The sequence below is a fragment of the Collimonas sp. genome, from assembly GCF_035566555.1.
GTDB lineage: Bacteria > Pseudomonadota > Gammaproteobacteria > Burkholderiales > Burkholderiaceae_D > Collimonas.
The window spans coordinates 1-57335 of record NZ_DATMRB010000173.1; the positions used below are offsets into that span (position 1 = coordinate 1).

The 57335-nt window shown below is 60.2% G+C and carries 54 protein-coding genes, 1 pseudogene and 2 riboswitches (1 of these 57 running past the window's edge); of the genes and pseudogenes, 33 read left to right on the plus strand and 22 right to left on the minus strand.

Annotated features, from left to right (window positions below; translation table 11 throughout):
- The 4 genes from VNZ65_RS21420 to VNZ65_RS21435 all read left to right on the plus strand — a co-directional run.
- Nucleotides 1-486 (plus strand): branched-chain amino acid ABC transporter permease (locus tag VNZ65_RS21420; protein ID WP_325672659.1); only part of this gene is annotated, 486 nt, incomplete at its 5' end.
- Nucleotides 486-2288: a branched-chain amino acid ABC transporter ATP-binding protein/permease gene (locus VNZ65_RS21425; RefSeq protein ID WP_325672661.1), complete on the plus strand. Its 1803-nt coding sequence runs from the start codon at nt 486-488 to the stop codon at nt 2286-2288. The genes VNZ65_RS21420 and VNZ65_RS21425, both read left to right, overlap by 1 nt.
- Before the next feature lies 1 nt (nt 2289).
- Nucleotides 2290-3039: an ABC transporter ATP-binding protein gene (locus tag VNZ65_RS21430; RefSeq protein WP_414649196.1), complete on the plus strand. Its 750-nt coding sequence runs from the start codon at nt 2290-2292 to the stop codon at nt 3037-3039.
- 82 nt (nt 3040-3121) lie between these two features.
- Nucleotides 3122-3278: riboswitch (FMN riboswitch) on the plus strand.
- A gap of 168 nt (nt 3279-3446) precedes the next feature.
- Nucleotides 3447-3980: a 6,7-dimethyl-8-ribityllumazine synthase gene (locus VNZ65_RS21435; RefSeq protein ID WP_325672664.1), complete on the plus strand. Its 534-nt coding sequence runs from the start codon at nt 3447-3449 to the stop codon at nt 3978-3980.
- A gap of 60 nt (nt 3981-4040) precedes the next feature.
- Here VNZ65_RS21435 and VNZ65_RS21440 read toward each other — a convergent pair whose 3' ends face one another.
- The 5 genes from VNZ65_RS21440 to gpmA form a co-directional block, all read right to left on the minus strand.
- Nucleotides 4041-5843, minus strand: a complete 1803-nt coding sequence (locus tag VNZ65_RS21440; RefSeq protein ID WP_325672666.1) for an alkaline phosphatase D family protein — start codon at nt 5841-5843, stop codon at nt 4041-4043.
- A 196-nt stretch (nt 5844-6039) separates the two neighbouring features.
- Nucleotides 6040-6795, minus strand: coding sequence for a molybdopterin-synthase adenylyltransferase MoeB (locus VNZ65_RS21445; protein WP_325672668.1), 756 nt, complete (start codon nt 6793-6795; stop codon nt 6040-6042).
- A 113-nt stretch (nt 6796-6908) separates the two neighbouring features.
- Nucleotides 6909-8444 (minus strand): S41 family peptidase, encoded by a 1536-nt coding sequence (locus VNZ65_RS21450; RefSeq protein WP_325672670.1) that lies wholly within the window; start codon nt 8442-8444, stop codon nt 6909-6911.
- A 3-nt stretch (nt 8445-8447) separates the two neighbouring features.
- The gene (locus VNZ65_RS21455; RefSeq protein WP_414649194.1) at nt 8448-9905 is read right to left on the minus strand and encodes a murein hydrolase activator EnvC family protein; all 1458 of its coding nucleotides are present in this window, start codon (nt 9903-9905) and stop codon (nt 8448-8450) included.
- Between the two features lie 74 nt (nt 9906-9979).
- Complete coding sequence (gene gpmA / locus VNZ65_RS21460) at nt 9980-10726, minus strand: 2,3-diphosphoglycerate-dependent phosphoglycerate mutase (RefSeq protein ID WP_325672672.1); 747 nt, start codon at nt 10724-10726, stop codon at nt 9980-9982.
- Nucleotides 10727-10889: 163 nt separating this feature from the next.
- Here gpmA and VNZ65_RS21465 point away from each other — a divergent pair, with 163 nt between their 5' ends.
- The 17 genes from VNZ65_RS21465 to VNZ65_RS21545 all read left to right on the plus strand — a co-directional run bounded on the left by VNZ65_RS21465 (nt 10890) and on the right by VNZ65_RS21545 (nt 25446).
- Nucleotides 10890-11291, plus strand: coding sequence for a rhodanese-like domain-containing protein (locus VNZ65_RS21465; RefSeq protein WP_061944793.1), 402 nt, complete (start codon nt 10890-10892; stop codon nt 11289-11291).
- A gap of 48 nt (nt 11292-11339) precedes the next feature.
- Entirely contained in the window at nt 11340-11603 is a 264-nt protein-coding gene (gene grxC / locus VNZ65_RS21470) for a glutaredoxin 3 (RefSeq protein ID WP_098494339.1), read from the plus strand.
- 108 nt (nt 11604-11711) lie between these two features.
- Complete coding sequence (gene secB / locus VNZ65_RS21475) at nt 11712-12215, plus strand: protein-export chaperone SecB (RefSeq protein WP_061944787.1); 504 nt, start codon at nt 11712-11714, stop codon at nt 12213-12215.
- 137 nt (nt 12216-12352) lie between these two features.
- Nucleotides 12353-12811, plus strand: coding sequence for an SH3 domain-containing protein (locus VNZ65_RS21480; protein ID WP_325672677.1), 459 nt, complete (start codon nt 12353-12355; stop codon nt 12809-12811).
- Nucleotides 12812-12874: 63 nt separating this feature from the next.
- On the plus strand, nt 12875-13879 hold the full coding sequence (locus tag VNZ65_RS21485; protein ID WP_325672679.1) for an NAD(P)H-dependent glycerol-3-phosphate dehydrogenase: 1005 nt from the start codon (nt 12875-12877) through the stop codon (nt 13877-13879).
- 275 nt (nt 13880-14154) lie between these two features.
- The gene (gene gspG / locus VNZ65_RS21490) at nt 14155-14571 is read left to right on the plus strand and encodes a type II secretion system major pseudopilin GspG (RefSeq protein ID WP_325672681.1); all 417 of its coding nucleotides are present in this window, start codon (nt 14155-14157) and stop codon (nt 14569-14571) included.
- 11 nt (nt 14572-14582) lie between these two features.
- Nucleotides 14583-15071, plus strand: coding sequence for a GspH/FimT family protein (locus VNZ65_RS21495; RefSeq protein WP_325672683.1), 489 nt, complete (start codon nt 14583-14585; stop codon nt 15069-15071).
- A 15-nt stretch (nt 15072-15086) separates the two neighbouring features.
- Nucleotides 15087-15464, plus strand: a complete 378-nt coding sequence (gene gspI / locus VNZ65_RS21500; protein ID WP_325672685.1) for a type II secretion system minor pseudopilin GspI — start codon at nt 15087-15089, stop codon at nt 15462-15464.
- The gene (locus VNZ65_RS21505; protein WP_325672687.1) at nt 15454-16107 is read left to right on the plus strand and encodes a PulJ/GspJ family protein; all 654 of its coding nucleotides are present in this window, start codon (nt 15454-15456) and stop codon (nt 16105-16107) included. The genes gspI and VNZ65_RS21505 overlap by 11 nt, the downstream gene beginning before the upstream one ends.
- Entirely contained in the window at nt 16104-17102 is a 999-nt protein-coding gene (gspK, locus tag VNZ65_RS21510; RefSeq protein WP_325672689.1) for a type II secretion system minor pseudopilin GspK, read from the plus strand. Before VNZ65_RS21505 ends, gspK begins: the two co-directional genes overlap by 4 nt.
- 14 nt (nt 17103-17116) lie before the next feature.
- Nucleotides 17117-18403 carry a type II secretion system protein GspL gene (gene gspL, locus VNZ65_RS21515; protein ID WP_325672691.1) on the plus strand — a complete coding sequence of 429 codons (1287 nt, stop codon included), beginning with the start codon at nt 17117-17119 and terminating at the stop codon, nt 18401-18403.
- Nucleotides 18400-18942: a type II secretion system protein GspM gene (gspM, locus tag VNZ65_RS21520; RefSeq protein WP_325672693.1), complete on the plus strand. Its 543-nt coding sequence runs from the start codon at nt 18400-18402 to the stop codon at nt 18940-18942. Before gspL ends, gspM begins: the two co-directional genes overlap by 4 nt.
- A 51-nt stretch (nt 18943-18993) precedes the next feature.
- A complete protein-coding gene (locus VNZ65_RS21525; RefSeq protein ID WP_325672695.1) occupies nt 18994-19791 on the plus strand; it encodes a type II secretion system protein N in 798 nt (265 codons plus the stop codon).
- A gap of 95 nt (nt 19792-19886) precedes the next feature.
- Complete coding sequence (gspD, locus tag VNZ65_RS21530; RefSeq protein ID WP_325672697.1) at nt 19887-22172, plus strand: type II secretion system secretin GspD; 2286 nt, start codon at nt 19887-19889, stop codon at nt 22170-22172.
- On the plus strand, nt 22169-23620 hold the full coding sequence (gene gspE / locus VNZ65_RS21535; protein ID WP_325672699.1) for a type II secretion system ATPase GspE: 1452 nt from the start codon (nt 22169-22171) through the stop codon (nt 23618-23620). The genes gspD and gspE overlap by 4 nt, the downstream gene beginning before the upstream one ends.
- Nucleotides 23621-23644: 24 nt before the next feature.
- Nucleotides 23645-24865: a type II secretion system inner membrane protein GspF gene (gene gspF / locus VNZ65_RS21540; RefSeq protein ID WP_325672703.1), complete on the plus strand. Its 1221-nt coding sequence runs from the start codon at nt 23645-23647 to the stop codon at nt 24863-24865.
- A gap of 8 nt (nt 24866-24873) precedes the next feature.
- On the plus strand, nt 24874-25446 hold the full coding sequence (locus tag VNZ65_RS21545) for a type II secretion system protein N (protein WP_325672705.1): 573 nt from the start codon (nt 24874-24876) through the stop codon (nt 25444-25446).
- 64 nt (nt 25447-25510) lie between these two features.
- Here VNZ65_RS21545 and hslU read toward each other — a convergent pair whose 3' ends face one another.
- The 12 genes from hslU to VNZ65_RS21605 all read right to left on the minus strand — a co-directional run bounded on the left by hslU (nt 25511) and on the right by VNZ65_RS21605 (nt 39667).
- Complete coding sequence (gene hslU / locus VNZ65_RS21550) at nt 25511-26860, minus strand: ATP-dependent protease ATPase subunit HslU (RefSeq protein WP_325672707.1); 1350 nt, start codon at nt 26858-26860, stop codon at nt 25511-25513.
- 107 nt (nt 26861-26967) lie between these two features.
- Nucleotides 26968-27504 carry an ATP-dependent protease subunit HslV gene (hslV, locus tag VNZ65_RS21555; RefSeq protein ID WP_038493529.1) on the minus strand — a complete coding sequence of 179 codons (537 nt, stop codon included), beginning with the start codon at nt 27502-27504 and terminating at the stop codon, nt 26968-26970.
- A 223-nt stretch (nt 27505-27727) separates the two neighbouring features.
- The gene (locus VNZ65_RS21560; RefSeq protein ID WP_325672710.1) at nt 27728-29104 is read right to left on the minus strand and encodes a hypothetical protein; all 1377 of its coding nucleotides are present in this window, start codon (nt 29102-29104) and stop codon (nt 27728-27730) included.
- A 443-nt stretch (nt 29105-29547) separates the two neighbouring features.
- On the minus strand, nt 29548-31590 hold the full coding sequence (locus VNZ65_RS21565) for a TonB-dependent receptor (RefSeq protein ID WP_325672712.1): 2043 nt from the start codon (nt 31588-31590) through the stop codon (nt 29548-29550).
- Between the two features lie 160 nt (nt 31591-31750).
- Nucleotides 31751-32062, minus strand: a complete 312-nt coding sequence (locus tag VNZ65_RS21570; RefSeq protein ID WP_325672714.1) for a hypothetical protein — start codon at nt 32060-32062, stop codon at nt 31751-31753.
- A gap of 180 nt (nt 32063-32242) precedes the next feature.
- Nucleotides 32243-32647, minus strand: a complete 405-nt coding sequence (gene dksA / locus VNZ65_RS21575; RefSeq protein WP_061946557.1) for an RNA polymerase-binding protein DksA — start codon at nt 32645-32647, stop codon at nt 32243-32245.
- A 619-nt stretch (nt 32648-33266) separates the two neighbouring features.
- Nucleotides 33267-34322, minus strand: a complete 1056-nt coding sequence (locus tag VNZ65_RS21580; protein WP_325672716.1) for a GTP-binding protein — start codon at nt 34320-34322, stop codon at nt 33267-33269.
- A gap of 76 nt (nt 34323-34398) precedes the next feature.
- Nucleotides 34399-35001 (minus strand): transcriptional repressor, encoded by a 603-nt coding sequence (locus VNZ65_RS21585; protein WP_325672717.1) that lies wholly within the window; start codon nt 34999-35001, stop codon nt 34399-34401.
- A gap of 114 nt (nt 35002-35115) precedes the next feature.
- Complete coding sequence (gene xerC / locus VNZ65_RS21590; protein ID WP_325672719.1) at nt 35116-36090, minus strand: tyrosine recombinase XerC; 975 nt, start codon at nt 36088-36090, stop codon at nt 35116-35118.
- 23 nt (nt 36091-36113) lie between these two features.
- Nucleotides 36114-36779: a DUF484 family protein gene (locus tag VNZ65_RS21595; RefSeq protein ID WP_325672721.1), complete on the minus strand. Its 666-nt coding sequence runs from the start codon at nt 36777-36779 to the stop codon at nt 36114-36116.
- A 200-nt stretch (nt 36780-36979) separates the two neighbouring features.
- Nucleotides 36980-38179 carry a porin gene (locus tag VNZ65_RS21600; RefSeq protein ID WP_325672723.1) on the minus strand — a complete coding sequence of 400 codons (1200 nt, stop codon included), beginning with the start codon at nt 38177-38179 and terminating at the stop codon, nt 36980-36982.
- Nucleotides 38180-38548: 369 nt separating this feature from the next.
- Complete coding sequence (locus VNZ65_RS21605; RefSeq protein WP_325672725.1) at nt 38549-39667, minus strand: porin; 1119 nt, start codon at nt 39665-39667, stop codon at nt 38549-38551.
- A 318-nt stretch (nt 39668-39985) separates the two neighbouring features.
- On the opposite strand from VNZ65_RS21605, the gene VNZ65_RS21610 reads away from it, so the two are divergent.
- Entirely contained in the window at nt 39986-41605 is a 1620-nt protein-coding gene (locus VNZ65_RS21610) for a hypothetical protein (protein ID WP_325672727.1), read from the plus strand.
- On the opposite strand, the gene dapF is transcribed toward VNZ65_RS21610, so the two are convergent.
- The 3 genes from dapF to VNZ65_RS21625 are packed head-to-tail and all read right to left on the minus strand — an operon-like array spanning nt 41602 to nt 44249.
- Nucleotides 41602-42459: a diaminopimelate epimerase gene (dapF, locus tag VNZ65_RS21615; RefSeq protein ID WP_325672729.1), complete on the minus strand. Its 858-nt coding sequence runs from the start codon at nt 42457-42459 to the stop codon at nt 41602-41604. The two genes, VNZ65_RS21610 and dapF, sit on opposite strands and share 4 nt — an antisense overlap.
- Nucleotides 42460-42501: 42 nt before the next feature.
- Nucleotides 42502-43395: a lipid A biosynthesis acyltransferase gene (locus VNZ65_RS21620; RefSeq protein ID WP_325672731.1), complete on the minus strand. Its 894-nt coding sequence runs from the start codon at nt 43393-43395 to the stop codon at nt 42502-42504.
- Nucleotides 43392-44249 carry a lysophospholipid acyltransferase family protein gene (locus tag VNZ65_RS21625; protein WP_325672733.1) on the minus strand — a complete coding sequence of 286 codons (858 nt, stop codon included), beginning with the start codon at nt 44247-44249 and terminating at the stop codon, nt 43392-43394. The genes VNZ65_RS21620 and VNZ65_RS21625 overlap by 4 nt, the downstream gene beginning before the upstream one ends.
- A 287-nt stretch (nt 44250-44536) precedes the next feature.
- Here VNZ65_RS21625 and metK point away from each other — a divergent pair, with 287 nt between their 5' ends.
- From metK to metF, 5 genes are all read left to right on the plus strand, one after another.
- On the plus strand, nt 44537-45697 hold the full coding sequence (gene metK, locus VNZ65_RS21630) for a methionine adenosyltransferase (RefSeq protein WP_061944715.1): 1161 nt from the start codon (nt 44537-44539) through the stop codon (nt 45695-45697).
- Nucleotides 45698-45900: 203 nt separating this feature from the next.
- Entirely contained in the window at nt 45901-46962 is a 1062-nt protein-coding gene (locus VNZ65_RS21635; protein WP_325672736.1) for an AI-2E family transporter, read from the plus strand.
- A gap of 88 nt (nt 46963-47050) precedes the next feature.
- Nucleotides 47051-47124, plus strand: a riboswitch (S-adenosyl-L-homocysteine riboswitch).
- Nucleotides 47125-47150: 26 nt separating this feature from the next.
- Entirely contained in the window at nt 47151-48587 is a 1437-nt protein-coding gene (gene ahcY, locus VNZ65_RS21640; protein ID WP_325672738.1) for an adenosylhomocysteinase, read from the plus strand.
- 70 nt (nt 48588-48657) lie between these two features.
- On the plus strand, nt 48658-49002 hold the full coding sequence (locus VNZ65_RS21645) for a phage holin family protein (protein WP_061944706.1): 345 nt from the start codon (nt 48658-48660) through the stop codon (nt 49000-49002).
- Between the two features lie 12 nt (nt 49003-49014).
- Complete coding sequence (metF, locus tag VNZ65_RS21650; protein ID WP_062119358.1) at nt 49015-49857, plus strand: methylenetetrahydrofolate reductase [NAD(P)H]; 843 nt, start codon at nt 49015-49017, stop codon at nt 49855-49857.
- Here metF and VNZ65_RS21655 read toward each other — a convergent pair.
- Nucleotides 49852-50388: a 5-formyltetrahydrofolate cyclo-ligase gene (locus VNZ65_RS21655; protein ID WP_325672741.1), complete on the minus strand. Its 537-nt coding sequence runs from the start codon at nt 50386-50388 to the stop codon at nt 49852-49854. The two genes, metF and VNZ65_RS21655, sit on opposite strands and share 6 nt — an antisense overlap.
- Before the next feature lie 89 nt (nt 50389-50477).
- Between VNZ65_RS21655 and VNZ65_RS21660 the strand changes: the two genes are divergently transcribed.
- From VNZ65_RS21660 to VNZ65_RS21675, 4 genes are all read left to right on the plus strand, one after another.
- Nucleotides 50478-52454, plus strand: a complete 1977-nt coding sequence (locus VNZ65_RS21660) for a lytic transglycosylase domain-containing protein (RefSeq protein WP_325672743.1) — start codon at nt 50478-50480, stop codon at nt 52452-52454.
- A gap of 100 nt (nt 52455-52554) precedes the next feature.
- Complete coding sequence (locus tag VNZ65_RS21665) at nt 52555-53250, plus strand: glutathione S-transferase family protein (protein ID WP_325672745.1); 696 nt, start codon at nt 52555-52557, stop codon at nt 53248-53250.
- 28 nt (nt 53251-53278) lie between these two features.
- Nucleotides 53279-54505 (plus strand): multifunctional CCA addition/repair protein, encoded by a 1227-nt coding sequence (locus VNZ65_RS21670; RefSeq protein WP_325672746.1) that lies wholly within the window; start codon nt 53279-53281, stop codon nt 54503-54505.
- Between the two features lie 33 nt (nt 54506-54538).
- Nucleotides 54539-55222, plus strand: coding sequence for a GNAT family N-acetyltransferase (locus VNZ65_RS21675; RefSeq protein ID WP_325672748.1), 684 nt, complete (start codon nt 54539-54541; stop codon nt 55220-55222).
- A gap of 39 nt (nt 55223-55261) precedes the next feature.
- On the opposite strand, the gene VNZ65_RS21680 is transcribed toward VNZ65_RS21675, so the two are convergent.
- Nucleotides 55262-55783 carry an Lrp/AsnC family transcriptional regulator gene (locus tag VNZ65_RS21680; protein ID WP_325672750.1) on the minus strand — a complete coding sequence of 174 codons (522 nt, stop codon included), beginning with the start codon at nt 55781-55783 and terminating at the stop codon, nt 55262-55264.
- A gap of 165 nt (nt 55784-55948) precedes the next feature.
- Between VNZ65_RS21680 and phhA the strand changes: the two genes are divergently transcribed.
- On the plus strand, nt 55949-56821 hold the full coding sequence (phhA, locus tag VNZ65_RS21685) for a phenylalanine 4-monooxygenase (protein ID WP_414649195.1): 873 nt from the start codon (nt 55949-55951) through the stop codon (nt 56819-56821).
- A gap of 363 nt (nt 56822-57184) precedes the next feature.
- Nucleotides 57185-57335: pseudogene (locus VNZ65_RS21690) on the plus strand (indolepyruvate ferredoxin oxidoreductase family protein) (its annotated part continues 1528 nt past the right edge of the window); the annotation flags it as partial.

Sequence of the window (57335 nt, forward strand, 5' to 3'; positions counted from 1 at the left end):
CGTTTCGACATCGGCGGCCTGACTGTCTCCGGCCAGAGCTGCGTCATCATCCTGGCCTCACTATTGCTGATCGTCGCCCTCTATCTCTACTTTGAACGCAGCTTGTCGGGCAAGGCTTTGCGCGCTACCGCCGTCAACCGCCTCGGCGCGCGCCTGGTCGGCATCGGCACCGCGCAAGCGGGACGGCTGGCGTTCACGCTGGCGGCGGCGCTGGGCGCCTTGTGCGGCATTCTGATTGCACCGCTGACGACCATTTACTACGACAGCGGCTTTCTCATCGGATTGAAAGGCTTCGTCGGCGCCATCATCGGCGGCCTTGGCAGCTATCCGATTGCCGCCGCCGGCGCTTTGCTGGTGGGTCTGCTGGAGTCGTACTCGTCGTTCTGGGCCAGCGCCTTCAAGGAAGTGATCGTGTTCACCTTGATTATTCCGGTGCTGCTGTGGCGTTCGCTGAGCAGCAAGCAGATCGACGAGGGAGATCAGTGATGCCGCGCTTTTCTGCCGGCAAACTGCCGTTCATCCTGTTCCTGGCGATCCTGCTGTTGCTGCCGATATTGCCGACGCCGGAATTCTGGATCACCTTGGCCAACTACATCGGCCTGTATGCCATCGTGGCGCTGGGGCTGGTGCTGCTGACCGGCATCGGCGGCCTGACGTCTTTTGGCCAGGCGGCTTTTGTCGGCCTTGGCGCCTATTCCACCGCTTATCTCAGTACCCAGTTCGGACTCTCGCCATGGATCGGCCTGCTGGCCGGTTTGGGCGTGACGATGCTGGCGGCGCTGGCGATCGGCGGCATTACCATGCGTTTGTCCGGGCATTTCCTGCCGCTCGGTACGATTGCCTGGGCCTTGTCGCTGTATTTCTTGTTCGGCAATCTGGAATTCCTGGGCAAGTACGACGGCTTGAACGGTATTCCAGCCATCGGTCTGTTTGGTCTCGAACTCGATAGCGGCCGCAAGATGTTCTACCTGATCTGGGCCATCCTGCTGTTGGCGCTGGCGGGCTTGCAGAATCTCTTGAATTCTCGCTCTGGCCGCGCCATCCGGGCGCTCAATGGCGGCGGCGTGATGGCGGAGGCGATGGGGGTCAATACCGCCTGGATCAAGGTGCTGATCTTTGTGCTGGCAGCCCTGCTGGCCAGCGTCTCGGGCTGGCTGTATGCACATCTGCAGCGCTCGGTGAGTCCGACGCCGTTCGGCCTGAATGCCGGCATCGAATACCTGTTCATGGCGGTGGTCGGCGGCGCCGGTTATGTATGGGGAGCGATCCTGGGATCGGCCTTGCTGACCGTACTGAAGGACCAACTGCAATCGTGGCTGCCGAAACTGCTGGGCGCCAGCGGCAATTTCGAAACCATTGTCTTCGGCATCCTGATGGTGCTGCTGCTGCAGCGTGCGCGCGATGGCTTGTGGCCGCATCTGCGCAGGCTGGTTCCTGCCGGCGTGATGGCAAGAGCACCGCAATCGGCGGCTGCGCTGCCGGCCAGGAACAGGCCTGCCGATGGTGGCGTGGTGCTGGAGATCGAGAGTGCGCGTAAGGAGTTCGGCGGGCTGGTGGCGGTGAATGACATCAGCTTCAGCGTCGCTGCTGGCCAGATCGTCGGCCTGATCGGTCCCAACGGCGCCGGCAAATCGACCATGTTCAATCTGATGACGGGAGTCTCGCCGTTGACGAGCGGGTCGATCAGATTCCGTAGCGAGCAGGGTTTGCAAACGATCTCGGGTTTGCCTTCGCGCCAGATTGTCGCGCGCGGGATTGCCCGCACCTTCCAGCACGTGCGCCTGATGGGCAGCATGTCGGTGCTGGAGAACGTCGCTATCGGCGCTCACCTGCGCGGCAAGCACGAGGACGTCGGCGGCATCGCTGCCAGCCTGCTGCGCCTTAACCGAGCGGAAGAACAGACCTTGCTGTTCGAGGCTAAAACGCAGCTCGAGCGCGTCGGCCTCGGGCATTTGCTGTATGAAGAGGCCGGCAGTCTGGCGCTGGGCCAGCAGCGGATCCTGGAAATCGCGCGCGCCTTGTGCTGCGATCCCGTTTTGCTATTGCTGGACGAACCGGCCGCCGGCTTGCGCTATCAGGAAAAGCTGGCGCTGGCTGAGTTGTTGCGCAAGCTGAGGGCTGAAGGGATGAGCATTTTGCTGGTGGAACACGACATGGATTTTGTCATGAACCTGACCGACCGCCTGGTGGTGATGGAATTCGGCAGCAAGATTGCCGAAGGCTTGCCGGCCGAAATCCAGCAAGATCCGGCCGTGCTGGAAGCCTATTTGGGAGGCATCGATGAATAACATGGTCGTCAATCCGGTACTGGAAGTGCACGACCTGCACGTCGCTTATGGCAAGGTGGAAGCCTTGCACGGCGCCAGCCTGCAGGTCGGCGCCGGCCAGATCGTGACCGTGATCGGCCCCAACGGCGCCGGCAAGTCGACCATGCTGAACGCGCTTGCTGGCGCCATGCCGGTCAACGGCAGCATGCGCGGCACGGTGCGTTTTCTGGGCCAGGATACGGCCGGCGTGGCGGTCGAAACCCGGGTTGCGCGTGGCATGTGCCTGGTGCCGGAAAAGCGCGAACTGTTTGCCAGCATGACGGTGGAAGACAATCTGCTGCTCGGCAGCTATCGGCGCTATAAGGCGAGGGAGAGCGGCTACGCCGATCAGATGGCGGTGGTATACGAATTGTTCCCGCGTCTGCAGGAAAGGCGCAAGCAGCAGGCCGGCAGCCTTTCCGGCGGAGAACGGCAAATGCTTGCGCTGGGACGGGCCTTGATGGCGAAGCCGCGGCTGCTGTTGCTGGATGAGCCCAGCCTCGGCCTGGCGCCGCTGATCGTGAAAGAGATCTTTCACATCATCGTGCGCCTCAAGCAGAGCGGCGTGGCGATTCTGCTGGTCGAGCAAAATGCCCGTGCCGCCTTGCAGGCGGCCGATTACGCCTATGTGCTGGAAACCGGCGAGATCGCATTGCAAGGACCTGCCGCCGAGCTGGCGCACGACCCCCGGGTGATCGATACCTATCTGGGGCTGGCGAAGAAGGCAGGCTGACGCCGCAAGCGCCCGATCGGGCCGGCTTGTGCAGCGCCGCAAATTATGTGATAAATTCGTGGCTCGGTTAAGTAATTGGCCGAGACGTTCTCAGGGCGGGGTGCGATTCCCCACCGGCGGTAATTGCGTGCAATGCGCATAGCCCGCGAGCGCTTGTTGCTACAACTGTGGCGGCAAGGTCAGCAGACCCGGTTGGATTCCGGGGCCGACGGTATAGTCCGGATAAAGAGAGAACAGGTTGTACCGTGCTGTCAGCATCGATAAGAATCTTGCTGCATGTCGCCCAGGCGACGGCAGCGTTACTGCCATCGGCATCGCCTTTGGCAAGATTTTTGTCGGCGCTGGCGAGTGCGCGCTTCCTTTCGATCCAACGCGCCCTGTTTTTATCATTTAAACAGGAGAGTCAGATGCAACAGCAACACACCACAGATATCAAGGCAAGAATTCCCGGCGCAGCAAATGAACGCATCGCTTTCATCCAGGCCGGCTGGCACCGCGAGATTGTCGATCAATGCCGTATCGCTTTCATTGCCGAAATCGCCAAGGCCGGCTACGGCGAGCAAGACATCGATTTCTTCGAAGTCGCCGGCGCCTTTGAAATTCCCTTGCACGCCAAACTGTTGGGCAACAGCGGCCGCTATGCAGCAGTGGTGGCTACCGCGCTGGTAGTGGATGGCGGCATCTATCGCCATGAATTCGTCGCCCACGCAGTGATCGACGGCTTGATGCAGGTGCAGCTGGAAACCGGCGTACCGGTGCTGTCGGCAGTGTTGACGCCGCATCATTTCCACGGCGGCGAAGAACATCGCAAGTATTTCTTCGAGCATTTCCTGGTGAAGGGCGCAGAAGCTGCCCGCGCCTGCGCCGACACCATCCAGAAATTGCGCGCGCTGAAGGCCATGCAAGCGCCCGGCGCCGTGCGTGCCTTGCATAGCGCCTAAGGGAAGATCCGCTATCGTCCGCGCCTGTCTGCGCGGGCGATAGCGGCGCTCAACGCATGATCAGACGTTGTCTTCGATCAGCGGCGTGCTCGAACCCCTGGCCAGCGTCATGCGGGTGCGTTTCAGCAACGGTTGCGCTGGCGCGCTGCTGTCGCCGGCCAGCGGCTTGACCTTGTTGAACACCACTACCATGCTGTCGCTGGTGATGGTGGCCGTGGCATAGCCCTGGGCATCGTGGTCGACGTAGGCCAAGTCGGGATTGAAGTGCTTCAGCAGGCTGTCGAAAGTCTGCGGCGTCTGCACCAGTTGGCCGAGCAAGGGATTGACGACCGCTGCGCCGGACTTGATGTAGTTATAGAAGGACTGGCTGCTGACGCCGGCCGTCAGGAAATCCACCAGTACCGGCCGGCTGTTCAGGTCGCCAGGATTGGCGCGCACCACGCCGCACTGGAAAGCATGCAGGTCGCCGGTGATGGCCACCACGTTCTGGATGTTTTGCGTATCCAGGTAAGACAACAGTTCCCCTTTGTGGCTGGGGAAGCCGTCCCATGAGTCGCAGTTGATCACGTACAGCTGGTTGTAAGGCGGCGGAATGCCCAACGCCGGCGGCGTCAGGTCGGCCCACATGCGGTTCAGCATGATTTCGTTGCCCCACACCTTCCAGGTCGCATCTGAATTTTTCAGGGTGTCTTTCCACCATTGCGTCTGTGTCGGTCCGAGTATCGACGGCGCTCGTCCCAGCTTGGCGGTTTCCTGCGCTTCCATTTGCAGCAATAGCGGCTGCGGCACAAAGTAGCGCGAGCCGATCGAATCGTCGCCGTTGACCGGATCGTGGCCCAGCTGTTGCGCCACCGATTGTTCGCTGACAATGTGGTCGTCGCGGTACAGGCGCTCGTCAGTCATCACCAGGTGCACCAGTTTGCCGAAGCGGAAATCGCGATAGATACGGATGTTCTGGTAGCTGCTGTTGTTGAGGTCGAAGGAGAGGTCGCCGAAATCGATGGGGGTGTACTCCGCCCAGGCCTGGGTAGCGCTGCGGCGGCGCGCGGTCTGCTGCTTGTTCTCGTTGGTATAAACCTGGTGGTCCTGCCAGCAGTCGTCGGAGAATTCGTGATCGTCCCAGATCGCGATGACCGGGAATTTATGGTGGATGCTTTGCAGGCGCGCGTCGGTCTTGTAGGTGCGGTACAGAGTGCGGTAGTCGTTGAGCGTATTGGCGTAGATGCCGCCGCCCGGATGCGCCAGTCCGTCCGGCAGCTTGATCGTGCCGTGCGCCGGTTCGGCGCCGCCGGCCTGGAATGAGGCGCCCACGGTTTCATAGATGTAGTCGCCGACATGCACCACGAAATCCAGGTTTTCCTGCGCCAGCAAAGACATCGCCTGCCAATGGTTGACCGACCAGTCCTGGCAGGTGATCCAGGCAAACCGGACCTGGCTGTTGCTGCTGCTGGCCAGCGGCGCGGTCTTGGTCTGGGCGGTGGGGCTGACGTCGCTGCCGGCGACGAAGCGGTAGTAGTAGATGGTTTCCGGATTGAGTTGCGTGACTTTGGCGCGCACCGTGAAATCGTAGTCGGCGCTGGCGCTCAGGTTGACTTGCGCCGTCAGGGCCGAGAAATCCTGCCTGGTGGAGACATCCAGGCGCACGTTGATCGCATCGGCCGTGGCGCCGTTTTTGCGTACTACCCGTCCCCAGAACACGGCGCTGCTTTCCTTCGGATCGCCGGAGGCTATCCCCTGCGGAAAGGCAAACACGCCAGCAGCGCCGCTGTCGATATCCGCGCTGCCGCCACATGCGCTAAGTATTCCTGATGCTGCTGCTACCGTGAAAAATGCCGAACCTTTCAAAAACTGTCTGCGCTTCATTGCTTTGTCTCCCGCTTATAGTTATGTGACGCTTATCGTATCCATCGCATGATTTGATGACACGAAAGCAAGACGTAATTTAAAACAGCGGGAGCAATTGCAGGGGAAAAAACAGGCAATCAGAGGAAGGTTACTAATAATTAACTAAATAATTGCATCAACGCCGATTTACGTGCAGGCGCCGGAAATGGCGGCGTCAGGGATGCTGCGCACCGCAAACCGGGCAGCCGGCATCGCGAGCGACGCCGATGCGCGTCCACTCCATGCTACGCGCATCCAGCATCAGCAGGACGCCCGCCAAGGAGGAGCCGATGCCGGCGATCAGCTTGAGCGCTTCGGCCGCCTGCATGCTGCCGATGATGCCGACCAGCGGCGCAAACACGCCCATGGTGGAGCAGGCTATTTCCTCAAACTCGCGATCGGGTGGAAACAGGCAGGCGTAGCAGGGTGATGTTTCGGAGCGCGGATCGAAGACGCTGATCTGGCCGTCGAACTGGATCGCCGCGCCCGACACCAGGGGCACTTTCAAGGCGACGCAGGCACGGTTGATAGCTTGCCTGGTGGCGAAGTTGTCGCTGCAGTCGATCACAACGTCGGCAGCGGCGATCAGCTGCTGCAGGCGGGCCTGGTCTGCGCGCTCGGACAAGGCGACGATGTCGATGTCCGGATTGATTTGCGTCATGGCAGTCTTGCCCGAACTGACCTTGGCCTGGCCGATGCGGTCGCTGGTATGCAGAATCTGCCGCTGCAGATTGGTCAGGTCGACGCTGTCGTTATCCACCAGCGTTATGCGGCCGACGCCGGCCGACGCCAGGTACAGCGCCACCGGCGAGCCGAGGCCGCCGGCGCCGACGATGAGCGCATGCGCCGCCAGGAATTTCTCCTGGCCGGCGATATCGATATCGTCCAGCAGGATATGGCGCGAATAGCGGAGTAATTGCTGGTCGTTCATAACGTAGGGTGGGCAGGTTTTTCTGCCCACGTGATATCGGGATAGACTTTGCGGGCGGGTTTGAGGTCACGCGTGGGCACGGGTGCCCACCCTACGTGTAGCGTGAAAAACGATTATTTTTTATCGCTCTTCTTGTCGCCAGCCTTGTCGTCGCTCGGCTCATCCTTGTGGATGATGGCGCCGGCGGCGGGGTCAAGCTTGTCATCCTTGACTGCCTTGTCGTCCTTGTCGTTTTCCGAACGCACTTCCGGCTTGACCTTGGATACCTGCACCGGCAAGCCCTTCAGCTGGTTGAGCGCCTGCGCCAGCTGGAAGTCATCCTTGCTGCCGTATTCCAATGGCTTGCGCTTTTTCTCGACAGCGGCAATCCGTTGCGCTTCTTCCAGCTCGTCCACTTTCGGCGCCTTGACTTCAGGGCCCTTGTCGGTATCGTTGCTCAGATGCTTGGTGAGGTCGGCTTCGCGCAGGCGCAGGCCGTTCAAGCCGTCGCCGTCGGCATATTCATCCACCATGACGTCCGGCACGATGCCCTTGGCCTGGATCGAACGGCCGTTAGGCGTGTAGTAGCGCGCGGTGGTCAGCTTGACTGCCGTGTTGCGGTCCGGCGGCAGTGCGATCACCGATTGCACGGAACCCTTGCCGAAGGTTTGCGTGCCCATGATGGTGGCGCGCTTGTAGTCTTGCAGGGCGCCGGCGACGATTTCCGAAGCCGAGGCCGAACCGGTGTTCACCAGCACCACCATCGGCACTTTTTTCAAGGCCTCAGGCAGGCGCGCCAGCGGGTCGTTGCCCGGGTTGGCATAGTATTCGCGCTTGGCGTAGAACGACGCCTTGGAGCTCGGCAGCTGGCCGTTGGTGGTCACCACCACCGAATCCTTGGGCAGGAAAGCGGCGGAGACACCGATCGCGCCCGGCAAGACGCCGCCCGGATCGTTGCGCAGGTCCAGCACCAGGCCTTTCAGATTCGGCTCCTGGGCATAGATGGCGGCAATTTTCTTGGCCATGTCGTCCACTGTCGGTTCCTGGAACTGGGTGATGCGCAACCAGGCATAGCCCGGTTCAACCACTTTCGACTTGACGCTCTGGACGCGGATTTCCTGGCGCGTGATGCTGATGATCAGCGGCTTGTCTTCGTCCTTGCGCGAAATGGTCAGGACGATCTTGGTGTTCGGCTCGCCGCGCATGCGCTTGACGGCTTGCTCCAGGGTCATGCCCTTGACCGCGGCGCCGTCCAGACGGGTGATCAGGTCGCCCGCCTTGATGCCGGCGCGGTAGGCCGGCGAATCCTCGATCGGCGAAACTACCTTGATGTAACCATCTTCCATGCCGACTTCGATGCCGAGCCCGACGAATTTGCCTTGCGTGCTCTCGCGCAGCTCTTTGTAGGCTTTCTTGTCGAGGTAGGCCGAGTGCGGGTCGAGCGAGGCGACCATGCCGGAAATGGCTTCGGTCAGCAGCTTCTTGTCATCCGCCGGCTCCACATAGTCGGACTTGATCAATCCGAACACATCGGCCAGCTGCCGCAATTCTTCCAGCGGCAATGGCGCGGCAGCACTCTTCTGCGCAATGGCGTCGAACTGGATAGAGGCGCCGATGCCCGCAATGACGCCTAAACTGATTAGACCGATATTTTTAAGCTTACTGCCCATGTTTCACCTAGTAGTTACCCACCCGAGTGGGTCAAACGCACGGCCTTGATGCCGAATTTCGAAGTATAAACCCGATTGTTCATTGCCGCCGCTGTTGCCGGCATTGGCAATCACGTCGCCGGCTTTGACTGCATCGCCGGGGCGCTTCAATAATGCCTGATTATTACCGTAAATAGTCATGTACTGGTTGCCGTGGTCGACAATGATCAGGTTGCCGAAGCCGCGCAGCCAGTCGGCAAACACCACGCGGCCGGAGGCAACCGCCTTGACTTCGGTGCCTTCCGGGGTACGGATGAACAGCCCTTTCCAGCTCGGGCCGTCGCCGCGCTTGCTGCCGAAGCGCGCCATGACGTCGCCCCGTACCGGCAGCCGCAGCTGGCCGCGCAGGGATTCGAACGGCTTGCCATAAGAGACATCCTTGACCTCGGGTTCCGGCGTCAGCTCGTTGCGCGCTACCGGCGACACCGGTGCCGGTGTTGGCGCCGGCGGCGTGACGGCCACGGCAGGCGGCTGATCGTCGTCGATGGCGTCCGGATTGAGCGGCTTGGGTTTGACCGTGGTGTCCGTGGCGGGCGGCTTCCTGGCTTGGGCGGCGCGCTGCTGCTCGGCCAGGCGCTCGCGCGCAGCCTGGGCTTGGGCCAGCGCCTCGGCTTTGGCTTTGGCCTGGGCCAGCTGCTGCTGGCGCTGTTTCTCGCGGGCGGCGGCTTCCGCCTGCTTCTGTGCCTCGATCAGTTGCGCCAGCTTGTCCACCAGGCCAGACAGACGCTGGTCGTCGCGCTGGATATTGCCGGCTTCCTTGCGCTGGCTGTTCAGTTTGCTGGAAAGCTGGGTCAGCAGCGTCGCCCGCTTGGCTTTTTCTTGTTCTAGCAGTTTTTTCTGGTCGCGCTGTTCCTGGGCGATTTCATCCAGGTCGTCCTTGGCGTTCTGGGCTTCGGTCTGGTTGGCTTCCACCGCGGCGAGATTGGCGCGCAGCGCTTCCAGCAGCTTGGCTTGCGCTTGCGAGACGTAGCCCATGTACTGCAGGTCGCGATTGATACGGTTAGGATTGTCGCCCGACAGCAGCAGCTTGATGCGGTCCTCGTTGCCTGCGACGTATTGCTGGCGCAGCAGGTTGGCCAGCTGGGTTTGCTGCTTGGCCACGGTCTTGCTGAGATCGTCGTGCTGCTTGGCCAGCTTGGCCACTTTGGCCTCGGTCTGCTGTTGTTCGGCGCTCAGGTCGCGCAGGGAGCGGGTGGCCTTGGAAACCGCCTCTTCCGAGTCGGCCAGGGCGTCGCTGGCGTCGTCCTTCTCGGTTTCGGTCTGGCTGATGTCGCGCTTGAGGCTGTCCAGTTTTTGCCGCAAGTCGGCGCGCTGTGCTTCGGCCGCCTGTTTTTGCTTGCTGCGCTCGGTGATCTTGGCGGGAGCTGCGTGAGCGGCCAAAGGCAGGGCCGCCGCCAGCGTTGCCGCCAGCAGCAGCGCCAAAGGCCATGCCAGAAGCCTGGCATGGCTGGGTTTGCGTTTGCAGAAAGGTGTCAGGAAACGGCCCGGCGAGATATTTATTTCGCTTTCCCCTGGCTGGCGACCGCGTTCATCGCCGCTGCGATCGCAGCCTGGTCGCCCAGGTAATAGCTCTTGATCGGCTTCAGGTCTGCGTCCAGCTCATACACCAGCGGCTGGCCGTTAGGAATGTTGAGGCCGACGATATCTTCATCGCTGATGCCGTCCAGCATCTTGATCAGAGCGCGCAGGCTGTTGCCATGGGCGGAAATGATGATGCGCTTGCCGCTGCGGATGGATGGCGCGATTTCCTCGTTCCAGAACGGCAATACCCGCGCCACGGTGTCTTTCAGGCATTCGGTCAGCGGGATTTCTTCGCGTTTCAGGCCGGCGTAGCGCGGATCGGCATAGGAAGTGCGCGGATCGTTGGGTTCCAGCGGCATGGGCGGGGTGTCATAGCTGCGGCGCCACACCATGACCTGCTCGTCGCCGTACTTGGCGGCGGTTTCGGCCTTGTTCAAGCCTTGCAGGGCGCCGTAGTGGCGCTCGTTCAGGCGCCAGTGATGCTTGACCGGCAGCCACATCAGGTCCATCTCGTCGAGCGTGCCCCACAGGGTGCGGATCGCGCGTTTCAGCACCGAGGTATAAGCCAGGTCGAAGGTCAGGCCTGCTTGCAGCAGCAGCTGGCCTGCCTGCCTGGCTTCCGCCACGCCCTTTTCGGTGAGGTCGACGTCCACCCAGCCGGTGAAGCGGTTCGCCAGGTTCCAGGTGGATTCGCCGTGGCGCATCAATACGATTTTGTACATGGTGGTTTGCTAACTAAGTTAGATAGGTAAGTAGGAAATCGGTTGCTCGCCATGGAATTCAGCCGCGCCGCTCAAAGGTTTTTGCACCTGAGCCGATACGAATTGAATGGCGCTACAGCTTCTATTTTATAATGGCGGGATTAACTAATACCATTGGATACCCGTGAAATTCTTGATTGATAACATTTTTCTGATTGCAGTAGCAATATTGTCGGGCGGCGCGCTGTTGCTGCCTTTGTTGCAAAAGCGCGGTAACCGGGTGTCGACTTTACAGGCGACCCAGCTGATCAACCAGGGCAAGACGCTGGTGCTGGACGTACGCGACAGCGAGGCTTTTGCCGCCGCCCACCTGATCGACGCCAAGAACATCCCCTTGAAAGACTTGCCGCAACGTATTGCCGAGCTGGACAAGTTTAAAGCAAAGAATGTATTGGTGGTGTGCCAGACCGGCAGCCAGGCCACCAAGGCGGTAGCGCAATTGAGCCAGGCCGGCTTTGCCCAGGCCTATAACCTGGAAGGCGGCATCGCTGCCTGGCAGACCCAGGGCCTGCCTACCGTCAAATAAGCGCCGCCCCGCCTGGATGGCGGCGGAGCCGAACAAGGAAGAGTGATCATGACCGCCCATGTTGTAATGTATAGCACCGCAGTATGCCCATACTGTATCCGCGCCGAGCAGTTGCTGAAGGCAAAAGGCGTGGAAAATATTGAAAAAATCCGGATCGACCTCGATCCGTCGCAGCGCGAAACCATGATGCAAAAGACCGGTCGCCGCACCGTGCCGCAAATTTATATCGGTGCAACCCATGTCGGCGGCTTTGACGACTTGCATGCGCTCGATCGCGATGGCAAGCTGGAGCCCCTGCTGCAAAGCGCCTGATTTTCGGCAATTTCTCCTGGGAATCAGGTATTGTTGCAAACTGCATTGAAAACCGGCCAGGTTGCAGGGATTGCCGTCTGGCTAATTTAAATTAACTGAAAGAGTGTCATGGCTGAAGAGAACCAACAAGTTGAGCAACCGGTGTTCCAGATTCAACGCGTCTACCTGAAAGATCTGTCGCTTGAACAACCGAATTCGCCGGCCATTTTCCTCGAGCAAGAGGCTCCGCAGATCGAAGTCGCCGTGGATGTCGGCGCCGAAGCGCTGGCCGAAGGCATTTTCGAGTCGACCGTGACGGTTACCGTCACCGCCAAGGTGAAAGACAAGGTCGCGTTCCTGGTCGAAGGCAAGCAAGCCGGCATTTTCGAACTGCGCAACATCCCGACTGAACAACTGGATCCGCTGCTCGGCATCGGCTGCCCGAACATCGTCTATCCGTACCTGCGCGCCAATCTGGCTGACGCCATCACGCGTGCCGGTTTCCCGCCTATCCACCTGGCCGAAATCAATTTCGAAGTGTTCTACCAGCAGCGTCTGCAAGCGCTGGCTGAGCAGGCGCAAAAAGGCAGCGGCGACAGTATCGCAGTTGACGGCTCGACAGCCATCAACTAATTCCGCAAGGCGCGGGCCCGGCGGGTCGCTGGCGCCTGCGTTGACGATCGCCGCAGGTAGAAGGCAGGGTGAACGGCAGCTGTCCCCGGGCGGCTCCGTTTCTTCCTGTAAATCCTGCCGCAACTGGAGACCTATAGATGAATTTTGCACGCAAAGCCGCTGCCGCCACCTTGTTGTTGGGAAGCTTGCTCGGCGTTGCCGGTTCTGCCCGCGCGCTCGATTTCAAGGCGGTTGGCGCAGCACCTGTGGTTTTATACGATGCACCTTCGGAAAAGGGCCGGCGCGTAGCAGTCGCACCGCGTGGCATGCCGGTCGAAGTGGTGCTGACCTATGGCGAATGGACTAAAGTGCGCGACGCCAGCGGCGACTTGTCTTGGCTGCAGTCGAAGGGACTGGTCGGCAAGCGCAACCTGCAAGTCAGCGTGGCCAATGCCAAGATCCGCAGTAGTCCGGACGATAGTGCCGCGGTGGTCTTCAGCGCCGACAAGGGCGTGCTGCTGGAACTGGTCGATCCGGTTGCATCGGGCTGGGCCAAGGTGCGTCATCGCGACGGCCAGAGCGGCTACGTCAAGGCAGCCGAAGTCTGGGGCGATTGATTTTTCCTCGTATTCTTGTCATTTCCAGGCTAGCCCGTGCCTTCTGAACCCACCATTCCATCCATGAATATAACTGTACTCGGCGCCGGCGCCTGGGGCACGGCGCTGGCGATTGCGCTGGCGCAGCGCCATAGCGTGACGCTATGGGGTCGGAATCCCGACACCATGGCGGCGGCTGCCGTCCAGCGCGAAAATACGGCTTACTTGCCGGGTTTTCCGCTGCCGGACAATCTGCTCCTCACGGCCGATTTTTCGCAAGCGCTCGCGCATCTCGCCGGCGGCGAGGCTGAGGGCTTGCTGATCGTGGCTTCCTCGGTTGCCGGCCTGCGTGAACTGGCGCAGCAACTGAAGCCATATCCGATCCCGAATATCGTCTGGCTGTGCAAGGGCTTTGAAGAAAACACAAGCCTGCTGCCGCACCAGATCGTGCGCGAGGTGCTGGGCGATGCGATCCCTGCGGCAGTCCTGTCAGGACCGTCGTTTGCCCAGGAGGTCGCGCGCGGCCTGCCTTGCGCCCTGTCGGTCGCGAGCATCCATCCGGGCCTGTGCGAGCAGGTCGTGGCGGCGGTGCATGGCGATAACATCCGGGTGTATTCGACCGACGACCTGGTCGGGGTTGAAGTCGGCGGCGCGGTCAAGAACATCCTGGCGATCGCCACCGGCGTGGCCGATGGCCTGGGACTGGGCTTGAATGCGCGGGCGGCCTTGATCACCCGCGGCCTGGCGGAAATCACCCGGCTCGGGATCGCGCTTGGCGGCCGCAGCGAAACTTTCATGGGCTTGTCCGGCGTCGGCGATCTGATCCTGACTTGCACCGGCGACCTCTCGCGCAACCGCAAGGTCGGGCTGGGACTGGCGCAGGGCAAGCCGCTGGCGTCCATTGTCACCGAGCTCGGCCACGTTGCCGAGGGTGTGCGCTGCGCCGCCGCGGTACGCGCCCTGGCGCAGCAGCGCGGCGTCGACATGCCGATCACGAATGCGGTCGCCGGCGTGCTGTTCGACGGCGCTTCGCTGCGGTCGGTGATGGAACTCCTGCTGTCGCGCAATCCGCGCGAAGAAGCCGCATAAAGCGGATTGCACAACCTGGCCGATAAAACCGATTTTACATAGCGATGCAATGTCGTTATGCCGCTTTGCCGCTGCATCAAGTAATATCATTTCTTTGTGTCAATTCAATGACAAAACCCGGATAAATACACGCAAGATAATTAAGTGTATTTCTCCTGCTTGCTGGCAAGGATTGCGGCATATAATCGCCCTTTCCAAACATGGTCGTGGTTTTTTTGATAAGGAAAGAAATGCATAGCACAATGCTCCCGGCTGTTCGACGTCGCTCTGCCCTTATGCAACGCGGATTCACGCTGATTGAAATCATGGTGGTGGTGGTGATCATGGGGATCCTGGCAGCCTTGGTCGTACCGAAGCTGATGGGCCGCACCGACGATGCACGGATCCAGGCCGCGCGCCAGGACATCGGCACCCTGATGCAGGCGCTCAAGCTGTACAAGCTGGACAACCAGCGTTATCCGACCACCGATCAAGGCTTGCAGGCGCTGGTCGCCAAGCCGACCAGCGGTCCCGCCGCCAATGGCTGGAAAGCCGGCGGCTACATCGACAAGCTGCCGAAAGACCCTTGGGGCAATCCCTACCAGTTCCTGTCGCCCGGCATCCATGGCGAAGTGGATATCTTTTCCTATGGCGCCGATGGCCAGCCCGGTGGTGAAGGCAACGACGCCGATATCGGCTCTTGGGACTTGTAAGAATGTCCTTCATGGCGCATCGCAATCTGCGCCACGGTGCATCGCGCGGCTTCACCTTGCTGGAGTTGCTGGTGGTGGTGGTGATCGCAGGCATCACGCTGGGCGTGGTGTCGCTTAACGCCTTCCGCAGCGATCACCAAGTCATACAGGACGATGCCAGGCGGATTGCCTTGCTGCTGCAGCTGACGCGGGAGGAAGCCATCCTGCGCAATCGTCCCACGGCTTTCGAGGCCGACGCCAACAGCTACCGTTTCATGGTGCGTGAAGAGGCCGGCTGGCAACCGCTGGCCCAGGACGACATGCTGCGCCAGCGCGATTTCAAGCGCAGCCCGATGCAGCTCAGCATGGATCCGCCGCCGACCGAGGCGGCGCCGCCCAACACGATGCGCATCACCTTCGGCCGTGAACCGGTCGACAAGCCTTTTACCTTGACCATGAGCAGCGGCGACAGCACAGTCCTGATCCGCGCCGATGGCATCGGTCATTTCGCGGTCGAATAAATGCCTAACTTGCGCATGCCTCTCCGCCCTCATGAAGCAGGATTTACCTTGCTGGAAGTGCTGGTGGCATTGGTCATCGTCGGCACTGCGCTGGGCGCCAGCCTGCGTGCGGTCGGCAGCCTGACGCAGAACAGCAGCGGCTTGCGGGCAGCCATGATGGCTTCCTGGTCGGCGGAAAACCGCCTGACGCAAATCCGCCTCGGCCAAGAATGGCCGGCCATTGGCAATCGCTCTTTCGATTGTCCTCAGGGCGATCTGCCGCTGTATTGCCAGGAACATGTGCTGGGTACGCCCAACCCCTATTTCCGGCGGGTCGAAGTATCGGTATTCGCCGACGCCAGTTCCGAGCGGCGCATCCTTAACCTGTCGCAGGTGGTGCCGAATGCGCGTTAGCAGAAAGCTGAAGAGCGGCAGCCACGGTTTTACGCTGGTGGAGCTGATCATCGCCGTCACCATCCTGGCGATGGTGGCGGTGCTGGGCTGGCGCGGCCTGGACGGCATCGTGCGCTCGCGGATTTCGCTGACGGCGGAGATGGAGCAGACACGCGGCATGCAGTTGACCTTTGCCCAGCTGCAAAGCGATTGCGCGCAAATCGCCCCCAAGATGGTGATGACCACGCGTCCCTATTTATCCGCGGAGCCGGGACGCCTGCTGATGGTGCGGCTGGTGTTCGCCGACCAGCAGCCGACTCGTTTGCAGGTGGTGGATTACCGCCTGCGCGACGGCCACCTGACGCGTCAGGAATCGGCGCCGACGCGCGATCCGAATGTGATCGACACCTTGTGGCAGAACGCGCTCAGCGATACCGGCGACGGCGCCAACAGCCAGGCTGTGTTGCTGCAATCCGGTGTCGCCAGCATGCAGATGCAGGTGTGGGGCAGCGATCAGCAGGGCTGGCGGCCTGCTTCAGCAATCAATGCCGGCAGTCAGGACAACAATGCCAGCGCCAACAAATGGACCGGCTTGCAGGTTGCGCTGCAACTGCGCGGGCATAACGGCTCCATGGCCAAGACTTTCCTGCTGGGGGCCTCATGACGCGACCGTTCCGGAACCGTTGCGCCCAGCGCGGCGTGGCGGTAGTGACTGCCTTGCTGCTGACCACGCTGGCGGTCACTATCGTCGCCAGCCTGTTCTGGCAGCAGCAGGTGCAAGTGCGTTCCATCGAAAACCAGCGTCTGCAGTTGCAGAAGAACTGGATCATGCGCGGTGCGCTGGACTGGGCTAGCATGATCCTGCGCGCCAGCAGCAAGCAATTTCACTACGATTACCTGGGCCAGCCGTGGGCCGCGCCCCTGGCCGACACCCGCCTTGACCAGTATGTGGAAGACGGCCAGGCGGTTGGCGATGCCGGCGATGCCATCCTGTCCGGGAATATCGTCGATGCCCAGTCGCGCTACAACCTGAATAACCTGAGCGTCAATGGCAGCCCGTCGCCTGATGAGGTCGCTGCTTTCAAACGTCTGTTGAGTTATCTGCGCCTGCCGGGCACGCTGGCCACGGCCGCCGCCCAGGCAATCGCGCAAGGGTTGCCGGCCGCACCGTCGGCGCCGCCGCCTGTGCCCGGACAGCAGAGCACAGCTACCGCCGCGGCAAGCGCAAGCTTGCCGATGCTGCAAGTCGACGATTTGCTGTCGGTGCCTGGATTCACGCCGGATATCGTGCGCCAGCTGCAAGATTATGTCGTCGTGCTGCCGTGGACCGGCGGCCCCACGCCAATTAACGCCAACACCGCTTCGGCTGAGGTGCTGGCTTCCCGCTTTTCCAACTTGTCGCTGGCGCAAGCCACAACGCTGGTGGCGATGCGGCGCACGGCGCCATTTACGGATGTACCCAATTTCACTACGCAGATGTTGAATCTGTTCCAGATAACCGTGCCGGACACCGCGAAGATCGCGGTGTCCAGTAACTTTTTTTTGGTCTACGGCAAGATTCGCATGGGTCGCGCCGCCCTGAATACCGTATCCTTGCTGAACCGTATTACGAGTGGCCCCAGTTCCAGCACCAATATCGTGTGGATTAGAGAACAATAAATGGAAGATGCGTTTTGAGTACCTTACTTCTCCGCTTGCCCGCCAGGGCGACTGTGGACAGCGCCGCGGCGGTGGCCATGCCCGATTGCCGCTATGCGCTGGTGTCGGATGCCGGCCGCATCGAGCGCCAGGGCGCCGAACAGCTGGCCGGCCTGGCCGAGCAGATCGCGGCGGCGAGCCGGGTGGTGCTGATACTGGCTGCGGCCGACGTCAATCTGCTGCAGTTGCAGGTGCCGCCCATGTCGGACGCCAAGCTGAAGACGGCGCTGCCGAACCTGGTGGAAGAACAATTGCTGGTCGATCCCTTCGACTGTGTGATCGTCGCCGGCCGCAAGCGCGCCGCCGCCGCGGGCCGTGTCGCCGACAACAGCCAGCGCCTGATCGCGGTGGTGCAAAGGGACTGGCTGGAGCTGCTGGTCAAGACTCTGCTGGCGCTGGGCGCGCATAACTTGCAAGCCTGGCCGGCCCAGCTTTGCCTGCCGTTGCGCGAGCCGGACATGGCGGTCGCCGCCATCACCGATCACGGCGGCGACATTGATGTCGCCCTGCGCTTGTCCGCCGAACAAGGCATGGGCTGGTCGTTGTCGCCAGTATCGGGACAATCGGTGGCGCAGGAAGTGCTGGAAGGGCTGACCGCTATCCTGCCGCAGCAGCAGATCACTTTATATGTGCCGCAAACCGCGCTGGCGGCCTACCAGGAGCTGGAGCCGGCGCAGGTCACCGTGCTGGCCGACGACTGGTCGCACTGGCTGGCCGGCACCCAGGAACTGGCGCGCAGCGGCGTCGACCTGATGAGCGGTCTCACCGCCAGCGCGGCCGGCACCGAATTCAGCTGGCGCCGCTGGCGCTGGCCGCTGGGCCTGGCGGCGGCGCTGCTGCTGGTGAATATCGTTAGCCTGAACTACGACTGGCTGCGCATGCGGCGCGAAGCGACTGCCCTGCGCAGCGGCATGATGCAAAGCTACCGCGCGGCGTTCCCGAAAGAAACCGTGATCGTCGATCCGATCGCCCAGGCCAAGCAGAAAGTCGCCTCTGCCCAGCGCGACGGCGGCCAGCTGGCGGCGGACGACTTCATCACCTTGGCGGCGGCTTTCGGCTCAGCCTGGGCCGGTTTGCCGCAAAGCTCCGACAATGGCGCCATCGCTAGCCTGGAATATCGTGACCATCATCTGCTGGTGCGCCTGAAAAATCCCGGCGACGCGGATGGCGCTGAAGCGCAACTCAAGAGTGCATTGACCAGCATGAAATTAACGCTCAGCAAACCGGCCACCGGCGTCTGGCAGATCGGGAGCGGCAAGTGACGTCTACACGCAACCCCTTGCAGCAAGCCTGGGACCGGATTGCAACCCCGGCCGGCGCCTACTGGGCGCAAAGAAATCAGCGCGAACGCCGTCTGCTCGGCGCGGCGGCGGCAGTAATCCTGCTGGCTATCGTTTATCTCTTGCTGCTCGATCCGGCCTTGAGCGGTCGTACTCGCCTGCAGAAGGACTTGCCGGCGTTGCGCCAGCAAGCCGCCGAGCTGCAGGCCTTGACGGCCAAGGCGGCCGCTCTGTCCGGCCAGATGGCGGAGCGTCCGGCTGCGCCCCTGAGTAAAGAGGCGGTTGAAACAGCATTGAAGGGCAAAGGGCTGAGCGCGCAAAGCGTGACGTTGAACGGCGACATGGCCAAGGTGCAGCTGGCGGCGGTGGCGTTTGCCGGCTTGCTGGACTGGCTGGATGACGTCCAGAAGAGTTCGCAATGGCAGGTGGTGGATGCCAGCGTCACGGCATTGGGCGGCGCGACCCCACAACCGGGGATCGTCAACGCCACGGTGACTTTATTGCAGCAAAAACATGAGTAATGGATTGCGCGGGATGCCGCCGGCGCCGCAGTTCCGGATTGCAGGACGGCGATGCGCAGACTAGGCAGAGTATTGATATGGCTGGTGGCGGCAGGGTTAAGTGCATTGATCACGGTACTGACTTTCTTGCCGGCGGCCTGGCTGGCGCCGTTGCTGGAAAGCCGTACCGGCGGCCGTCTCACGCTGGGCGACGCGCAAGGATCGTTGTGGCAGGGTTCGGCTTTCATCGGCGCCGCGCCTAGCGGCAAGGATGCGGTGGCGGCGCTGCTGCCGGGGCGTTTTTCCTGGCATTTGTCGCCGCTGGTGCTGCTGGGACGTCTTGATGCAAGGCTGGAGAATGCGCAAGTGCTGGCTAGCGCGGTGAGTATCCGCGGCAGCTGGAGCGAATGGACGGTCAGTCCGTCCAGCATGCTGTTGCCGGCTGAGCGCTTATCGGCATTGGGCGCGCCGTTGAATACCTTGCAGCCGTCGGGCCAGATGCAGCTGGGCTGGGAGCAGTTGACGCTGGCGCGGATCAAGGTGGGCAACGCCGACGGTGTTGCGCTGCATGGCGTGATGACGCTGGATCTGCTGGCGATGGCATCGCGGCTGTCGCCGGTCAAACCGCTGGGCAGCTATCGCATGCGGCTCGACTGGCAGGGGACGCAGGCGGCGATGACGCTGACCACATTGGGCGGCGCGATGTTGTTGAACGGCAGCGGCAAACTGCAAAACGGTCATTTTCAGTTTTCGGGGACCGCGGAAGCGGCGGTGGGACAAGAGGAAAAGTTGGCTACTTTACTGAGCCTGCTCGGCCAACGGCGCCAGATGAATGGCAGAAATGTTATCGGACTAGAGTTTAAATCATGAAAGATAAAATGTATCTCGCACTAATCAACGCAACTGCGAACACAACTGCGAACACCACTGCGTCGACATGCGAAACTCCTCATTTGCATTTGGCAATGCGCAGTTCCTGGCGCTACGCCGCCGCCATCGCCTTGCTGACCTGCGCCACCGGTATCCCGCTTGCCGCCAGTGCGCAGCCGGTGCTGGGTACGGCGCCCTTGGGCGCCAGCACCGAAGGAACGAACGGCCAGGCAGTGATGAATTTTGTCGGCGCCGACATTGAATCGGTGATCAAGGCGGTTGGTCAATATACCAACACGACGTTCATTGTCGATCCGCGCGTCAAAGGCACCATCAACCTGGTCTCCGAAAAGCCGGTGAGCAAGACCCAGGCCTTTGACCTGCTGGCTTCCACTTTGCGCCTGCAAGGCTATGCCGTGGTGCGCGGCGACGGTTTCGTCAAGGTCGTGCCGGAAGCCGACGCCAAGCTGCAGGTGGCGCCAACCCGTCCTGCCAGCGTCCGTGGCGACCAGATCGCTACACAGATTTTCTCCCTGAACTATGAGTCGGCCACCAATATCCTGCCGGTGCTGCGGCCATTGATTTCGCCGAACAACACGATCAACGCCAATCCGGGCAACAATACCCTGGTGGTGACGGACTACGCGGAAAACCTGCAGCGCCTGGGCAAAATGATTGCCGCGCTGGATGTGCCGGCGGTCAACGACCTGGATGTGATCCCGGTCCGCTATGCGGTGGCCAGCGATATCGCCGTGATGGCGAGCAAGCTGCTGGATGCCGGTTCGGCGGCGCCGGGCGCCAGCGACAGTGCGCGTACCCTCATCATGGCGGATTCCCGCACCAATTCGGTGGTGATCCGGGCGCCATCCGCCGGCCGCGCCAACCTGGCCAAATCGCTGATTTCCAAGCTGGACCAGCCGACCACCAATGCCGGCAATGTCCACGTGGTGTATCTGAAGAATGCCGATGCAGTGAAACTGGCCAAGACCTTGCGCGCGATTGTCTCGAATGACACTTCGCTGCCGACTTCCAGCTCGTCCAGCAAGAGTTCCAGCGGCGGTTCGGGTGGCATGCTGCAAGGCGCCAGCGGCGGCGGTGCTCTGGGTTCCGGCAATTCGACCACGCCACAGTCGCAGACACCGCAGGATAACTCTTCGCAATCGTCCAGCGGTGGCGGCGGCAGCGGCAGTGGTGCAGCCGGTTTTATCCAGGCCGACGACAGCACCAATACCTTGATCATCACTGCCAGCGAACCGGTCTATCGCAATATCCGCGGCGTCATCGACCAGCTTGATACCCGCCGTGCGCAAGTCTATGTGGAAGCCTTGATCGTCGAAGTCAACGATAGTGCGGCAAGCGAGATCGGGGTGCAGTGGCTGGCCTTGAGCGGCGATAGCAACAGTTCTTACCGGGTCGGCGGCGGCACCGGCTTTACCGGGACCAATACCGGTCTCATCAATAGCAATCTGTTCAACACGGCGATTGGCCAAACTGTCAATACTGGCACTACCACCTCTGTACCGACAGTTGGCAGTGGTTTGCAGCTTGGCATATTCCGCCAGATCGCTGGAAAAATCGGTCTCGGTGCTTTGGCCAGCGCGTTGAACGCCACCACCGGCAGCAATGTGCTGTCGATGCCGAATCTGCTGACGCTGGACAACGAAGAAGCGAAAATCATTGTTGGTCAGAACGTGCCTTTCGTCACAGGCTCATACGCCACCACGGGCGGCAACACGACCACCAATCCGTTTACCACGGTTGACCGCAAGGACGTCGGCACCGCCTTGAAGATCAAGCCGCATATCTCGGAAGGCGGCACGGTACGGCTGGAGATATCGCAAGAAGTTTCCGCGGTTGTCGCCGGCACTGCTAACAACTCCAACGGACCGACCACCACCAAGCGCTCGCTGGATACCAATGTCGTGATTGACGATGGCCAGATCATTGCGCTTGGAGGCTTGATCGGCGATGACAATGCGAACAGCATACAAAAAGTCCCGTTGCTGGGCGACTTGCCGTTTATCGGCAATCTGTTCAAATACCAGTCCGGCTCGCGCAATAAAACCAATCTGATGATCTTCCTGCGTCCGACCATTGTGCGCGATAAAGAGACTGGCAGTAACCTGACTGTGGATCGTTATGATTACATGCGCAATCAGCAGATCCGCTTGCAGCCGGGCAAGTCGGTGCTGACCGATTTCGGTCCATCTGTATCGTCCAAGCTGGAAGACGGCGGTCCGTTCATCGATCTGCGCAAGAGCAAGAACCTGCCGGATGCACCCGAGCAGCCGGCGCCAGACCAGCAGCAGATGCCGATGCTGCTGCCGGCCAAGCCGCAGGTTTCGCCAGCTCCTGGCTTCCTGAACGACAGAACGCCATGAGCGATCCGAGAATGACCGATACGCGCCTGCTTCCTTACGCCTTCGCTCGCAATTTCTCATTGCTGGCGCAGCGTACCGAGGATGCCAACGGCGCCGACAATCCTGTGGAGCTGTGGATTTCCGATGCCACCCAGCCGAGCGCGATCGCTGAAGTCAGCCGCCGTTTCGGTCGCGTCAAGTTCCGCAAATTTTCGCGCGATGAACTGGATGCGGCGATTGCCGCCGCTTATGCCGGTTCCGGCGGCGACGCGGCGCAGGTGGTGGATGAGTTCGAATCCGATCTCGACCTTGCCAAGCTGATGCAAGACATGCCGGCCATCGAAGATCTGCTGGAGTCGTCCGACGATGCGCCGGTGATCCGCATGATCAACGTGCTGCTGACGCAGGCCTTGCGCGAAGGCGCTTCCGATATCCATATCGAACCGTTCGAGCAGATTTCGGTGGTGCGTTTCCGTATCGACGGCAGCCTGCGCGACGTGGTGCGGCCGAAAAAAGCCGTGCATGCCTCGCTGATTTCGCGCATCAAGATCATGGCGCAGCTCGACATCGCCGAAAAGCGCTTGCCGCAGGACGGCCGTATCACCTTGCGCGTCGGCGGCAAGCCGGTCGACGTGCGCGTCTCGACCTTGCCGACCGGTCACGGCGAACGCGCTGTGCTGCGTTTGCTGGACAAGGAAGCCGGCCGTCTGGATCTGCAGCATCTGGGCATGAGCCCCGACGTACTGCCGCAGTTCGACCGCCTGATCGCGCAGCCGCACGGCATCGTGCTGGTCACCGGGCCGACCGGTTCCGGCAAGACCACCACGCTGTATGCCGCGCTGTCGCGCCTGAATACCAGCAGCACCAACATCCTGACGGTGGAAGATCCGATCGAGTATGAGCTGGCCGGGGTCGGCCAGACACAGGTCAATGCGCGTATCGAGATGACGTTCGCCAAGGCCCTGCGCGCGATCCTGCGGCAGGATCCGGACGTCATCATGATCGGTGAAATCCGCGACCTGGAAACCGCGCAGATTGCGGTGCAGGCTTCGCTTACTGGTCACCTGGTGCTGGCGACCTTGCACACCAACGACTCGGCTGCAGCCGTGACGCGTTTGCTGGACATGGGCATCGAACCCTTCCTGCTGTCGTCTTCCCTGCTGGGTGTGGTGGCGCAGCGGCTGGTGCGCAAGCTGTGCGTCCATTGCCGCCGCCACGACGGCCAGATGTGGCATGCGGTCGGCTGCGAGCAATGCGGCCACACCGGCTACCACGGCCGGGTCGGCGTCTATGAGTTGCTGCTGACTACTGACGAGATCACCGCGCAGATTCATAACCGGGCTTCCGAAGCCGAAATCCAGCAAGTGGCGCAGCGTAACGGCATGCGCACCATGCGTCAGGACGGCGAGCGCTGGCTGACCGAAGGCGTGACGACGCAAGCCGAGTTGCTGCGCGTGACTAAAGAGTAAGCCAAAACATAAGCGAGGAGCAGAGTGCCAGCATTTCGTTACGAAGCCGTAGATACCAGCGGCAGCACCACCAAGGGCGTGGTGAATGCGGATAGCGCCAAGGCGGCGCGGGCCGATCTGCGCGCCCAGGGTTTGCTGCCGATCACGGTCGACATCATCGCGCAGCAGGTGGACGCCGCCGGCAATGCTCAGCGGCGCGGTTTCGGCGAACACTTGTCGACGGTGGAGATCGCCTTGTTTACGCGCCAGCTGGCCAGCCTGCTGGAAGCCAGCCTGCCGCTGGAGCAGGCCCTGACGGCCTTGCTGGAACAATCCGAGCGCAATTACCAGCGCGACCTGATCGCCTCGATCCGATCCGAAGTGATGGGCGGCGCCTCGCTGTCCAGCGCGCTGGCCGGCCATCCGCGCGATTTCGCCGAGATCTACCGGGCGCTGGTGGCTTCCGGCGAACAGATCGGCCAGCTGTCGCGGGTGCTGTCGCGCCTGGCCGACTACATCGAACGGCGCAATTCGCTGGTGCAAAAAGTGAAGCTGGCCTTCACCTACCCGGCGATCGTGACCGTGGTGGCCTTCGTCATCGTGATTTTCCTGCTGACCTATGTGGTGCCGCAGATCGTCTCCGTGTTTGCCAACACCAAGCAGAAACTGCCGATGCTGACGGTCGTCATGCTGGCGACTTCCGATTTCGTCCGCAACTACGGCTGGATCGTCCTCATCGTGGTGATCGCTCTGTTCTACGGCTGGCGCACGGCGCTCAAGAATCCCGCCACCAAGATGCGCTGGCATACCTGGCTGCTGGTCGCGCCCCTGTATGGCAAATTCGAGCGCAGCCTGAATACCGCCCGTTTCGCCAGTACCCTGGCGATTACCACCGGTTCCGGCGTGCCGATCCTGAAGGCGCTGCAGACCAGCCGCGACACCTTGTCGAATGTCGCCATGCGGCAGCAGGTCGATACTGCCGCCACCAGCGTGCGCGAAGGCGTCGGCCTGGCGCGCGCACTGGCCGCGCACAAGCATTTTCCGCCGATGCTGATCCACATGATACGCGCCGGCGAAGTGACCGGTGAACTGCCGGCCATGCTGGAACGCGCCGCCAGCGCCCAGGAGCAGGATCTGGAGCGGCGCGCCATGACCATTGCCGGTCTGCTGGAGCCGGCCCTGATCCTGGCGATGGGGGTGGTGGTGTTGCTGATTGTGCTGGCTGTGCTGATGCCGATTATTGAAATCAACCAGTTAGTTCATTAGGGATCAATGTGAAGCTACCGATAACAAAAAAACTGGGCCGCCACACCAAGCGTTTGCCTGAATTCGTCAGCCTGTTGCTGTTCATGCTGCTGTGCGCCTGCACTGCTTATTGGGTAATGCAGCTGATCAAGCCGCCGCTGCGGCCTGTGACTGCGCCGCCGCAGGCTGAGGATACCCAGGTTGACGTGACGCTCGCAGCCGGCCTGTTCGGCGGCCGCGGTACGGTGACGGTGGCCAGCAATTATCAATTGCTGGGCGTGGTCGCCGCCAAGCGCGACGGTGAAAGCGTCGCCATCATCAGCGCCGATGGCAAGCCGCCGCAAGCGGTCCGCCAAGGCAAGGAGCTGCTGCCTGGCACCAGCATAAAGGAAGTGCATTCCACGTATGTGCTGCTGTCGGAAGGCGGCGTGCTGAAGCGCGTGATGCTGCCGGAAGACGCGCGCTCGAAAGGCGGGATGGGGACAGCTTCGCCGATCCCGGCGCCAGCCCAGCCTATGCAGCAACAGATGCAGCAGCCACAGCCTGCGCCTAACCAGGACTTGCCGCCGGAACAGCCGGCGGTGCCGGTGCAGGATAAGTAAAGCGAATGGCCCATGCTCCAGAGAGCATGGGCCATTCGGGTAAAGCGACGCTGCCTAGCCAGATTTACAGTACGTAACGCGACAAATCCTCATTGACTACCAGGGCGCCCAGGCGCTGGTCGACATAAGCCGCATCGATTACCATGGTTTTCTCGTCGGCGTTAGTGGCCGAAAACGAAATCTCTTCCAATAACTTTTCCATCACCGTGTACAAGCGGCGGGCGCCGATGTTTTCGGTCTTTTCATTAACTGAAAATGCGATTTCCGCCAGGCGCTGCACGCCTTCCTTGGCAAATTCCAGCGTGACTCCTTCGGTCGCCAGCAGCGCTTCGTACTGCTTGGTCAGGCAGGCGTCGGTGCCGGTCATGATTCTTTCGAAATCGCTGATCGAGAGCGAATCGAGTTCGACCCGGATCGGGAAGCGTCCTTGCAGTTCCGGAATCAGGTCGGACGGCTTGGCCAGGTGGAAAGCGCCGGAAGCAATGAACAGGATGTGATCGGTCTTGATCATGCCGTATTTGGTATTGACGGTGGTGCCTTCCACCAGCGGCAGCAGGTCGCGCTGCACGCCGGCGCGGGAGACATCGGCGCCGCCGTTTTGCGAACGGGTGGCGATCTTGTCTATCTCGTCCAGGAACACGATGCCGTTCTGCTCGACATTGCTGATAGCTTTCTGCTTCAGCTCATCTTCATTGAGCAGCTTGCCGGCTTCTTCTTCGATCAGGACTTTCATCGCGTCCTTGATCTTGATCTTGCGGTTTTTCTTGCGATTGCTGCCCATCCCGGAAAACATGGACTTGATCTGCTCGGTCATTTCTTCCATGCCCGGCGGCGCCATGATTTCCATTTGCGACGCCGCTTCCGACAGTTCGATCTCTATTTCCTTGTCGTCGAGCGCGCCTTCGCGCAGCCGCTTGCGGAAGGTCTGGCGGGTGTTGCTGCCTTTGTCGCTACCTTCGCCTTCAGCGGTGCTTTGCTCAGGATGAAAGCCGAAATCGCGTGCCGGCGGCACCAGGATATCGATGATGCGGTCTTCCGCTGCGTCTTCCGCGCGGGTACGTACCTTGCGCATTTCGCTTTCGCGGGTTTGCTTGATGCCGATATCGATCAGGTCGCGGATGATGGTGTCGACATCGCGTCCGACGTAGCCGACTTCGGTGAATTTGGTGGCCTCGATCTTGATGAACGGCGCATCGGCCAGCTTGGCCAGGCGGCGCGCGATTTCAGTCTTGCCGACGCCGGTAGGGCCGATCATCAGGATGTTCTTTGGCGTGATTTCGTGGCGCAGCGGCTCGGCGATCTGCTGCCGGCGCCAGCGGTTGCGCAAGGCGATCGCCACCGCGCGCTTGGCGCGATCCTGGCCGACTACGTGTTTATCCAGTTCCGAAACAATTTCTTGGGGCGTCATGTTCATGTTTTTTCCGTGTTGGGTAGCTGGGTGCGCAAGTTCGCTGCTCTACTGGCCGCATCGGGCCGGGCGTTTATCCGGGCGGGTGCTGTTGCGCATCGCAGAAGGAAGTCTTAGTCCAGGGTTTCAATGATGTGCGACTGGTTGGTATAGATGCAGAGCTCGCCGGCGATCACCAGCGATTTCTTGACGATCTCGGCCGGCGTCAGTTCGGTATTTTCCTGCAGCGCCTTGGCGGCCGACTGGGCGAAGGTGCCGCCGGAGCCGATCGCGCCGATACCGTCGGTCGGCTCCAGCACGTCACCGTTGCCGGTGATGACCAGCGTGGTTTCGCGATCGGCAGTCAGCAGCATGGCTTCCAGCCGGCGCAGCATGCGGTCGGTGCGCCATTCCTTGGCGAGGTCGACCGAGGCGCGCATCAGGTTGCCCTGGTGCTTTTCCAGTTTTGATTCGAACAGGTCGAGCAGTGTGAATGCATCTGCGGTGCCGCCGGCGAAGCCGACCAGCACTTTGCCTTGGTACAGCTTGCGTACCTTGCGGGCAGTGCCTTTCATTACGACATTGCCGAGTGTTACTTGACCGTCTCCGCCCAGAGCGACGCTGTTGCCGCGCCGGACTGACAGGATGGTGGTGCCATGAAATTGTTCCATTTTGCGAGCCTCAGAAAATGCGGACGGTACCGCTCATGCAGGGCGCAGGATATTGCGGCCTTGCTGCATGGGATTCAGTATCAAATAGTAATTGATGCGGATAACTTGACGCTGTTTCGAAAAAATGGGGACGGCCGGCGTGATTACAAGCGCTGAATTGCGCTGCTCTGAGGCGAATTTCTGTTGTTTTTCCGTTACTGCGGAGCTCGGAGTTGTCGAAAAATTAATTCTTGCGTGGCACTACCCGGACGATTTCCTGTATGCCAACCACTTTGAACAAGGCGGTCACCAGGTGATTGACGCTGTGGAACTCGATAGCATTGCCGTTGCTGGCAAGCTGGGCCAGCCCGTTCAACAGTTCTCCGGCGGCGCTGAAGTCCACCCTGACCAGGCGCGAGCAGTCCATGATGGCTGGGCTGTGGCTGTTGGCGTGGGTCTGGATCTTGGTCAGCAGCTCCTCGGTACGGCCTTCGATCAGGATTGGCATGAGCAGGCTGCTGGCGCCGGCCGTATTGGCGGCAGGCGCTTCTTCCGCGGCGGTAATGATTTTGGAATGCGGTGCGACAAACGGCGGCGGCGATACTTCGAAGGTGATCGAGTAATCGATGCTGGCGTCTTCGTAGGCTTGCTCCTGATTGAGCAGATGCAGGATTTCCAGCAGCAGTAGCCATGGCGCGGCGGTTTCATCGCGGCGGCCGACCAGCAGGATTTCGCGGATCTTGTCGGCCAGTTCATCGGCGCCGACCAGAATCAGGTCGAGCCCGGATTTTTGCAGTTTTTTCAACATGCGCAGCAGCAGGCCGCAGCCGATCGGATCGACTGAGCTGACGCGGGTGAATTCCAGCCGCACCGCCGGGTGGGTGACGCTCAGTTTCTGGGCGCGCTCAAGTTGCTTGCCGATGTTGGCGTCGAGCTTGCCGGAAAATGCCACGGCGGGCGTGGTGCCGGTCTTTTCCTGGTTTTTCGCCTGCGGATCGAGGGTCATGATATCGATCCAGGTCGGCGGCGAGGTTTCAAACTTGTTGGCGAAATCGACCGAGAGGTTGTCAAACTCCTGCTGCTTGCCGGTGATCTGGTACAAGTCCAGCAGCATCCACCAGACAATGTGGGTGGAAGAGCCGAGCTTGTCTTCACTGATCGCACTCAACAGCAAGGCTTCGGCGATGTCGTTCTGGTCGCTGGCGAACAGCACTGCCGCTTCTTCAATCACTTCCGGCGTGTCGGACACCGACACTTCGATGCTGCCGCTCCTGGACTGATCGTCCAGATACTCCGTGGTCCGGCTCATTACCGGCAGTGTCAGTTGAGTGGTGTTCGACCCCAGCGTGGACGGCGGCGTCGTGGCCGAGTCCGCCAGCGCTTTCGGCGACGACGGCAGGTGCACGAATTCGGAAGACATTTCCGATTCGATCGCATCGATCTTCATGGTGGTCGTGCTGCGCACGGAACCATCGCGCAGCGTGGTCGAGTTGGCCAGCCGCTCCTGATTTTCGCCAAACAGAACCGGCGCCTGATTGTCTGCCGCGGCTGGTAACTTGTCATCCTCCGGTCGCGTACCGTTTGGACGATTATTTTTGCCGAGGAGCGAGAAAATCCCCACGTGTTAATCCTGAAAGTTAGTTGCTGTTAAAGCTGCATGAGTAGCTGTAATTTTATTGAAAACCGGGTTGTCGGATAAGGCCGCTTGTTGACGGGCCGGGCACCGATTCCGCGAATCTCCAGATGCGCTTTTATCATCGCTTTTGACTATGCTTTTGCCATCTTCATGGCCGCATTTTTGTTTTGGGACTGCCCCTGCTTTTATCTGCTTCCGATACAAAAAAGCACGATCAATCGATACTGCTAAAGGTAACACAAAGCCACCCAGGAAGTATGTCTGGAACCCTCTAAGTTATGACATAAATATGTTGTGATTTTTGCACACAGCCTATGAGAAACAGCGATTCTTGCGCAGCGATCCCAGCGCAGCGGGATGGCAAGAGCGGAATAGCTGACGCCTTGTGCGCGCCGGCTATTCGGCTCCCGCGATCCCGCTGCTGCGGCTTAGAATTTACTGCGAATTCCGAGCACCAGGCTGCGGCCCGGCTGCGGTACACCATCTTTCAGGACCGATGTCGCCAGTCGGATATCCTGGTTCAGCAGGTTTTTGGCCAGGGCAAACCAGGTCAGCTGCATGTTGGCTAATGTTTGCGTGTACGAGAGGCTGGCATCGACCTTGGTGTAGGCCGGCGTGGCACTGTGCTCGAAGGTGGCCAGCCGGTCTTGCCGTTGGGCGCGCAGGATGGTGAGGCCGCTGCGCCATGCACCCTGCGCATAGCCGAGATCGACACCGTAGCGGCTGGCCGGCTGCAACGGCAGGTTGCCCAGATTGGTCAGTTTGCCGCGCGAGGTATCGGCAAAGCCGCGCACCGAAAAGCCTTCGCCCCGCAGGTTATAGCTGATCTCCGCTTCAGCGCCGCGGATGGTGGCGTCCGCCTGCGACCAGAACCGTTCGGTGAATTCGCCGTGATCATGATCGTGATCGTCGGCGGCGCCGTGGTCATGTTCGTCGACAGCGGTCTCGCCCATGCGGCCATAGACATAGTTGCGCACGTGGTTCTCGAACAGGTTGGCTTTCCAGCGCACCAGGCCTGAGGTCTTCTGCAAGGAGAGCTCGATGTTGCGCGAAGTTTCCTTTTTCAAGGCAGGATCGCCGATATCGAAAGTGGCGGTCGCTTCGTGCGGACCATGCGAATACAGTTCTTCGGCGGTAGGCGCGCGCTGTGCGATGGAAAGTGTCGGGCCGAAACTGTAGCCTGGGGCGAAGCGCCACAGGCCGCCGATCGAGTACGAAGCCAGGTTGAATTTGCGGTCGGCCAGCTGAGCCGATGCATCCGGCTGGCGCTTCACCGATTCCAGGCGCAGGCCGGCGGTGGCGAGGACCGGGCCGAAATCGCGTTCTTCGACCAGGAATGCGGCGAGCGAGGTGGATTTGGTTTTAGGGACCGTGTCGGGCATATTGCTTTCCGCGCCGAGCGAGGAGAAGCGGGTGGCGTCGCTTTGCACGCCGAAGGTTCCGTGCCAGCCGGCCAGCGGCTTGTGGGCCAGCTCAAGCCGGGTTTCGGTCGACTGGTTGGAGAAAATCGTGTGTGCCGTGCCGTCCTCGCCTTTCTCGGTGTGGCCATAGTCGGTGCGGCCCAGCTTGAAGCTGATTTTTTCCAAGCCGCTGAATGGCTCATCGATCTGGCCGGCGATGTCGTAACGGGTCTGGTGCAGGTCGATGAAGGATTTTTCATCGGTTGGAATGCCGTAATGGTCGTCCAGGGTTGCCACCGATGCGCCGACATGGCCCCAGGAAGCGATGTACGAGGCGCCGACGCCGAGGTTGGTTTCGTGGGTAAAGGAGGTCGGCAACCGGCCTGAAGCGGAAGCGGGATCGTTCTGGATGGCGTTGCCGGGGATTTTGTAGTTGCCGGTATCGCGCCAGTTGCCGTCCAAGTGCATGCCTATCGGTCCGGCGGAACCCTCCAGCAGCAAGGAGGTGCTTTTGCCATTGTCGACGCTGCTATAGCGGGCCTCGGTTTCACCGCTGATTTCTTTTTGCAGATGCGTCGGGATACGGTCGTTGACGACATTGACCAGGCCGCCGATGGCGCCGGAACCATACAGCAGGGCGGCGGGACCGCGCAGAATCTCGATCTGGCGCGCCAGTGCGGCTTCGGTGGCGACGGCGTGGTCGTCGGACAAGCTGGAGACGTCAGCCACCGACATGCCGTTTTGCAGGATCTTGACGCGTGGGCCTCCCATGCCGCGGATGACCGGGCGGGAAGCGCCGGCGCCGAAGCCGGATGCGGAGACGCCGAGTTCCTGCGCCAGGGTGTCGCCGAGCGAGGTGCCGGTCTTGTTGCGCAGTTCGTCGCCGGACAAGACTTTGGTCGGACTCAGGATCTGGGTGTCGACATTGGCGTTGAGCGGGCTGGCGGTGACCACCACAGGCGGCAAGGCATGGGCCTGCTGGACGATTTCAGTTTGGGCGGATGCGGCAGACGATAAAGCGGCCAGTGCGGACAGAACCGCGCTGGATAACAGCGTACGTTGGACAAGCATGATGATTCCTAGACAGGTAACGGCCGTCGGCGTCGAGATCGGTGCGTTTGCCATGCGCGGCAGCAAGCAGCAGCGCGTGGCAAATCTCAGGCACGACCCTGGACGACGGCAATAAATGATTGAGCGCTTCGCGATGAGCGAAGCCGGGAGTGGCGTCCTGTCAGGAACGGGGTGGGGCGCGGGAGGAAAAATGGCAGGTGAACGGCGCATCCCAGGATGCGAATGCCTGCCACAGAGCCAGCAGGTGCTTGCCTGGCAATGGCGGCAAGCTTGGCGGCGTCGAGTAGATGGTCGCCGACAGGGTGGCGTCATCGAAGGCCGCGCAGGAATGATGTGCCTTACCGCCACCTTCGATGGTGCGTTCAATCACCGAAGTGATGTGCGTCAGGTGGGTTTCCGCTTTATTTTCCCAGGCAGCATGGACAATGCTATGCGTCAGTCCCAGCCATTGGGCGAACAAGATGGTAAACATCAGCAGCGGCGCCAGGACGGCGTGCCGGAGGTGTCTTGAACGGGATGGCTGGGCGGGCATCGGAGGGGCTGGATAAAGCAAGGGCGGTATCAGGACCACGCTCCGCAGACAGGGGAACTATCCGCAAGGATTGTCCTTGCGGTGTTGTCGGTATTGCCCCTGCGGGAGCGCTGGCGCGGATCAGTCGCCGTAAAGTTTTTGCTTCAGTTCGCGCCGCTGTTGCGCTTCCAGCGACAAGGTTGCGGTCGGCCGCGCCAGCAAGCGCGGGATGCCGATCGGTTCGCCGGTTTCTTCGCACCAGCCGTATTCGCCGGCGTCAATCGATGCGATCGACTGTTGCACTTTTTTCAGCAATTTGCGCTCGCGGTCGCGTGTGCGCAGTTCCAGGGCATGTTCTTCTTCGATGGTGGCGCGGTCTGCAGGATCCGGCACCAGGACGGTTTCACGCAAATGTTCCGTGGTTTCCCCGGCGTTTTTGAGCAGGTCGATTTCCAGCTGCTGCAAACGCGCCTTGAAGAACGCCAGTTGTGCCTCATTCATGTAATCCTTTTCGCCCATCTTAAGGATTTGCTCTTCGGATAACAGAATGTCAGAGGTTGGTTTGGTTGTTTTAGTAGCCACTTCGCTTGCTTTCGATACGACGTTTTTTTCAATTTTATCCGTTGATCCGGCACTTGCAGGCTTGCTGCGGGTGTTGCTGGCGCCGGATCTGGCCGTTGGTGAACTCAGTTTCTTTGTAGCAGAACTACTGGTCGCTGTTTTGCGCGTCACTTCATTACGCGTTACTTCGTTATGCGTTGCCTCGTTGCGCCTTTCCTTGTCAGCTGCAGGATCGGATTTTGTTGCAGTCGACGATTTCTTGGCTAGGGATTTTACAACAGGTTTGGGAACGGGTTTGGCAACTTTGGCTACAGCCTTGGTCGCGGTTGCTGCAGGGGCTTCGGGTTTTCGCGGCGCCCCGGCGGAGAGCTTTGCCGATTTTTCAGCTGATTTTGCACTGCTGCCAGCAGTTTTTCCGGCGACAGCAGGGGCTTGCCCCGTTTTCAGGGCTTTGCTTGATGACGTCAGTTTCCCTTGCGAGACCGCTGCTTTGGCGGCGGTCTTTTTGTCGGTCAGGTTCATGGTCCTCTCCCTTAATCAGCGGCCAAAGGACGATGCTATTGGCCTGCTATCCAGTGATTTCCCAGCGCAAAACTGCCATAGTTTATACCAAACATTGCTCCAGACCGCGAATAAAGATGTCTTTCGGCAGATTCTTGCCGATGAAGACCATTTTGCTGCCGCGTGTTTCATTTTCATCCCATCTGCCGCCGACGTCGCTGCCCATGATCTGATGCACTCCTTGAAACACCACCTTGCGGTCGGCGCCATCCATCAACAATACGCCTTTGTAGCGCAACATGCGCGGTCCGTATACCTGCACCAGGCTGCCGAGAAACTCATCCAGGCGGGCGGTATCGAAAGGTCTTTCGCTTTTGAACACAAAAGCGGCGATTTCATCGTCATGGTGGGCATGATGATGGTCGTGATGATGGTGCTCATGATCGTGAGCATGGGACGGATGGTCGCAATCGTCGCCGCTATGCTCGTGGGCGTGCTCTTCCGTTGCCAAAAAGTCAGGATCGATTTCCAGCTTGGCGTTCAGGTTGAAGCCGCGGATATCCAGGATTTCTTCAATCGGCGTGTGCAGCGGATCGAGTGTAATGACCGGCGCGCGCGGATTGATGCGTTTCAGGCGGGTAGTCAAGGCGGCGGTTTCTGCCGGGCTCACCAGATCGGTTTTGGACAGCAGCAGCTTGTCGGCGAAGCCGACCTGCCGTTGCGCTTCCTCTTGCTGGTCAAGCTGCATCATGGCGTGTTTTGCATCTACCACGGTAACAATGGCGTCCAGCATGAAGTGCATCGCTACTTCGTCATCGACAAAGAAGGTTTGCGCCACCGGACCCGGATTGGCCATGCCGGTGGTTTCGATGATGACGCGGTCGAAATGCAGTTCGCCGGCGCTGCGGCGGCGCGCCAGCGTGGTCAGCGCAACGATCAGGTCGCCGCGCACGGTGCAGCAGATGCAGCCATTGTTCATTTCAACGATTTGTTCGGTGCTGTCTTGCACCAGGATTTCGTTGTCGATGTTTTCCTGGCCGAACTCGTTTTCGATCACGGCAATCTTGTGGCCGTGCTGCTGCTGCAAGATGCGGTTCAGCAAAGTGGTTTTGCCGGCGCCGAGAAAGCCGGTCAGGATGGTGGTAGGAATAAGTGCCATGGCGGGTTCGAGAAAGGTAAAAGGGGAGAGGGTTTGGCTGGCCCCTGCGTTTGCAGAGGGCAGATCAGGCAGCTGTCTAGTGCACGCAGTCGGCGCACCAGCCTTTGATCGTCAATTCGATTTCATGCCCTTGGAAGCCTTTGCCCAGCGTGTCCTGCAAGGCTTGCTGCAGCTGCTTGCGCAGCGCCGCCGGGCTGCTGCCGACATGCTTGTCGCCGAGCGCCAGTATGCTGTCCAGGAAGCCGGCGTCGCCGCTGCCGTCCAGGCAGAACACCTTGGCGCAGCGCGTGCACTTGAAATGTCCGTGCTGGTGCTGGGCATGATGGCCAGGATCGCCATGTGTGCCGCCATCGCCATGCTCGGCGCCGGCGCTGTAGCGGAACACGCGGTCATCGCCGGCAATCTTGTGGGCCAGGCCGGCGTCGGTCAGGCAGTCGAGCGCGCGGTACAAGGTGACCCGGTCCATGTCGACGAACTGATCCTGCATGTCTTGATGCGAAAAGGCGCAGCGCGCTTCCAGCAAGGCGGCCAGGACCTTGATGCGGGCCGGCGTAATGCGCAAGGCGACCTCGCGCAGCTGTGCTTCGGCCAAGGCGGCAGCTTGCTGATGGGGGCTCGTCTTGGCGGCGGTTGCGGTCGCATTGCTGGCTACGGATTTGGATTTTTGCCCTGGATTCATGGTGTGAGGCCGGATAAATAAGGATTCAATTATGCCTGAAATGCAATTCAGTTGCATCTTTGCTGTCGTATTTGCTGCAAACAGCCTGTTTGCGCAGTTGTCCGCTGCTTGTTTTCACTTGCCGGTGATTTTTTTTGCGCGCGGGTGGGCGGCGTCGTAGACCTGCGCCAGGCGTTGGAAATCCAGCGAGGTGTAGACCTGGGTAGCGGCGATCGACGCATGCCCCAGCAGTTCCTGCACCGCGCGCAGGTCGCCGGAGCCCTGCAGCATGTGCGAGGCGAACGAATGGCGCAGCATATGCGGATGGACATTGCTGCCGACGCCGAGCGCCTGCGCGTGATGCTTGAGGCGCAACTGAATCACGCGCGGCGACATGCGGCTGCCGCGTTCGGTAAGGAACAGCGCGGCGGCATGTTCGCCCTGATCGCTTTTCAGGAGTGTCTGCCGTTGCGGCAGCCAGGCAGTAATAGCGCGTATGGCGGGACCGCCAACCGGCACGCTGCGTTTCTTGCTGCCTTTGCCTGTGACGGTTACTTCGGCGCCATCAAGATCGATCCAGCCGGCCGATTCGTAGCCGGCCTGGCGCGTGTACTGCAAATCGAGCCCGGCCAGCTCGGAAACCCGCAAGCCGCTGGAGTACAGCAATTCGAACATGGCCTGGTTGCACAGCGCCATGCTGGAGCCGGCATCGGCTAGCGAACTGCCGCTGGCGACCAAGTGGATGGCGTCGTCGGCAGCCATGGCCTTGGGCAGCGGCTTGGCGCGCTTGGGGGCCTTGACGCCTTCCACAGGATTGCTGGCAAGCGTGGTCTGCTGCGCCAGCCATTCGAAAAAGCCGCGCCAGGCAGACAGCTTGCGGGCTATGGAACTTGGGCCCAAGCCGCGCGAGTGTAATTGGGCGGCAAACTTGCGGATGTGGAAATGGCTGAGCGCGGCAAACTCCCACTGTGCGCCCAGCGTTTGCATCAAGCTCGTCAGTTCCCTGAGGTCACGCGCATAGTTGCTGATGGTGTGTGCGGATAGCTGGCGCTGGCCCGCCAGGCTATCCAGGTAGCCGCTCAGGTAGGACTGGTTGGTGCTGGCATCCACGTTGTCGTCGATTAGTGCTGCGCTTATTCGAGCAGGCAGGCCAGCGCAGCGCTGGCGGTTTCGCCGATCTGCACCAGGAAATCGGTCGCCATGTCGGCGCTGAAGCGTTGCGCGTCGGGCGAACCCAGCACCAGCAGGCCGAAGGTAGGCGAGGATGTCGCACCGCTACGCAGCGGCAGCATGGCGATCGACTGCACCTCCTGCTCCAGCCAGGAAGCGGCTTCAAAATCATTATTGCTACCGCAGAAGGGCAGGCTCAGGCCGTTCGCGAAAATCTTGACGTCCTCAGACGCAGCCGCCGCAAACCAGGTATGCGAATAGCTTTCCGCCACGCCCCACAGCCTCAGGGTAGCCTGCGGCACCGCGAAGGTAGTGCGCAGGCCGTCCACCAGCGTGTGCGGCAAATCGACATCATTGCGCGCCAGCAGCAGGCTGCGTGCCCAGCCAAACAGTTTCTGGGCGCTGGCGTCATTTTCCTGGGCGTTGCGCACCATGTCCGCCAGCCGCAGGTCCTGCACTTTGATTTTCTCGCGCAGTATTTCCATTTGCCGTTCCTGCAGCGATACGGCGCGCCCCAGAAGCGGACTGCTGAGGCGGATCTTGCCCAGCAGTTCGGCGTGTTCTTCGAAGAAGTGCGGCGAGTCGAGCAGATATTGGGCAACGCTGTCTTGATCCAGGGGAGAGGTCATGTGCTGTGTGTCGAAGATGAAAAAAGAGAATGACCTAGGGTACACCGCTATGCGGCAGTATGACAACCGCAGGCGCGCAGAGTCGTGCGGGTGAATGCAGCAGGCAATAAAAAAAGCCCACATGGCGAACCATGTGGGCTTTTTAGATCTTGATTCAAGCAACCTGGCCCGCTTGCTGCCGCGGGTTCGGTCAACTTAAATTAGAACTTGTGACGGATACCAACAGTAACTGCTGTCTGGTTGTTTGCTGCACCAGTGCCGTCGCCTTCAACGCCTGGGTTAGCTGCGTTCTTAGCTTGCAGGAACGAAGCAAATGCATACAGGTCGGTACGCTTGGACAGGAAGTAGTCTGTACCCAGGTTGTACTGGATCAGCTTACCGTTGTTGTTCAGGCCAGTGCCATCAGGAACGAAAGTCAGCTTGTTGTACTGAACGCTGCCCAGCAGGTGCAGAGGAGCAGTCACAGCGTAGTTGACGCCCAGTTCGAAGATGTCAGCTTTGCTGTTGTTGACCGAACCAACGCTGTAGAAGTTAGGAGCACCGGAAGCGCTGGACAGAGCAGTTGTGCCGTTCCATGCAGTAGCCAGTGGCTGCTTGACGCGCGACCAGTTACCGTACAGGCGAGCAGGACCAGCTTGGTAGCTTGCGCCCAGGCTGAATACCTTCAGAGCTGTGTCGCCAGCGTTGCCAACGAATTGTGTACCGTTGGTCAGGGACACGTCAGCTGGAGTGTTGCCCAGCTTCGATTGGTAGTAAGCAGCATACGCACCCAGTGGGCCGTTTGCGTACTGACCGCCCAGACCGAACGATTGACCGCTCGAAGTTTGGCCAGCTGTTTCGCCGAAACCATAGATCAGGCTACCAGTGAAGCCAGCCAGGTCAGGTGTGTTGTAACGGATCGAGTTGTTGGTACGTGTACCTTCCAAACGGTCCAGGTTGTGACCGACGGAACCAGTTACACCACCGAAGTCTTGAACCGAAGTCCATTGGCTGACGTCGTCCAGGATGTCAGTTTGACGACCCAGCAGAACGGAACCGAAGTTGCCGCCCAGACCGACTACCGACTTACGACGGAACAGAGTGCTAGCACCCTTGTCGCCTTGCAGGGCGCCAGTGTCGTTCGAGAAGCCAGCTTCCAATTGGAACAGAGCCTTCAGACCGCCGCCCAGATCTTCAACGCCCTTGAAACCCAGACGCGAACCTTGGATAACGCCGGAGTTAACAGCAAATTTGCTGCCGTTCGCGGACGATGTGCCGTTTGGACCAGCATTTGCAGTCGAAACCTTGTTTGCGTATGTGATACCGGTATCAACGATACCGTAGATGGTGACGGAAGTTTGAGCTTGTGCTGCACCTGCGATTGCGCCGAGTACGGCCAGTGCGATTAGTGATTTCTTCATTTGACGTCCTTTATTGAGAAAACTGTCTTAAGGATCCGTACATCTTGCCGGATGGATGAACATTAAGGTGTCTGGCCGTCTATGCTGGCGGTTTGGTTTCCTGTAGTGCTATAAATTGGTCGAAATTGAAGAAGATTGTTGATTGTGTTGTATTTTTGTGACACGTGCCAAAAGCCCGACGTTGCTTTTGCAACTCAGGCTTTTGTTATATTCATGCAGGGATTGTTCGAATTTGCCATTGCGTAACAATGTAAAGTTAAGCAATGTAATTTGTGGCTTTGGACTATCCTTGAATGTCCCGGCAGCGCTAGCCGCACGGGATATTTTCAAACAACAACAAGAGATTGCCGCCAAGCGGCAAATCTCTATTTAGAACTTATGGCGGATGCCGATTGCGACAGCAGCCTGGTTGCTCTTGCCATCGTCGTTTTGCACGGCAGGGGCGGAGTAGTCACCGACCGGCGCACCGTTCTTGCCCTTGGCGTAGGAAGCCAGGGTGTACAGATCGGTGCGCTTGGACAGGTAGTAATCCGCGCCCAGGTTGACTTGGGTAACTTGTGGCTTGGAGCTGTTGCCGCTGGTGTTGCCATCCAGCGAGTACTGGGTGTGTTGTATCGAAGCCAGCAGATGCAGCGGGGCAGTCAGAGCGTAGTCGGTGCCCAGTTCAAAAATGTTCTGCTTGTATTGCTCAGGAACATTGATGCGCGACCAGTTGCCATACAAGCGAGCCGGGCCAGCCTGATAGCTGGCGCCCAGGCTGAAAGTCTTGTTCATGGTGTCGCCTTCGGCAACGGGATTCAGCTGGAACAACGGTGCAGTATCAGCGGAATTCTTGCCGGCCTTCGACTGATAGTAGCCCAGGTAAGCACCAAGAGGGCCATTGTCATAAGCAACGCCGCCGCCGAAAGCCTGGCCATTGGAGTTGGCGCCAGCTTCTTCGCCGAAGCCGTAAATGGCGCTGGCAGTCACGCCGCTGAAACTCGGCGAGTTATAGCGGATCGAATTCTGGGTGCGCGAACCTTCCAGGCGGTCGCCTACGTGCGGGCTGCCGACGAAATTGCCGAAGTCCTTGACCGAAGTGTACTGGTGACCATAGTCGTCCAGGACATCGGATTGACGGCCCAGCAATACGCTACCGAAGTTGCCGCCCAGGCCAACAACCGATTTGCGGTTGAACAGGGAGCTGTCTTGCTCGAAGCCGCCGGTGTCGGTGTTGAAGCCGGCTTCCAGCTGGAACAGGGCTTTCAGGCCGCCGCCCAGGTCTTCCACGCCCTTGAAGCCGATACGGGAAGTGTCGATGTTGCCGGAGCCGACGCCGAACTTGCTGCCGCCCAGACGGCTGTTAGCATCGACGTTACCTGCTGGAACATTGTTATTTGAGAAAGTAACGCCAGCATCAACGGTACCGTAGATGGTGACGCTGCTTTGCGCTTGTGCAGTGCCTGCGATAGCGCCGAGTACTGTCAGTGCGATGAGTGATTTCTTCATGTGACGTCCTTTATATGGAAAACTGTCTTAAGGATCCGTACTTCTTGTCGGAGGCCTCAACCTTAAGCGCTCGTGCCGGCTGTTTTTGAAATCTGGTTGGTTATTCTTTTGTTAATTTGCGAAAATGATGAAAAATACATAATTATGTTGTATTTTTATCACATAAATTGTGCCAAAGGAGCGATGTTTCAGGCGCTAAACACGGCAATCGCGCTTACTCATTATGTTGCGCAAAAGATGCATATCTCGTAAAAAATCAGCAAATATAAAATTTTTTCTATTTATAAAGGATAATTTACGTTTTGGTAATGGATGATTATGGCTAAACGTGAAGACTTGGCGATTATCCGCGCTGCTCGTGCCGGGCAGGGGCCGGCGCAGCTGGCCTTAGGTAAACGTTATCTGTTTGGCGGCAACGGTTTGCCGCAGAGCTTGTCGACGGCGCTGCATTGGCTGGATCGGGCTGCGCAGCAGCAGGAGTCTGAAGCCTGGATGCTGATCGGCAGCCATATCCCGCTGGATGTGGCGCGCGCTGCCGCCAATCCGCTCGATCTGTGCGTCTGGTACGAACGGGCGTTTGACGCCGGCCTGATGCAGGCCGGGCTGGTGCTGGCGCAACTGGTGCTGACCGGCGATAAGCAGGCAGCGATTCAACAGGCGTCGCCCGGATTGCGCGAGAAGGTGATCAAGGTGCTGGAAACCGCAGCCAATGCCGGCGTCGCCGAAGCCCAGTGGCTGCTGGCGCAGCATGCCGATATAGCACCGTCCGTCGCGCCCGAGAGGAAGAGCCCGGCCGAGCGCGTTATCGCTAGCCAGCCGCGCAAGCCGGCCGCGGTGCCGGCGGAGCAGGACGCCACCCTCAAATGGACTGCTCGCGCCGCCGACGCCGGCGTCACGCAGGCGCAGCAATCGCTGGCCCAGCTGGCCTGGGAAAAGGCCGACTGGCCGGTATTTCTGGAAAGAGCGCTGCCGCTGGCCAAGGCGCTGGCAGAGCAATATACCGACATCCTGGCGCAGTTGAATGTGCCTTCGGAAACCTTGGCGCGCCAGCTCGGCGAAGAAAACCTGTCGATCCTGCTGCGTTGCGCCCAGGTGCTGCAGAACAGCGCCAGTTTCGATGCAGCCGAAGTGCAGCAGTTTCTCGAGCTGGCGGCCTTTGGCGACGACAAGGCTGCCCAGCTGGCGCTGGGCCTGTGGTACGCCCGCATGAACAGCGACGGCGAGCGCTTGCTGGTGGGAACCGGCTCGGCCAACTATAAAAAGGCGATCCGCTGGCTGACGCTGGCCGGAGAGGCCGGTCTGGCGGATGCCTGGTATGCCTTGTCGCGGATCTACCTGAAGTCCGAATTTTCGCAGCGCAATCTGGTTGACATGCAGCGCCACCTTGAGCATGCCGCTGAAATGGGACATTGCGCGGCGCAGCTGGAATGCGGCTTAAGCGCTTGGCGCAATCGCCGCGAAAAGCTTGCCAACGATGTCCGTGCAGTGTACTGGTTGCAGAAGGCAGCGGCGCAAGGCAGCCGCGAAGCTGCCGATCTGCTGGCGAAGATTGCGGACAGCGCCGCGCCGGCGGAATGGGCCGAGTCGGCCAGGCAGCAGCTGACGCGCGAGCTGGTCAAAGCCCACCCGTTTCTGGCGGCGCGCATTGAACTGGCAACCATCTTTGGCTTGAGCCGGCCGGAAGCCTTGCTGCTCGATTTGAACCAGGCCGATTGCGGGCACTGCCTAGTGGTCGACATCCGGGTGCATTACGCGCGCAGCAAGCGGCGCCTGATCCAGATCCAGACCGGCGACGAACGCCAGGCCCTGAGCCGGATTGCGCGCTTGTTTGAAGATGTGGATTGCGGGCCAAACGGCCCGGAAGGCAATTACCGCCAGCGCCTGTACCGCTTCAAGGCTGCGGTCGCCGCGGCCGGTGATGCCGACGACGAGGCTTAATCCGCGATCTCGATTTCGCCTTCGAATACGGTGACCGCCGGGCCGGTCATCATGACTGGCTGCTGGCCGCCGGCCCAGGCAATCGACAGTGCGCCGCCATGGGTTTCGACTTTCACGGGCGTGTCCAGCAAGCCACGGCGGATGCCGGCGACCACCGCGGCGCAGGCGCCGGTGCCGCAAGCCAGCGTTTCGCCCGCGCCGCGTTCGAATACGCGCAGTTTGATGTGATGGCGATCGAGCAGCTGCATGAAGCCGGCGTTGACCCGTTTCGGGAAGCGCGGATGATGTTCTATCAGCGGTCCATCGACCAAGACCGGCGCTGCTTCGCTGTCCTCGACCACTTGCACCGCATGCGGATTGCCCATCGATACTACTGAGATCCAGACTTGCTTGCCATGGACTTCCAGCGGCCATAGCGCATCGTCGCCCTCGGTCCGGCTATCCAGGTTAGCTGCGTCGAACGGTACCGCGGCGGGCGCCAGTATCGGCGCGCCCATGTCGACCGTGATGCGGCCGTCGTCTTCCAGTCTCGGCTCGATGATGCCCGACATGGTTTCCACGCGGATGGCGCGTTTGCTGGTCAAGCCCTTGTCAGTGACGAATTTAACGAAAGCGCGTGCGCCGTTGCCGCATTGCTCGACTTCGCCGCCGTCGGCGTTATAGATGCGATAGCGAAAATCGACGCCTTCCGCCAGCGATTTTTCCACCACCAGCATCTGGTCGGCGCCGACGCCAAAGCGGCGGTCGCCAAGCTGCTGCCATTGCGCCGGAGTGAAGTCGATGTGCTGGCTGATGGCATCGATCACGACGAAGTCGTTGCCGGCGCCATGCATTTTTGTGAATTTGAGTTTCATGAGGCTATTATCGATTAAACCGTGTTCCGCTGCATCGCTGTTTCAATTCTGCTCCGGCGCCGAGGCGCTGTAAACATCGGCCTGTCCCGGCGGCCGGCTCTTGAAACGCTTGTGGGCCCAGAAATATTCGGCCGGCGCTTCCAGGATGCGGGCTTCGATGAAGGCGTTCATGCGGCGGGTGGCTTCCGTCATGTCGTCGCCGGGATAGTTTTCCCAGGCCGGATAAAAGGTGACTTTCCAGCCTTTGTAGCCAGGCAGGAAAGTTGCAATCATCGGCACCACGTTGGCTTTAGTGGCGGCAGCGATCCTGGCGGTGGCCGTCAGCGTGGCGGTCGGCACGCCAAAAAAAGGCACGAATTCCGCGTCTTTCATGCCGAAATCCATATCCGGCAACATGATGAACGGATAGCCCTCGCGCATGGCGCGGATGATGGGCTTGACGCCCTGTTCGCGGGAAAACAATTTGACCGGACGGAAGCGCGAGCGTCCTTTCAGCAGCGCGGCATCGATCACAGCATCCTGCTGGCGGGTATAGATGGTGCAGATCGACAGCGAGGAATTCAGCACCAGTGCAATGCCGGGAATTTCCAGGCAGACAAAATGCGGACAGAGCAGAATGGTGGGACCTGATTGCAAGGTGCTGAGCGGCAGCTCGGATTCGATCTTGATCAGGCGCCGCAAGCGCTTTTCGGGAGCCCACCACAGCACGCTGCGTTCCAGCACGCTGCGCGAATAAGCCTGGAAATGGCGGCGCGCCAGCGCTATCCTTTCCTGTTCAGGCAGGTCGGGAAAACACAGGCGCAGATTGGTCAGGGTGATATGGCGCCGCGGCTTCATGATGATGAACAGCAGCGAACCCAGCGCTTCACCGACCGGGCCCAGGATCCACAATGGTAAAAAATGCGCCAGCCACAGCAGCAACAGCAAGGCCCTCACGCTTGCGGCTCCTGTGCGACGGTTGCCGGGGCAACCCCGGGCGGCGTCTTGTAGCGGTTGTAGCTCCAGATATATTGCGCCGGGCAGCGTGCGATCAGCTGCTCCATCGCCTGGTTGATCGCCAGCGTTCTTTGCTCCGTCGTGTGGCCTTCGGTTTCCTTGAAAGGCACGAAGCGGATCACATAGCCGCGCCCGAACGGCAGCCGTTCGGCGTAAGAGAGGATGAGCGGCGCGCCGCTCATCTGCTGCAGCTTGGCTGGCAGCGTCATGGTGTAGGCCGGGCGGTCAAAGAAATCGGCCCATATGCCTTCGCCGTTCTGCGGCACCTGGTCCGGCAGCAGGCCGATCGCCTGGCCTTTCTTGAGCGCCTTGAACAAGGTGCGGACACCGGCCAGGCTGGCCGGCGCCAGCAGCAGGTTATGGCGTCCGCGCGCGCCTTCGATCAGCGGCTTGAGGGCTGCCTTGCGCGGCGGCCGGTATAGCGCCGTCAGTGAAGTCTTGGTGGCGATGGCCTGGGCGATGATTTCAAAACAGCCCAGGTGCGGCGTCAGGAAGATCACGCCGGTCTTGGCGTCCAGCGCCGCCTGCGCCAGCTCCCAGTTTTCGATGGTGGCGGTGCGCAGCACCCGTTGCGGCGAGGCGCACCAGATGAACGGCAGCTCGAACATGCTCTTGCCGGATTCGCTGACTGCTTGCGCCAGATGTGCCTGGTAGCCGGCCCGCGTCAGGTTCTCTTTCAGCTTCTGGCGATAGGAGGAAGAGGCCAGGTAGACCAGCCAGCCGCCGGCCGTACCTATTACGTGTAAGAAAGATAGCGGGAGTTTCGATAGCAGGCGAAAGAGTGATACGAGCATTAGCGGAGGCCTAAAAGAGCCAAACATAGCCCAAAAAGGGCTGGATTTTGCTGATTTTTTTCAAGAGGCGTAAAATAGCACAATAGTCTGCAATTCAAACAGCGCCGCTGCGGTCCCTGAGTTGCAGATAGATTGCTTATCAGAATCATCTTAATATATAGTAATCAGCATTATCCGCCGAGTTAATAGACAACTTGCGAGGCGGAATACAAATTTCGCTAAAGCGTCGCAGGCTCAACAGGTTTGACTGCGACATGGTCACCACTTGTTTTTTGTTGGAGCTTGCAATGGCACATGAATACCTCTTTACCTCGGAATCCGTTTCCGAAGGTCATCCCGATAAAGTCGCGGATCAAATCTCCGATGCGATTCTCGATGCCATCTTTACCCAGGATCCGCACGCCCGGGTCGCTGCCGAAACCCTGTGCAATACCGGCCTGGTCGTCCTGGCCGGTGAAGTCACCACTTTCGCCAATGTCGATTACATCGCCGTTGCGCGCGAAACCATCAAGCGCATCGGCTATGACAATGCCGACTACGGCATCGACTACAAGAGTTGCTCGGTGCTGGTCGGCTACGATAAGCAATCGCCGGACATCGCTCAGGGCGTGGATGAAGGCAAGGGCCTCGATCTCGATCAGGGCGCGGGCGACCAGGGACTGATGTTCGGTTATGCCTGCGATGAAACGCCGGAACTGATGCCTGCCGCAATCTATTACGCGCACCGGATCGTCGAGCGCCAGTCGCAATTGCGTAAGGATGGCCGCCTGCCATGGCTGCGTCCGGACGCCAAATCGCAAGTCACATTGAAATATGTCGACGGCATTCCTGTCGCCATCGATACCGTCGTGCTGTCGACTCAGCACGCGCCAGAGATGCAGCACAAAGCGATTGAGGAAGCGGCGATCGAAGAAATCATCAAGCCGGTGGTGCCGAAGGAATGGCTGCAGAACACCCGCTACCTGATCAACCCGACCGGCCGTTTCGTCATCGGCGGCCCGCAAGGCGACTGCGGCCTGACCGGACGCAAGATCATCGTCGACACCTACGGCGGCGCAGCACCCCACGGCGGCGGCGCTTTCTCCGGCAAGGATCCGTCCAAGGTCGACCGTTCGGCAGCCTATGCCGGCCGCTACGTGGCGAAAAATATTGTCGCCGCCGGCCTGGCGACACGCTGCCAGATCCAGGTGTCGTACGCAATCGGTATCGCCAAGCCGACTTCGGTGATGGTGACCACTTTCGGCACCGGCAAGATTAGTGACGAAAAGCTGGCGCAGCTGGTGCTGGAGCATTTCGACCTGCGTCCGAAGGGCATCGTGCAAATGCTCGATCTGCTGCGCCCGATCTATCAAAAGACCGCCGCCTACGGCCATTTCGGCCGCGAAGAGCCGGAATTCACCTGGGAACGCACCGACAAGGCCGCCGCGCTGAAGGCTGCTGCTCTGTAACAACTGAGACGGCATGGTGAGGACATGCTTCCTCGCCATGCCGTATATCGGCCACGCCAGAATCGTGCTTTGCACGATGCTAACGACTTGTTACACTGATCGCCTCAGTGACTATCCCACAAGAAAGATGCAAGCGCTTTACTTCGCCTCCGCTCGCTGTATTTTGCGTGAGTATCGTGCTTGATCTAACCAAGTCCCCCCCCATGGCCTCTGCCCCCAAACACGTACCCGAACCTGCGTCCCAGCAATTGCGCCCGGTAGTCACCGAACTGCCGCGCTTTCGCCTGGCCGCTTGGCTGGTGGCGCTGACGGCGCTGTTCCTGGTGATGTCGCTGCATATGCTGACGGCGTTGCTGGCCGGCTTGCTGGTCTACGAGCTGGTGCGCACCCTGACGCCATTTGTCCAGCGTCGCCTGACCAGCGAGCGGGCGCATCTGATTTCCGTCGTGTTCCTGTCGGCGATTATCATCGGGATTTTATCGCTGATCATTTTCGGCCTGATTGCCTTCTTTCACGGCGGCCCGGATCGCCTGCAGGTATTGCAATCGAAACTGATGGTGGTGGTCGACCAGGCGCGCACGCAGCTGCCCGACTGGCTGCAGCAGTATCTGCCCGACGACGTTGAAGATATCCGGCAAATAGTCAGCGACTGGCTGCAGTCCCACAGCGGCGAAGTGCAGCTGGCGGGCCGCGAAGCGGTGCAGGTGTTCGTGCACGTGCTGGTCGGCATGGTGCTGGGCGCCATGGTGGCGCTGAATGCGGCGCATCCGATGCCACTGTTGCAACCGCTGGCCAGCGAATTGCTGGGCCGCGCCCATTTGCTGGCGGATGCCTTCCGCCGCGTGGTGTTCGCCCAGATCAAGATCTCCCTGCTGAACACGACCTTGACGGCGATCTTCCTGCTGGTCGTGCTGAAGCTCGCCGGCATCCACCTGCCTTTGACGAAGACCATGATCATCGTCACCTTCCTGGCGGGTTTGCTGCCGGTGATCGGCAACTTGATCTCCAACACCCTGATCGTGCTGGTCGCCTTGTCGGTGTCGGTCTATGTGGCGTTGGCGGCGCTGGTATTCCTGGTGGTGATACACAAGCTGGAATATTTCCTGAATGCGCGGATCGTCGGCACGCAGATCAATGCCCGCAGCTGGGAGCTGCTGCTGATGATGGTGCTGGCGGAAGCCGCATTCGGCCTGCCGGGACTGGTGGCGGCGCCAATTTACTATGCTTATATCAAGAGCGAGTTGCATGAAATGGGCTGGGTCTGAGATCTGACGGATATTCACTGTGGCGGATATCCGGAATATGTATTCCAACTAGCCGAAAACCTGCTGTTTTGCTTTAAAATGGCAGATCGTATCCAAGGAGCGTTGCGACAGACATGGTCTGCCAGGCTTGGAACGGTCAATACGCAACTGCGCTCACGTTACTTTTTTTCTAACGAAAGGAGGGCGTGATGAACGCCGCTGTAATGAACTCTACTGCACACTCAACCTCTTCCAGCCAAGACTACGTCGTTGCCGACATCAGCCTGTCGGGCTGGGGCGACAAGGAAATCCGGATCGCCGAAACCGAAATGCCGGGCCTGATGGCGATCCGCGACGAGTTCGCCGCCGCGCAGCCGCTCAAGGGTGCGCGCATCACCGGTTCGATCCACATGACGATCCAGACCGCGGTGCTGATCCAGACCCTGGAAGCGCTGGGCGCCAAGGTGCGCTGGGCATCCTGCAACATCTACTCGACTCAGGACCACGCCGCCGCCGCGATCGCCGCTGCCGGTACGCCAGTGTTTGCCTTCAAGGGCGAATCGCTGGACGACTACTGGGAATTCACGCACCGCATTTTCGAATGGCCGGGCGAAGAGCAAGCCAACATGATCCTGGACGACGGCGGCGACGCAACCTTGCTGCTGCATCTCGGCACCCGTGCCGAAAAAGATGCGTCGGTCCTGAGCAACCCGGGTTCGGAAGAAGAAATCTGCCTGTTCAACGCCATCAAGAAAAAGCTGGCCACTGCACCGAACTGGTATTCGACTCGCCTGGCCCAGATCAAGGGCGTGACCGAAGAAACCACCACTGGCGTGCACCGTTTGTACCAGATGCACAAGGAAGGCAAGCTGGCTTTCCCTGCCATCAACGTCAATGACTCGGTCACCAAATCCAAGTTCGACAACCTGTACGGCTGCCGCGAATCGCTGGTGGACGGCATCAAGCGCGCTACCGATGTCATGATCGCCGGCAAGGTCGCCGTGATCGCCGGCTATGGCGACGTCGGCAAGGGTTCGGCGCAAGCCATGCGCGCCCTGTCGGCGCAAGTCTGGGTTACGGAAGTCGATCCGATCTGCGCCCTGCAGGCGGCGATGGAAGGCTACCGCGTGGTGACCATGGAATACGCAGCCGAGCACGGCGACATCTTCGTCACCTGCACCGGCAACTACCATGTCATCACCCATGCGCACATGGCAAAGATGAAAGACCAGGCAATCGTCTGCAACATCGGCCATTTCGACAATGAAATCGAAGTCGCCGCCCTCAAGCAGTACGAATGGGAAAACATCAAGCCGCAAGTCGACCACATCATTTTCCCTGACGGCAAGCGGATTATCCTGCTGGCGGAAGGCCGTCTGGTGAACCTGGGCTGCGGCACCGGCCATCCTTCGTACGTGATGAGCTCGTCGTTCGCCAACCAGACCATCGCCCAGATCGAACTGTTCGTGAACACCAAGGCTTATCCGGTCGGCGTCTACACGTTGCCGAAGCATCTGGATGAAAAAGTCGCGCGCCTGCAATTGAAAAAGCTGAACGCCCAACTGTCGGTGCTGACGGAAGAGCAAGCTGCTTATATCGGCGTCAAGCAAAGCGGCCCTTACAAGCCGGAACACTACCGCTACTAAGCAGTTAACAATCCGGCCGCCGGCTGCCTGATGGCGGCCGGCGGATCTTCCACCATCAAGAGGAAACTCAATGCGCTTACTGATTACCTGGCTGATTAATACCCTGGCCTTGCTGGCGGTGCCGTACCTGATGCATTCGGTGCAATTCACCAGTTTCGGTGCGGCGCTGATCGCGGCGCTGGTGCTGGGTCTCGTCAATACCCTGATCCGTCCGGTGCTGCTGCTGCTGACCTTGCCGGCGACCTTGCTGACCCTGGGCTTGTTCATCTTTATCATCAACGGCCTGATGTTCTGGCTGGTATCGCAACTGGTCAGCGGCTTCTATGTCGCCGGATTCTGGGCGGCGGTAGGCGGCGCGATCTTGTACAGCATCGTTTCGTGGGCGCTGTCCACGCTGCTGTTGAAGAAGAATTGATTGGCACAGAAAATGGCACAAAAGAATTTTAGTATCGAATTTTTCCCGCCGAAGACGCCTGAGGGCACGGAAAAGCTGCGGGTGACGCGCGCCAAGCTGGCGGAACTGCATCCGCGCTATTTCTCGGTGACCTTCGGCGCCGGCGGTTCGACCCAGAAGGGTACGCTGGACACGGTGCTGGATATCCGCAGCGAAGGCCACGAAGCGGCGCCGCATCTGTCCTGCCTTGGCAGCTCGCGCGAATCGCTGCGCGCGATCCTGGCGCAATACAAGGATCACGGCATCAAGCGCCTGGTGGCCTTGCGCGGCGACCTGCCGAGCGGTTACGGCGCGATGGATTTTTCTTCCGGCGAATTCCGCTATGCGAATGAGCTGGTGGAATTCATCCGCGCCGAAACCGGCGACTGGTTCCATATCGAAGTCGCCGCCTATCCGGAAATGCACCCGCAGGCAAAGTCGCCGCAAGACGACGTGCAGCGCTATGTAAGCAAGGTGAAGGCGGGAGCCAACGGCGCCATCACCCAGTATTTCTACAACGCCGACGCCTATTTCCGTTTCGTCGACGAAGCGCAAAAACTGGGGGCGACAGTGCCTGTGGTTGCCGGCATCATGCCGATCACCAACTATTCGCAGCTGATGCGTTTTTCCGACATGTGCGGCACTGAGATTCCACGCTGGATCCGCCTCAAGCTGGCCAGCTACGGCGACGATACCGATTCGATCCGGGCTTTCGGGCTGGACGTGGTGACCCAGCTATGTGAGCGCTTGCTCGCCGGCGGCGCCCCGGGATTGCACTTCTATACCTTGAATCATTCGCCGGCGACAATCGCCATCTGGCAGCGCCTGAAGTTATAAGCTGGCTGACTCCGTGATGATGGCGTCCAGCGCAATGTCATGCGGGTCGCCGTCAAATTCCGCTAGTCCGCAGGAGTAGGCAATCCCGATTGCCTGCGGACGCGGCGCCAGCGCCAGCGTCCTATCGTAAAAGCCGCCGCCGTAGCCGAGCCTGAGCTTGCGGCGGTTGAAGCCGACGCAAGGAATCAGCAAGGCTGACGGCGTCGCGCTCACATTGCTGGCCGGCACAGCAACTCCGAAGCTGTCTTTAACCATACTGTCGCCGGGCGTCCAGGCGAGAAAACGCAGCGGACTATCGTTGCCGGCCACCACCGGCAGCGCCAGCGCCACGCCGCTGGCCGTCAGTTCGGCGTAAACCGGCCGTAAATCGGGTTCGCCGCGGATCGGCCAGTAAACCCCCAGCACGCCGTTCGGCTGCGTCTGCCGCCACGATGCGGCCCAGGCCAGCACGCGACGCCCCAGCTCCTGGTCCCAGTCGCTGCGGCTATCGGCGGCGATGGCGCGCCGCGCCGCCAGCAGGGTAAGTCGCAATGCGGCTTTGTCCGGGTTTGGTGTTGCATCACTGGCATCACATGCTATGCTAGACGTCATCGCTCGTACCCGTAAAAAATAGGTTTAACATGTTCAAAAAGAAATGGCTTGCCGTTATCGCCGTCGCCGTGGCCTCTTCCGCCGTGCTGACAAGTGCAGCTTATGCGCAAAAACGCTCCGCCAACAGCGCATCCATCGGCAGCTACGCCAGCCAGGATGACGCATTCCTCGCTCTGCGCGACGCCGCCCGCGCAAATAACGCCGACAAGGCAGAATTGCTGGCCTCGACCCTGAGTGATTATGACATTCCTTCGTATGTCGATTACTACCGTCTCAAACCGTTGATCAAGGACCTGGTCGCGCCGCAGGCTGACATCCGCGACTATCTCAGCCGTTACGACGGCAGCGCCATCGCTGACCGCCTGCGCAACGACTGGCTGCTGGAGCTGGGCAAGGCCGGCGACTGGGCCACTTTTGACGAGCAATATCCAAAATTCGTGCTGGACGACGACACTCAGCTGAAATGCTATGCGCTGACCTCGGCGGCCTTGAAGGGCGTGAATGTGGCGGCTGAGGCGCGCGCCTTGCTGACGACGCCGAAAGATTTCGGCCAAGGTTGCACCGACCTGGTCGGTACGTTGGCGCAGAACGGCCAGTTCACGGCTGACGACGTCTGGTTCCAGATCCGCCAGGCGGTCGAGTCCGGCTTTGCCGGCGTGGCGCGCCGCATGACGCCGTTTGTCGATGCCGATGATGCCCAGGTGGCGCAAGCCATCGATAAATCCGCGCTGCTGCTGGCGCGCGGCCCGGGCGCTGGCCGCAGCGGCCACGAATTGTTCATCCTGGCCCTGGGACGCGTGGCCAAGAATGACCCCAGCCGTGCGGCCGGCGCCTTGAGTACATCATCGGATCAGTTGACATCCGCCGAGCGCTCGCTGGCATGGGCGCAGATTGCCTTGCAGTCGTCGCTCAAGCTGGAACCGCAAGCTTTGGACTACTGGCGTCAGGTAAAGAACAACGCGCCCCTGTCCGGCGACGCCTATCAATGGCGTGTGCGTTCGGCCCTGCGCGGCGGCGACTGGAAGCTGGTCCGCAGCGGCATTGAGGCGATGCCGGCAACCCTGCGCAGCGACCCGACCTGGATTTACTGGCTGGCCCGCGCCGATCAGGCAGACGGCAAGGTTGACCAGGCCCAGCAGCAGTTCCAGTCGATCGCCGACCAGACCAATTTCTACGGTCAGCTGGCGCTGGAAGAACTGGGACAGAAAATCATCGCGGTTTCGTCGACCCAGGCATTCAGCCCGATCGAGATGGCGGCCATGACGAATAACCAGGGCTTCCGTCGCGCCCTGCGGTTTTTTGACATGAATCTGCGTTTTGAAGGCGTGCGCGAATGGAACTGGGAATTGCGCAAGATGACTGACCGCCAGCTGTTGACGGCGGCCGAATTCGCGCGTCAGAACAATGTCCTCGACCGCATGGTGAATACCTCGGACCGGACCAAGGTCGAAGTCGATTTCAACCAGCGCTTCCCGTCGCCGCATCGCGACGTCATGACCACCAACACCCAGAACCTGGGACTCGACATGGCTTGGGTCTACGGCTTGATCCGGCAAGAGTCGCGCTTCATGCGCAGCGCGCGCTCGAATGTCGGCGCCAGCGGCCTGATGCAGGTGATGCCGGCGACGGCCAAATGGGTCGCCAAGAAAATCGGCCTGAGCGGCTTTACCACCGACCAGATCTCGGATGTGAATACCAATATCTTGCTGGGAACGAATTATCTGAGCATGGTGCTGTCCGACCTGGACGGTTCGCAAGCGCTCGCCTCGGCGGCCTACAATGCCGGCCCGGGCCGGCCGCGAGCCTGGCGTTCGACCTTGCCCGGCACGGTGGAAGGCGCGATATTTGCCGAGTCGATTCCGTTTAACGAAACCCGCGGCTATGTCAAGAATGTGCTGTCCAATGCGACTTATTATGCAGCCCTGTTTGACGGCAAGCCGCAGTCGCTGAAAGCGCGTCTCGGTACGGTTGCGCCCAAGGGTTTTGTCGAATCGGCGCTGCCTTGATCGCAGGCTGGGCACATCGTGCCCACGTGTGAGCCGCAGGTGAAGTGAATTACAGGGCGGGCATGATGTGTCCACCCTGCTGGCAGTCCAGGAGCCGCGTATGCAAACCACAGAACTTGATCCCAGCCTGTCAGCCGCTTTGCAAAAGGCAGGCAAGGATGGTCTGACGCTGGTGATCGGCAACAAGAACTATTCTTCCTGGTCGATGCGGCCATGGGTGGCGCTGACCGCATTCGGCATTCCATTCAAGGAACACAAGATCTTGCTGCGGCAGCCGCATACCGCCAATGAAATAGGCCGCTATTCCGCCAGCGGCCGGGTGCCGATCCTGCTGGTGGGCGAGACGCCGGTCTGGGATTCGCTGGCGATCTGCGAATACCTGGCTGACCAGTTTCCCGATCTCGGCATGTGGCCGCAAGACACGCTGGCACGCGCCACTGCGCGCTCGATCTGTGCCGAGATGCACTCTGGATTCACCGCCCTGCGCGCCGACATGCCCATGGATATCCGGGCTCACAAGCCAGGACATGGGCGGACCGCTGGCGCCCAGGCCGATATCGCCAGGGTGGTCGAGATCTGGGAAACCTGCCTGTCCGAATTCGGCCATCATCAATTCCTGTTTGGCGCATTTTCGATCGCGGACGCCTATTTTGCGCCGGTAGTGATGCGCTTCCACAGTTACGGCGTATCGCTGGCGCCGGCCTTGCAAGCTTATGCCGAGCGGGTGCAGGCACACCCGGCGGTGACGCGCTGGATGCGTGAAGCGCTGGCCGAAACCGAAGTATTGCCGGACTAGTTTCATCTCATCAGGTTGAATCAACGACATGAAAGTTTATGCGGTAGGCGGCGCGGTGCGCGACGAGTTGCTGGGTTTGCCGGTCAAGGACCGCGATTACGTGGTGGTCGGGGCGACGCCGGACGACATGCTGGCGCAAGGCTTCCGCCCGGTCGGCAAGGATTTTCCGGTATTCCTGCATCCCGACACGCATGAGGAATATGCGCTGGCGCGCACCGAGCGCAAGACGGCGCCCGGCTACAAAGGCTTTGTATTTCATACCGCAGCCGACGTCACGCTGGAGCAGGACCTGGTGCGCCGCGACCTGACCATCAACGCTATCGCACGCGCCGATGACGGCAGCCTGGCCGATCCGTTCAATGGCCGCCAGGATTTGCAAGACCGCGTTTTCCGCCACGTCTCAGATGCTTTTGCCGAAGATCCGGTGCGCATCCTGCGTGTCGCGCGCTTTGCTGCGCGCTTCACCGACTTCACGGTAGCACCGCAGACCAACGCCCTGATGCAACGCATGGTGGCGGCGGGCGAGGTCGATGCATTGGTGCCGGAGCGGGTCTGGCAAGAGCTGGCGCGCGGCCTGATGGAAAGCAAGCCATCGCGCATGTTCGAGGTCTTGCGCGCATGCGGCGCGCTGGCGCGCATCATGCCGGAACTGGATGCATTGTGGGGGATACCGCAGCCGGAAAAATATCATCCGGAAATCGATACCGGCGTGCATGTGATGATGGTGGTGGATACCGCCGCCCGCGCAAACTATCCACTGCCGGTGCGCTTCGCTACCATCATGCATGATCTTGGCAAAGGCGTGACTCCGGCTGCCGGCTGGCCCAGTCATCACGGTCATGAAGGCTTGGGTGTGGAACTGGTGGAGCGGGTTTGCCAGCGCCTCAAAGTACCGGGCGAGGTACGCGACCTGGCCCTGATGACCACTCGCGAGCACGGCAACGTCGGCCGCGCATTCGAGCTGCGCGCCGCCACCATCGTCAACCTGCTGGGACGCTGCGACGCATTTCGCAAGCCTGAGCGCTTTATTGATATGCTACGTGCCACCGAATGCGATTCTCGCGGCCGGACCGGCTATGAGGACAAACCGTTTCCGCAGCTGGCCTATCTGCAGGCGGCATTGCAGGCAGCGCAGTCGGTCAATGCCGGCGTCATTGCCGGCATGTTCCAGCAGCAGCCGCAGCGCATACCCGAGGCGATCCACGCTGCCCGGGTGGAAGTGGTTGAGCAGCTGCTGCAAGCGCAACGGCAATAATCCCGATCAGCTTGTCCGACCAGAGAGGCCAGGATGACAGCCACAGATATAAAGACAGCCGGCGGCGCCGGCTCGGGCCAGGCCAAGGCGGCGCGACCCATCGTCTTCGTCAAGGAATTGTCGCGTCGGGCGCGCAAGCGCCTGTTGCGCCATTTCCTGGCGCTGAGCAGCGGCGACCGCCTGCTGCGTTTCGGTTCGGCGCTGTCGGACGATCTGGTCAGCCGCTACGTGGAAAATATCGACTTCTCGCGCGACACCGTATTCGGCGTCTACGACCGTAAGCTGCGTCTGCTCGGCGTCGGCCATCTAGCCTTCGCGCCGCGCGAGGCGCTGCCTTCGGTGAGCGCCTCCACCACCAAGGAACGGGTCGCCGAATTCGGTGTGTCGGTGGCTGCTTCCGCGCGCGGCCTGGGCGTAGGCAGCCGCCTGTTTGAAAGGGCGGCGATACGTTGCCGCAATGTCGATATCGATACCTTGTACATGCACTGCCTGTCGTCCAACAAGGTGATGATGCATATCGCCAAGAAGGCCGGCATGGCGATCCACCGCGATTACGGCGAGGCCGACGCCTACCTGAAACTGCCGCCGGCCAATCCCGCCAGCGTGCTGCAGGAGGCGGTGCAGGAACAGGCGGCCATGCTCGACTACACCTTCAAGGCGAACCTGCGCGCCGCCCTCAAATGGCTGGGTAGCCTGCGCGGTATCAAGCGCGATTAGTGGCTGTTACAGTCCACTGCTTTCCGCTCCGCGGCCTGGCTAAAGCAAAGGCAACGCCGTCGTATCTTTCACCCGCTGCAGCGCGAAACTCGATTTGACATCCAGCACCGCCGGATGGCGCAGCAGGGTCTCCATCATGAAGCGCGAAAAATGCGCCATGTCTTCCACGTGCACCCGGAGCAGGAAATCCATTTCGCCGGTCATGGCGTAACACGCAACCACCTCTGGCCAGCGCTCTACCGCGGTGGAAAACGACACCCGCGGCGACATGGTCTGATGCTGCGCGGCCGCGGCCTTGGTGCCGCTCAGGTATAGCGGATCGCTATGCTTTTCCAGGCGCACATTGATGTAGGCCAGCAGGCCGAGGCCGATCTTGTCCGGTTCCAGCAGCGCCACGTATTGCCGGATCACACCCGCCTGTTCCAGCTGCTTGATGCGGCGCAGACAGGGAGAGGGCGACAGGTTGACGCGTTCGGCTACCTCCTGATTACTGAGACGGCCATCCTCCTGCAAGATCGCCAGAATCTTGCGATCGGTTGCATCCAGTACAATCGTTGGCATAAATGACCTTAAAAGCTATGATTTTTGACATATTAATGCGCAAATAATTGTTTGTGGGACAAAATTTGCAATTAACTGCTTTCGTCTCAGCCGTATACTGTAGGCATAAAATTGGCAAAATGCCTTGAATCCGGGACCGACAGAATGAATGCAAACGTATTGGACATGAACTTGAACACCGATGATTTCTTTGCCACCGTCGCTGAAAAGTCGGACGGCGCCTCGCTGCGCGGCGACTACAGCAAGATCGACGCGCGCTATGTGGTCAAGCAGGACTGGGACGCCTACACGCCGGAGCAGCATGCGCTGTGGCGCCGCCTGTACCAGCGCCAGGCCAAGCTGATCCCGGGGCGCGCTTGCGATGTTTTCATCGAAAGCCTGGAACTGCTCAATATCGGCGACGGCATTCCGCGCTTTGAAGAAAGCTCGGCCTTGCTGTTCAAGGCTACCGGCTGGACGCTGGTGGCGGTGCCCGGCCTGGTGCCGGACCACGTGTTTTTCGAGCACCTGGCCAGCCGCCGCTTCCCGGTCACAGTCTGGCTGCGCGATCCGGAGGAATTCGACTATATCGTCGAACCCGACGTGTTCCACGACTTTTTCGGCCACGTGCCGCTGCTGTTCAATCCGATTTTTGCCGACCATCTGCAGGATTACGGCAAGGGCGCGCTGAAAGCGATGAAGCTGGACGGCCTGTCGATGCTGGCGCGCCTGTACTGGTACACGGTTGAATTTGGCCTGATCCAGAGTCCAGAAGGCTTGCGCGTGTACGGCGCCGGGATTCTCTCGTCCGGCGGCGAAATCGAGCATTGCCTGAGCAGCAAGGCGCCGCTGCGCCTGCCGTTCGATGTCGAGCGCGTGATGCGCACCCTGTACAAGATCGACTCCTACCAGGAAACTTATTTTGTCATCAATGATTTCAAGCAACTGTTCGACGATACCGCGCCGGATTTCACGCCCATCTATGCGCGCCTGAAAGACTTGCAGCCGTTAGCGGCGAATACCTTGCTGGATGGCGAGACGAATCTGCAGTTGAAATAAAAAAGCGGATCCTGCCGGGGAGGGCAGAATCCGCAAACTAGTGATAATGGGAACACTAGAGGGAGGAATGCCCGACATGGCTGGTCCAGGGGAGGTATGCAGCCACATCTGACAAGTTGCCATTACACGCTGAGTCGTGCTCCCGATCTACTCGATTTACCAGTTGTTACAGTTGTTACCCCAATGCCGGCGCGCTTGCATGCTGCGGCGTGCATTGAGTCGGCCCCCCGCTTGTGATAATCTGGGGGCCGCAATAGATAGTAAAAAACAGGACGATTTGCCCACAAGGCGAAGACGTTTTTACCGCGTAGGATAACCTCCACGCAGTGCAATCAAAAACATAATTTTTGGCACGGAGACTGAATGAACGCACCACTCAAATCGGCGCAAGCCTTGCTGCCCACGCAAGCGTCTGAAGCTGATAGCATTTCCCTTGATGATAAATTTACACTAGAACGTGGCCGTGCTTTCATGACGGGCACGCAGGCCATCATTCGTTTGCCAATGTTGCAAC

Coding starts and splice junctions, on each gene's coding strand:
- VNZ65_RS21425 (WP_325672661.1), top strand. CDS start 486: ATGCCGCGCTTTTCTGCCGGCAAACTGCCGTTCATCCTGTTCCTGGCG.
- VNZ65_RS21430 (WP_414649196.1), top strand. CDS start 2,290: ATGGTCGTCAATCCGGTACTGGAAGTGCACGACCTGCACGTCGCTTAT.
- VNZ65_RS21435 (WP_325672664.1), top strand. CDS start 3,447: ATGCAACAGCAACACACCACAGATATCAAGGCAAGAATTCCCGGCGCA.
- VNZ65_RS21440 (WP_325672666.1), bottom strand. CDS start 5,843: ATGAAGCGCAGACAGTTTTTGAAAGGTTCGGCATTTTTCACGGTAGCA.
- VNZ65_RS21445 (WP_325672668.1), bottom strand. CDS start 6,795: ATGAACGACCAGCAATTACTCCGCTATTCGCGCCATATCCTGCTGGAC.
- VNZ65_RS21450 (WP_325672670.1), bottom strand. CDS start 8,444: ATGGGCAGTAAGCTTAAAAATATCGGTCTAATCAGTTTAGGCGTCATT.
- gpmA (WP_325672672.1), bottom strand. CDS start 10,726: ATGTACAAAATCGTATTGATGCGCCACGGCGAATCCACCTGGAACCTG.
- grxC (WP_098494339.1), top strand. CDS start 11,340: ATGACCGCCCATGTTGTAATGTATAGCACCGCAGTATGCCCATACTGT.
- secB (WP_061944787.1), top strand. CDS start 11,712: ATGGCTGAAGAGAACCAACAAGTTGAGCAACCGGTGTTCCAGATTCAA.
- VNZ65_RS21480 (WP_325672677.1), top strand. CDS start 12,353: ATGAATTTTGCACGCAAAGCCGCTGCCGCCACCTTGTTGTTGGGAAGC.
- VNZ65_RS21485 (WP_325672679.1), top strand. CDS start 12,875: ATGAATATAACTGTACTCGGCGCCGGCGCCTGGGGCACGGCGCTGGCG.
- gspG (WP_325672681.1), top strand. CDS start 14,155: ATGCAACGCGGATTCACGCTGATTGAAATCATGGTGGTGGTGGTGATC.
- VNZ65_RS21495 (WP_325672683.1), top strand. CDS start 14,583: ATGGCGCATCGCAATCTGCGCCACGGTGCATCGCGCGGCTTCACCTTG.
- gspI (WP_325672685.1), top strand. CDS start 15,087: ATGCCTCTCCGCCCTCATGAAGCAGGATTTACCTTGCTGGAAGTGCTG.
- VNZ65_RS21505 (WP_325672687.1), top strand. CDS start 15,454: ATGCGCGTTAGCAGAAAGCTGAAGAGCGGCAGCCACGGTTTTACGCTG.
- gspK (WP_325672689.1), top strand. CDS start 16,104: ATGACGCGACCGTTCCGGAACCGTTGCGCCCAGCGCGGCGTGGCGGTA.
- VNZ65_RS21525 (WP_325672695.1), top strand. CDS start 18,994: ATGCGCAGACTAGGCAGAGTATTGATATGGCTGGTGGCGGCAGGGTTA.
- gspD (WP_325672697.1), top strand. CDS start 19,887: ATGCGCAGTTCCTGGCGCTACGCCGCCGCCATCGCCTTGCTGACCTGC.
- gspE (WP_325672699.1), top strand. CDS start 22,169: ATGAGCGATCCGAGAATGACCGATACGCGCCTGCTTCCTTACGCCTTC.
- hslU (WP_325672707.1), bottom strand. CDS start 26,860: ATGAACATGACGCCCCAAGAAATTGTTTCGGAACTGGATAAACACGTA.
- hslV (WP_038493529.1), bottom strand. CDS start 27,504: ATGGAACAATTTCATGGCACCACCATCCTGTCAGTCCGGCGCGGCAAC.
- VNZ65_RS21565 (WP_325672712.1), bottom strand. CDS start 31,590: ATGCTTGTCCAACGTACGCTGTTATCCAGCGCGGTTCTGTCCGCACTG.
- VNZ65_RS21570 (WP_325672714.1), bottom strand. CDS start 32,062: ATGTTTACCATCTTGTTCGCCCAATGGCTGGGACTGACGCATAGCATT.
- VNZ65_RS21580 (WP_325672716.1), bottom strand. CDS start 34,322: ATGGCACTTATTCCTACCACCATCCTGACCGGCTTTCTCGGCGCCGGC.
- VNZ65_RS21585 (WP_325672717.1), bottom strand. CDS start 35,001: ATGAATCCAGGGCAAAAATCCAAATCCGTAGCCAGCAATGCGACCGCA.
- VNZ65_RS21595 (WP_325672721.1), bottom strand. CDS start 36,779: ATGACCTCTCCCCTGGATCAAGACAGCGTTGCCCAATATCTGCTCGAC.
- VNZ65_RS21600 (WP_325672723.1), bottom strand. CDS start 38,179: ATGAAGAAATCACTAATCGCACTGGCCGTACTCGGCGCAATCGCAGGT.
- VNZ65_RS21605 (WP_325672725.1), bottom strand. CDS start 39,667: ATGAAGAAATCACTCATCGCACTGACAGTACTCGGCGCTATCGCAGGC.
- VNZ65_RS21610 (WP_325672727.1), top strand. CDS start 39,986: ATGGCTAAACGTGAAGACTTGGCGATTATCCGCGCTGCTCGTGCCGGG.
- dapF (WP_325672729.1), bottom strand. CDS start 42,459: ATGAAACTCAAATTCACAAAAATGCATGGCGCCGGCAACGACTTCGTC.
- VNZ65_RS21625 (WP_325672733.1), bottom strand. CDS start 44,249: ATGCTCGTATCACTCTTTCGCCTGCTATCGAAACTCCCGCTATCTTTC.
- metK (WP_061944715.1), top strand. CDS start 44,537: ATGGCACATGAATACCTCTTTACCTCGGAATCCGTTTCCGAAGGTCAT.
- VNZ65_RS21635 (WP_325672736.1), top strand. CDS start 45,901: ATGGCCTCTGCCCCCAAACACGTACCCGAACCTGCGTCCCAGCAATTG.
- ahcY (WP_325672738.1), top strand. CDS start 47,151: ATGAACGCCGCTGTAATGAACTCTACTGCACACTCAACCTCTTCCAGC.
- VNZ65_RS21645 (WP_061944706.1), top strand. CDS start 48,658: ATGCGCTTACTGATTACCTGGCTGATTAATACCCTGGCCTTGCTGGCG.
- metF (WP_062119358.1), top strand. CDS start 49,015: ATGGCACAAAAGAATTTTAGTATCGAATTTTTCCCGCCGAAGACGCCT.
- VNZ65_RS21660 (WP_325672743.1), top strand. CDS start 50,478: ATGTTCAAAAAGAAATGGCTTGCCGTTATCGCCGTCGCCGTGGCCTCT.
- VNZ65_RS21665 (WP_325672745.1), top strand. CDS start 52,555: ATGCAAACCACAGAACTTGATCCCAGCCTGTCAGCCGCTTTGCAAAAG.
- VNZ65_RS21670 (WP_325672746.1), top strand. CDS start 53,279: ATGAAAGTTTATGCGGTAGGCGGCGCGGTGCGCGACGAGTTGCTGGGT.
- VNZ65_RS21675 (WP_325672748.1), top strand. CDS start 54,539: ATGACAGCCACAGATATAAAGACAGCCGGCGGCGCCGGCTCGGGCCAG.
- VNZ65_RS21680 (WP_325672750.1), bottom strand. CDS start 55,783: ATGCCAACGATTGTACTGGATGCAACCGATCGCAAGATTCTGGCGATC.
- phhA (WP_414649195.1), top strand. CDS start 55,949: ATGAACTTGAACACCGATGATTTCTTTGCCACCGTCGCTGAAAAGTCG.